The sequence below is a fragment of the Euzebyella marina genome (genome assembly GCF_014855515.1).
GTDB classification, from domain to species: Bacteria; Bacteroidota; Bacteroidia; order Flavobacteriales; family Flavobacteriaceae; genus Euzebyella; species Euzebyella marina.
In genome coordinates this window covers 865072-922742 of the sequence record NZ_JACYFK010000002.1, presented here as the reverse complement: position 1 = coordinate 922742, position 57671 = coordinate 865072, and the positions used below count along the sequence as shown (strand labels likewise).

Here is a 57671-nt window from a genome sequence, read left to right as displayed (position 1 = left end):
TGTTGACCTAAATAAAAAAATTAACAATAACTTGCCAGACCTTATGCAGTCAGTTAATCAAGACCAAATATCTGTAATTCAGTTTAAACCCCGAAGAATGGTTTTATTTCGTTTTCGAATACATCATCGAACTTATCTTTATGGAAGATGAATGATTTGGCATTGTCATAAAAAATTGCACTTTGTCGATTCCAAAGACATGCAATCATAATTTCATCGCCATAATGGTCGGTATGCACCACGATATCATTGAATTTCTTCTCGAGCACCTTGTTCATGTACAGTTCTAAGCGGACCTGTTCCGAATCTTTCATAACAGAGTAGTTAAGCTTTAAGGCTAATATAGCCCATTTTAGAATTTGATTTCCAAAAAGAACAGAGAATTCGGTTTAGGGCCGATTTCAAAGCGCAGCTCTAGCCTACAGAATTATCAAGCATGCGAGACAAATAGCAATAATGGGCAATAAAAATTGCTTATTTCTAAAAAATTTCATATAAATTCACTAAAAAAATAAAACGTAATTCTGGAAATTTTGAGATGAAAAATAACGTCCGGACATGAGTTTACAAATATCCCTTATAGCCAGAAGAAACAAAATTGCTAAACGTTTCAAAGCCAATTTTTTAGAAGAATATAATCCCTCGTATCGACTAAATGGTTTAAAGAATGACAAGCTTCAAATTATTACCGTAGAGAACACAGAGCAAATAGTTCCCGCTATATGGGGCTTGGTACCAGAAGATGAATTTGCTGACCGAACAAGGTTTTTTGAAAAGTATGGTAGTATCGATGAGTACTTAAAAATCAATAAAACTTTGCAGAGTATGGGAGAATATATGATGTATTGCGACTCTTATTCTACCGCCGCGAAATCACGAAGGTGCCTAATCATTGCGGATGGTTTCTATGAAGAGCACCAATCCATGAAATCATCAATACCTGTATATTGCTATATACCCAATAAAAACGGGGCAGGGAAGTTATTTGCAATTGCCGGTATCTATTCACGAATAGGAGAAAATCAATATACCTGTAGTATGGTAACGGTCGGGGCAAATTACTTTTTCAGTATTGTGGTTAATCTAGCAAAAAGAATGCCCTTGGTATTAGATAAGCGCTTGGAAAAAGGTTGGTTGGACGAAAGCTTAAATAAGATTGAAATTTTGGATTATATCAACGAAGGTTTTACCGACCAAGAGTTTCGCGTGTATCCTGTGGCAAAAGGTTCCTTTGATAATGAGACGGCTATTATGCCAACCATTTATGACGGATTTGATGATTTTATCTGAGGAACGAGCTCACGCCCGTAAGGGCAACAATCTGAAAAAAATGGACCTCTGGTTAGAGGTGACGGATGATTTATACAATGAGGCAAAAATTGATGCGGATACATACACGAAATTGATCAATGCAATCGAACTTAAGCTAGTTAATTCGCCTTCTTTTAAAAAGCGGATTATGGATTGGGCAGGTTCCGTACTTGCCATGGATTCGGTCGAAGGCCATCTTGAAAACTTCGAGTCAATGTTGCAATCTTTTTTGGCCAGCCCGGGAGCCGATAATCATTAAAAGCGAACCGAGGAGCTGGCCGGAATACTAAAACCAGTCTTTCAATGTCCGGAAGAGTATGAAAAGAAAGAGCTGATCACTAAATATCTGAATAAATAGATTGATAAACGCAAACGATTGAGAGAATACTCAATTCAATTAATAAAACAAAACTATTTAAGGTACAAAAAGTTGTGGTTACCGGAACCTTCACGGGATACCACCATTATACCGAACTGGCCAAGGTGTTGGCAGAGAGGGGAGCCGAAATCCAAGACCATGTAAGGGCAGATACAGATTTAATCGTGGTCGGATTTTTCCCGGATAAAGAAGAGCTAAAAATGGCGAGTCAATATGATAATTTGGTGGTGGAACAAGACATTTTGTTCCAACCTCTAAAAAGCGATTATATGTAGGAAAATTATTTGTTAAAAAAATTAAAAATAAAGCATTTAAATCAAAATATTTTGTTAAATTAATACTGCGGTATCGCTCTCATGTTAGTTAGTGGGGACCTAAGGCAAAGTTTAAATTCCCCGTAAAGGTCAGGCTTGTCCTGGCCTTTATTGTTATGTTGAGTAAAAAGATTTGATATAGTCAGTTTGTTACTAATCATGTAGGAATTTGCGTTGGTATGTAGGTAATATAAAGCACTTGATTGCGTTCTTGTTCTGAGCCAAAACTAGCCTATGTTACATTATTAAGACTGTGCAGTTTTAATACATATGCTGGTTTAGCAAAGTTAACCCCCACATTAAAGGCCAAGTTTAAATCTTGGCCTTTTCCAAATAATCATGTTTGCGAACTGTGAATTTATAATCTAACAAAAATGGCAAGTAATCCAATTTGTAGCCTTCCCTGTTTTCTACAATTGCTAATTCAGAAATCTTTTTGGGGAAGGCTACAGCTTAATCACCTTGTCCACATACTAAATGGAAAAAGCGGGAGATTGCCCAGGTTCAATAGTTTGCCTTGAAAATCTTTAATAATCCAATCCAAAATGGTCCACTAACTTTTGATAGGTCATTTTATTGTAATTCAGGCTTTCCGCTTTGCTACTCACCGAAGACGAAGGTATAATAATATATCTTGCTCTCCCTTCCGGAGCCGAACTGCTCGTATCCGTTCTGTAATAAATTCTAATTCGCCCCTCTTGAAAAGCAAAATTTACGGTTAAGGTTGCTGACCAGGTCATGGGAAGCGGGTAAACGTAAGTAGAATTTTCAAAATACACGAGGATGACCGAATCTTCCAAGTCTTGGGCTGTTATATCCGTAGCGGTTTGGTCATGATAGCCAAAGGTTCCGGGGTTAGTTGACCAAGAAACATCAAACCAATCAGACGATATAACATTGGCGTTCCCATCTTCACCGGATTCACCTTGGAGGCCTTGTTCCCCTTGAGGACCTGCTACTCCCTGTTCACCTTGGGGTCCTTCTGGTCCCACAGGCCCCTCGGGACCTTCCTTCTCACAGGAAATCAAGACAGATCCAAGAACAAAATGTAACAGAATACAGAATTTCATAATCTTCATAATAAAATAGTTTAATTCGTATTGTTTTATGCTTATTGATAATTAATGTTCAGAAATGGAAAAGGTTAACATCTAGATAAAGAATAAAACAGAAAGATGGTTCTTTTTGTAACAGAACATTCCTCTATCGTGCTTAAAAGAAAGTATCGATCAGGCTTTCGGATGGCAGCCTTCCCCATTTTCTACAATTGATAATTCAGAAATGGTTATTTAATAAAAAGTTCAAAAAAGTATTTTCAAGATTACAAACCGAACAAGTCAAAGTACAATTACCGAACAAGGAAGTTGTCACCAATAGATACCAATTAGGGTCAATATTTTTAATAATTAAATGCTAAAAAATTGTGATTCTAATATCTTTTAAAGAAGGGATATTAATCGGAATTGTAATTTGTTCTTTTTTGATTATAACTTTAGCTTAAAACAGGATGAACAGGGGGAGATTATATTATACGGTGGTAAATTAAGCATAGAAATACGGTTGAATAATGATACCATTTGGTTAAATCAAAGACAAATGGCAGAGTTGTTTGATAAAGATTCCGATACCATTGGCCTACTTTTGAAAAATATCTTTGCCAGTCACCGCTTTCGACATCAGTGACACGGCCCGCCAAAAAGCCATGACATTGGCAAAATCACAAAATGCCCTTATTGATTATAAAGTGTCTTCCGTTTTGGATTTCTATTCAGAACGACAATTTGATGTCGTCGCATTCATCTATGCCCATTTTCCTTCTGATATTCGAAAGCAGGCCTCTGAAAAAATATTATCACTGGTCAGACCAGGGGGTAAAGTAATTTTCGAAGCCTTTTCGAAGGAACAGCTTAGTTTGGAATCTGGGGGGGCCAAAGACGAAAAAATGTTGTTTTCATTGGAAGAAATGGAAGAGGAGTTTAAATTCCTAGAATTTTACCTCTTGCGAAAAGAAAAAATCAACTTGAACGAAGGTCAATATCATAAAGGAAAGGCAAGCGTCATACGTATGGTCGGCACCAAAAAGTGACCCCAGGAACGTTAAATGGAAGTTAAATGAAACCTGTGTAACCTAGGTTACTGCACACTTTACAACCATAGTTTAATTTTATATTGAATTTATAAAATAATAAATATAACTTATAGAACTATGGAAAACTTAAATGTTTTGAACGAAGAAATCAAGACAATGCCACGAATAGGTGATGATGCACCTGACTTTGAGGCGGTGACCACTAAAGGAAAAATAAAATTGTCAGAATTTGCAAAGGACAAATGGATCGTCATGTTCTCGCATCCCGCTGATTTTACGCCCGTATGTACCACGGAAATGAGCGGCTTTGCGACCAGAAAAAAAGAATTTGATGCCCTGAACACTGAACTTTTGGGGCTAAGTATCGATAGCATACACGCCCATTTGGGTTGGGTACAAAATGTAAGGGAAAATACGGGGGTGTATTTTGACTTTCCCATTATTGCCGATTTGGATATGAAAGTATCCAAACTGTACGGGATGCTCCAACCCAATGAGAGCGAAACAGCAGCCGTTAGAGCGGTATTCTTTATCGATCCTAAAAAGAAAATCAGACTGATTATGTACTACCCATTGAATGTAGGTAGGAACATGGATGAAATTCTTAGGGCTTTGGAAGCACTTCAGACTTCGGACAAACATGGCGTGGCAATGCCCTTGGATTGGAAGAAAGGTGAGAAAGCCATTGTTCCGCCACCAAAATCTTTGGATGAATTGAACAAGAGACTTGAAGATGATTCTGTTGAAAAGGTAACTTGGTACCTAGCAAAGAAGAATCTTTCGTAACACATATATGCACGCAATTGGCATATTTTTAGAAAGTACCAATCTTTTTAAATCAAACGAGATGAATATAAAGCAATTCGAATACAAACCATTGGCCCACTATTCCTATGCCATTGTAAGCAAAGGTGAAATGGCTATAATTGATCCTGAAAGAAATGCCACGCAATATTATGCGTTTGCCAAAGAAAACAAATGCAAAATCGTTGCGGTTATTGAAACACACCCACACGCCGATTTTGTAAGTTCTCACCTTCAGATTCACGAGGAAACTGGAGCTACAATTTATAATAGTAAAAAGTTGGGTGCCGATTATCCACACACCTCATTTGATGAAGGCGATGCCATTTCCATTGGAGATGCCACCCTATTTGCCATCAATACGCCTGGCCATTCCCCGGATAGCATCACTATAGTTGCCAAAGACGGTGACGAGACCTCCTTATTTACCGGAGACACCCTCTTTATTGGCGACGTAGGCAGACCCGACCTCAGGGAAAAAGCGGGCAACATGACCGCTAAACGTCAAGAATTGGCTGAAATGATGTACGATACCATTCAGAAGAAATTCAAAGATTTGCCCAACGACGCCCTGATTTATCCTGCGCATGGAGCGGGATCCCTGTGTGGTAAGAATCTTAGTAGTGATAATAGCAGTACCCTAGGAAATGAGCGCATGGGCAACTGGGCTTTCAGAGAACAAACCAAAGATGATTTTGTAAGCACATTGTTGGATAGCCAACCGTTCATCCCTTCTTATTTCGGGTTCAATGTGGATATCAATAAATCCGGAGCGGAAAATGTTAGAAAGGCGATTGCCAAAGTACCTTTCCAGTACCATACATCGGTCAAAGGATTGCTTGTCGATACCCGAAAAGAAGCGAAATTCAAAGAAGGTCATCTGCCAGGGAGCATCAATATCCAGGCCACTTCTGAAAATGATAAGTTTGAGACTTGGCTAGGGTCCATTGTCGAACCTATGGAAGCCTTTCATTTGATTATTGAAGACCCCAGCGAACTTCATGATATATTGGAGCGGGTTTCGAAGATCGGTTATGAGACCCAACTTGAATCGGTAATCACTTTGGGGACAGAAAATTTAAAGCAGAGTGCTGATCTCGACTTGGAAGATTTTAAACAAAATCCATCGAACTATACCATTGTGGACATACGAAATCAGAGTGAGATCAATGATGGAAAGTTTTTTGAAAACGCTCTGGAACACCCTCTCAACGAATTAAGGGATACACTTAAACAAATCCCGACCGATAAGCCGCTCGTTGTACATTGCGCAGGCGGCTACCGCAGCGCAGCAGGAAGCAGCATTTTGGAGAAATCATTCAAGGACACCACCGTATTTGACTTGAGTGAAAACATTAATGATTTTAAATAAAAGGTTATGGGTAACATAAATAAAATAGGATTGGATGCTGTCGCATCAGAAGACGTCGCAAAAAAGCTTAATGACCTATTATCCAATTACCAATTGTTCTACATGAACTTACGGGGATTTCATTGGAACATCAAGGGTAAGAAGTTCTTTGAACTGCATTTGAAATTCGAAAAATTGTACAACGAGGCTTTGGTGAAAATTGATGAACTGGCCGAACGTGCATTGACATTGGGAGCAACCCCCATCCATTCTTATGAGGGCTACCTCAAAACTTCAGAAATAAAATCGGTCGAGAATGTGACGGATGGCGCGACTGCAGTTGATAATATTATTGGGTCACTTGGTATCTTATTGAAAAAAGAACGGACGATATTGGCACTTGCAGCGGAAGCTGGCGACGAAGGTACAGTTGCCCTGATGAGCGAGTATATCGTAGAACAGGAAAAATTGGTGTGGATGCTATCTGCATATCTAGATTGAATTGCAAATAATTATATTAAAAAAAACAAACCGTATTGGATGTGATACCCAATGCGGTTTATCTTATTTGTGGTAATCACATTACATCAAACCGATAAGAAATCCCCTAAATTCCTCATTGTTATAATCAGCCATCCCTTTGTGGGTCAAGACAATATTTCCTTCTACATTAATAACATAGGTGGTAGGCAAGGCATTCGAATCATATACATTAGGAATGTTACCGGCCACCGAATATATGGGCAAATTATATTCCTTACCTTTCATATACTCTTTCGCGGTTTCAAAATTATTGTCAAAAGAGAGCATTACAAAAACTACATCGTTACCCATATCCTTGTGTAAATTTTCAATACTTGGCATTTCTGCCACACAAGGTGGGCACCACGTAGCCCAAAAATTTAAAAATATGACTTTGCCCTCGAAATTTTTGAGAGATATGACATTTCCGTCCTTATCTAATAAATCCAGATTGTAATCTGCTTTTGCCATTACTTTATTTTCAATGTTACTATCTTGAGCAACATCTTCAACATTCGGATTCATTAAACCAGTTTCAAGTATTCCACGTTGCGCGAAACCTATTACCTCGGTATGCAAACCTGTGACATAAAGTGTAATTCCGGCTATTGCAAAAATTCCATATTGAATCCAAGTTTTTTTCGTGTGTTTGCTTTTTTTGCTGTTATCCATAATTTAAATTTTTACTGAAATTTATAATCGGTTTGAGGCACAGTAGAGAAAGAATATTCCCCAAGGTCCTCTGCATATGCTCTTCCATCAATAATAGGAGATACCGGTGAATGTTCATTCAAATACTCTTCCACGACTTCGTGAATGGTATAGTCTTTTACTTCAACATCCTTAACACCTGACATCCTACAAAGGTTGTCAATTGGGTCGCCGGGGCGTACACAGGCCGAAATGGTATAATAATCATCATCTTCCATTGGTTCGCCGTTTACGGTTAAACTATTGATTCTTTGACCTTTTTCATTTTGACTGTTGAAGTTGACCTTCATTCCTGAAAATCGTACCAGCCAACCACCGAAACGTTCGGTCGGGTCTTGCGCAAATGCGTTGTGCATTTCTTTTTCCAACCATTTTTTTATTTGTTTGCCGGTTGCCTTTCCTGTTTTCACCTTTTCATTCACGGGAAGTAAATTCCAAAGATTTGCGCGAGTAATAGGTGCAGGGTTACCCTTTTCGGGAAAAATTGGGTTACCAAATCGAAACCCATTTGAAATGGCTATGTCAACACCCGTCTTCCAGCGAGCCGCATCTGTAATCATATTGTCCATCGGGTTCTCTACGGTAAGATATCGATAGAGAGGTTTTTTAGTATATCCCATCACCGTTTCCAAGTGGTCTTTGTATGGTTCTTTTGCCTTGTCCACCAATTCTTGAATTTCTTTATTCGCTGGGAATACCTCTGGGTCAACGTCAATTAGTTCATATTCGTCACCCACTAATTTGCCATCGATAAAATGAAGCGTCAACTTACCAACGAAAGAACCGAATGCGCCAGGTTCAGTGACTTTGGCATACTTACCTTGAATGGGTTCTCGTACACGCTCGTGAGTATCATTTCCCAATATATAGTCTACATTTTCTGCAATAGGGTTATTAGCAAGTTCCACCTGTTTGAAAATACCGATGTGCGTTACCAAAAAGAGTAGGTCTAGGTTTTCATTCATTTTTAACTCATCCACCTGATTTTTAAGGTCTTCGGTTAGACCGCTGAACCCAATACCTTTACTAAATATTGGATTTTGACGTACGGGCACGTCTGGGTCATTGATACCCATAAACCCGATACGTAAACCCTCGATTTCCTTAACGGAATAGGCAGGAAACAAAGGTACGTTACTCTCTTCGTGATACATATTCTGGACGATTACATCAGTTTCATAACCTTTCATTACGTCCATCATCACATCCTTACCATATACTACTTCCCAGTTGCCAGGGATGATGACATCATACCCCATATTTTTAATAAGTTCAGGCATAACCTTTCCTTCTGATAGTGCGGTATAACCACTACCCTGTATAAGGTCACCACCGTCAACGATGATAGTATGATTTGGGTTTTTTGGCCTTTCTTGCTCAAACAGTGTCTTGATATTGGCGAGGCCGCCACGGTCTTTAAATACTATTTTTTCGTTTTCCCAGAATAGTTCAGGGTGTGTGTCGAGTTGGCCGTGAATATCGGCTGTTTGAAGTACGGTAATACTTAAAGTATCCTTTGATTTATTGAGACTGTTCATTTTATTTGATTTTTCTGTTTTGCAGCCAACCGTCACTACCATTATTGCTATAAGGGAAATAGCCGTCAAAATATTACTGTTAGTTGTTTTCATAGTTGTAAACATTGCGTTTTCATTCATTACAGGCTAATACTTTTATACCCTTTTTTCTGAAGCTGAAAGTTGTAGAGAATTCCGTTCTCGACAATCTCAATTTCTTTAGGGACTTTTGTTTTATCTACCTTGAACTTCTTGAGTGAAAAACCACAGGCTATGATTTTTACACCTGCTTTTTTAGCCTTTTTTACGAAGTCGCCCATTTTTTCAACATCTGTGATGTCACCTATTTCCTTGCCACATATGATGACTTGAAAATCGCCAAAGGAATCGCCTTCTTCGGCCTTAAGGGCTTTAGCCGTTAGAATTATAGGTTGTAATTGAGGCACTTTTTTGGTCAGTACCACATAATTGTTTGTGTCGTTGTCCATTTGCTGTGCCTGTGTTTTGTTTATGCTGAACACGGTTAGCACCAAAAGAATTGAACTTAATAAATACGTTTTCATTTTTTTATTTTAGAAGATTACTGGTGTCGTTCAATACAAAAAAAAGAAGTCCACCGAAGATTGCTATGTTTTTAAATAAAGGTCCAAGCGTTGTTATTTGACCCACTTGAATAGTTAATGTGATGGGGATTAAAACCGCCATCAATACAATAGCCGCCCATTTCGTCCTATATCCGATAAGAAATAGGAAACCTGCTACAAGCATTACGATACCTGATAGGATGATGAGCCATTCCGGTTCACCAAAAAAAAGTGCGATACCTTTAAAGTTTGCTTGTTCTATACGCTGGGCAGTTTTTTCTATATTCAGCAGGTGATTGAAACCCGCTACGAGAAATATGCAGCTTACTAGTATGCGCAACAGTTGTATGGAACGACGGCTAATTAAAATTTTTGTCGCCATTGTAAATGATATTTAAAATGTTTTGATTTGTGCGGTGTCTGTTCGTAATAGTTCGTCCTGTCGTATTTTTATGGATACAGAGAACCATTACGGAAGCACCGACTTTAAATTTTTGAAAATGGGAGTTGGACTAAGCCAAACGAGGTGGTGGTGAATCGTTATCTAGAAAACGATAATTAAGGGTTGTAGTAATGTGAGAATTATAAATCGAGGTAAGTTTGTAAATTCCAGTTTCCCATATGAAAATTTCTAATTGAAACTGAGGATTGCAGAAACTGCTCAATATTAATTTTTGCGAAAAGGATTCTTCTATTTTAGAAAAAGAAAAATCTTTTGCATCACCAATTGTTTTGGGTGAGTTTTTCTTCTTACAAAACGGCATTACCACTGTTAAACCGCTATTGCTTAATAAACTCAAACCATTTGAATCCACGGCAATAAATTTTGCTATAAAAATAAATGCAAGTATTAGTGATATGTAAGTCTTGTATTTCACAATTAAATCAAAAGTAGACTTTCAATTGCCCTAGCAGGGTAACTTTTGTTACAGTACTCAGATTTTTATTTAAAAATAATATGGTATCACTTTCGCGAATTAGAACCTATGAGATTCAAGATAAAAAGTATATAATGCTTACGATTATAATCGATGTGCTAAAGTAGAATAGTTGATTTTTGTCGCTTTAAGTAACATTGGTAACACATTAAATAGCATTCCATTTTTAACTTTATATTAGTTATTATAAAACCTATGGAAACCGAAATTCTTGCCCGTATTCAATTTGCCTTCACGATTGCATATCATTACATCTATCCCCCTTTGAGCATTGGCCTCGGATTGCTGATGGTGATTTTTGAAGGATTGTATCTTAAAACGAGAAACAAGCAATACGAGGTGCTGACCCGCTTTTGGTTAAAGATATTTGCCATTACTTTTGGTATCGGTGTCGCCACTGGAATTATCATGGAGTTTGAATTCGGAACCAATTGGTCCGTTTATTCCAGATATGTTGGTGATATATTTGGAAGTGCTTTGGCTGCAGAAGGATTGTTCGCTTTTGCACTTGAAAGTACCTTTCTGGGTATTTTGATTTTTGGATGGAACAAGGTTTCGCCCAAGGTCCATTTTATTTCTACCATTGGTGTCTTTTTGGGATCCATGTTTTCAGCCATTTGGATAGTGGTGGCCAACAGTTGGCAGCAAACCCCAGCGGGTTACCATATAGTTGGTGAAGGATTGAATGCAAGAGCGGAAGTCACCGATTTTTGGGCCATGGTCTTTAACCCATCGAGTGTTGATAGAATAATTCACGTCTGGCAAGGTGCTTTCTTGGCCGGTGCTTTCTTGGTACTTAGCGTGCACGCTTATTACCTCTTAAAAGGTAGGTATGTTGAAATATCCCAGAAGGCATTCAAGATAGCCCTATTGGTAGCCACAGCAATTTCCTTGAGCCAATTGGTCTCCGGTCATAGCTCCGCAGAGGGTGTTTCAAAAAATCAACCTGCCAAGCTTGCGGCCATGGAAGGCCACTATGAGACCTCTGCACCCGCTGACCTTTATCTTTTGGGATGGGTCGACAACGAAGTCAAGGAAGTGACAGGTCTAAAAGTTCCTGGAGGTCTTTCATTTTTGGTCGGCCAAGATTTGAAAGCCCCTGTAACCGGATTGGACGCCTTTCCAAAAGAAGATCAACCAAGTCAGGTCAATGCTGTTTTTCAATTTTATCACATCATGATTTCTATAGGTATGTTTTTGATTGGTCTTACATTGTATGCCACATATTTATGGTTGAGAGGTCGATTGTTCGATAAAAAATGGTTGTTGAGAATTTTTGCCTTTGCCGTGCTCTTGCCACAGATAGCAAACCAAGCAGGATGGTTTGCCGCTGAAATGGGAAGACAACCCTGGGTGGTCTATGGGCATTTAAGAACGAGTGAGGCATTTTCCCAAGAGGTTTCGTCCAATCAAATTTTGTTTTCCCTTATCCTGTTCTTCATTGTCTATACCCTACTGTTCCTATTATTTCTCTATTCGATGAACAAAAAGATAAAACACGGGCCCTATGATGAAGCTGAAAATCCAGATGAATTTTTGAAATACGTTTAACTGAATTGACCATGGAAAAATTTTTAGGTATAGACTACCCAACACTTTGGTATTTAGTGGTCGGACTTTTATTTTCTGGCTACGCCATATTGGAAGGATTTGATTATGGTGCCGGGGCATGGCATCTCTTTTTTAAAAAGGATATGAGCCGACGAATTGCCATCAACGCGATTGGCCCCATTTGGGATGCGAATCAGGTATGGCTGATTATTGGTGCAGGTGCCCTGTTCGCAGGCTTTCCTGTGATGTATGCCACCATGTTGTCGGCAATGTATGTGCCCTTTATGCTCTTTTTGATGTTATTGGTGCTTCGTTCTGCAGCCATAAAATTCAGAAGCTTCGAACCCATGACGTGGTGGCGAAAATCTTGGGACATCCTTTATTTTATATCCAACTCGGGTATTGCTTTTTTGCTGGGTGTGGTCTTGGGCAATATTCTAACAGGTTTCGATATCGGCGAGAATTTTACCTACAAAGGGGGTGTTCTTCTTTCGTTTTTGGGCCCATATCCGCTTATGGTGGGTTTGACGACATTGTCCATCTTTATGACCCAAGGGGCAATCTTTTTGTTGCTTAAAACAGAGGGGCGCCTATATGCGAGGCTTACGTTTCTACTGAAAAAGGGGATGATTTTTTTTCTGGTTAGTTTTGCCATTACATCATTGTACACTTTGGTTTTTATTCCAGGTGTCTCCGATAAGTTCAAAGAGAACCCCGTCTTTTTTATATTGCCATTGTTGGCCTTTTTGGCAGTGGCCAACATACCGAGGTTGGTCTCCAAAAAAAGATATGTCCAGGCATTGGTATTTTCATCGTTGACCATGGCTTTTTTACTGATGTTGGTCGCCTTTCAATTGTATCCGGTACTTCTGCCGTCCACTTTGGACCCCAAGTATAGCGTGACCATCTACAATGCAGCATCATCCCAAAAATCATTGAGCATTATGTTAACCATTGTTTTGATTGGGGCACCCCTGATAGCCATGTACTTCCTTTTTCTTTACAGAACATTCAAAGGCAAGGTCAAACTCGACGATACGAGTTATTGAAGACACATATAAATTAATAAATCAACCTCAGAAGCTGGGTTAGTTTTTGTAACCTAGGTTACTGACCATTTCATTTCACTATCCTTAATTTGTTATCATAAAACTTAATCTATGAATTTTTGTTAGAGCCCTAGCCTTGGTATGTTTCTGGGCCTATGATAGCCCTAGTGATGTTCTTATTGCTCATGGTGGGCAAAAACTTTGGGATGTCTGCCAATTTACGGACCATGTGCACCATATGCGGGGCCGACAGGAGCAGTGACTTCTTTCGTTTTGACTGGAAAGCACAACGGTGGAATTTAGTAGTCGTCCTTGGCGCTATTATTGGAGGGTTTCTGGGGTCTTATTATCTATCAACAGAGACTGTAGTTGATATCAATCCACAAGTTGTTGAAAATCTTAGTTCACTTGGATTTGAAAGTGCAGGCAAAGCCTATCTCCCTACCGAACTTTTTGCTAATTCTGTATTAACCGATTGGAAAAGTTTAGCCGTTCTGGCCATCGGCGGATTATTGGTCGGGTTTGGGGCCCGATATGCCGGCGGATGTACCTCTGGACACGCCATATCAGGTTTGAGTGATCTTCAGGTGCCTTCTTTGATTGCAGTTATCGGTTTTTTTATCGGTGGTTTGGTTATGATTCATTTCATATTTCCCTATATCTTTTAGAATGAAGGCAATATTGGGATACCTACTGGTTTTTCATTGTGTATCCATTGCCATAGCACAGGATAACTATAATGGGCAAAGTGTTCAAAATCTTAAGGAAATATTTGCCAAGGGTGAGATAGAAGGGCATATTCGAAACTTCTTTATGAGCACGCTCAACAATCGGGGACTGAAAGATTATTATACGAATGCACTGGGTGGGGCCATTGCTTTTAAAACCAATGAATACATGGGATTTGAACTGGGCGTCAAGGGAACCTTTACCTATCAAACGTTCTCTGCGGACTTAAATGAGCCTGATCAAACGACCGGGGGTATCTCTAAATGGGAACGCGAACTGTACGACATAAACGACTTGGACAATTTTAACGACCTCGACCGTTTGGAGAAACTCTATATAAAATACAACTTTCAAAATGGCTACGCCACCTATGGTAAATTGGCCATTGAGGAAACGCCCCTGCTCAATGAGAGTGATGGCAGGATGAAACCCTATGCTTTTAAAGGTATATGGCTGCAGCTATTTAAGGGAAAACATGTGTTCAACCTGAGCTGGCTTGATCGCATTTGGCCAAGAAGTACGGTAGAATGGTATGATTTTGATGAGGCCAATGGATTGGTGAAAAATGGATTTCAGCCCGATGGAAGGCCCCCTGATTATCGGGATGATACAGCATCAAGAGGAATCGCTTCTTTCTAATATGAAACCCAATTCAACAATTTTGATCTTTGTGTCAACCACTATTACCTTCACCACATTTTTAATACGAGCATGATAGAATTGGATTTTCACAAAGGCTTTTGGATTCTTGGTCTACAGTATGCCCTGCAATTTCCCGATCGTTTTCAAAAAAACTGGACTATGAGGCAAGATACATCCAACCCGAAGAAAAAGGCAAGGTACTGAGCTGGAGATTTGCCTATCATCCAGAACACTGGCATTTTGGAGCGGCCTATACTAAAGCCTTTGACACAGAAAGGTTTCTGTTTCCAAAAGAACTGGGCCGAGACCATTTTTTTACATCCATTCCACGTTCCCGGTTGGAGGGTTTGGGAGATGCCGATGTCTTTACCCTTTCTGGCGATTATGATTTTAATATTAAGGGCTTGACTTTTGGGTTGGAGTTTACCGAGGTTCTGGGGACAAGAATAGACGGCTTTGCTTTCAATAAATATAACAGCGACGAATATTATCAAGTCAATACTAGACTCCACTATGAAATGCATGGCTTTCTTGAGGGGCTAAATTTTGATGTCCTTTATGTCCTCAAGGAAAACCTGAACAATACCGAATCCTCAAAAGTGTTTAACCAAAGCAACTTTCATCAAATAAATTTTGTAACGAATTATATATTTTAGGAATTATGAGAACCATTATTTATTTCCTTATAGGAATCATTTTTGGAATTAGGATGTTTAAATCGGAAGCGGCCTCTTGGTTCCGAATCTATGAAATGTTTCAATTCAAGGCCTTTCACACGTATGGAATCATTGGTTCTGCGCTTGTGGTTGGGGTTGTTATAGTCCAGCTCATCAAAAAGTTCCAGATTAAATCATTCTATGGTGAATCTATCATATTTCATCCCAAGGCAAGGAGCACTCCTAGGTATCTTTTCGGCGGTATCATCTTCGGTCTGGGATGGGCCTTGGCAGGTGCCTGCCCTGGACCCATGTTTACCCTTGTCGGTGCACGTTATCCCTCCATTTTGGTCGTCATTGTCTTTGCCATTTTGGGAACCTTTATTTATGGACTATTGAGAAAAGTTTTACCTCATTGAATGTTATCTTTTAAATCCACAATTTATGAAAATTTGAATAGTACTTTATTTAAGGCATATCTAGTTCAGTCTTATTGCTAGCGCGTAGATTTTTGTTTTATGGAAGAATTTCTTTCTTGGAAAAATTAAATTAAATTCAAATCCATTCATACTGTTTTGGTAGCCTTTCTCTATTTTTTATAATTCGAAAGCGTCAAAACGCTGAGGCAAATGTCCTTTTTTAGAAAAATACCTTGTAATGAATTGACTTTTAGAGGAGTAGGGAGGAGTGTTCTAACTCTGCCACCCCGAAGTCATGAAATAGGATCAAGAGGTGGCTTTTTCAGGGAATATTTTACAAACCGACTTTGTCTAGTTAAAATAGCACCGGTTCTATGAAATCATTTTTTCGGTTTGTTATTTACTCTAAAACAACCGAAATCTAATTGATTTAAGCCCTTTAATTGCTTTTTCAAATACAGCAGCAAGGGTAAATTTTCAATTAAATAATGCTCTGAATTGCAATAGTGTTTGTTGACTCCACTTTCCAAAGATGTGTAGCAAAGTATTGAGCCATGGATTTGTTCAAGAGTAAGTAATTTGGTTTTTAAATTTGAAAACGTACAGCTTGAATATTATTACTATTTTTATAGGTAGTTAACCACATGAAAATTGTGTACAAAAGTTGTTTTTTGCTTTCCGTGTTCTAAACGGGAATTCCTTCAAGATTACAGGATTAAAAACATTGATTTTCAATAGGATAAGATTTTGTCGATGATTCAGTCATCCCGACGAACCACTAAATAGGTGGTATCAAAGCACTGTTAACTGACTGGTTGACAGTGTTTTTTATTTTATATGATATCAAATGAATCCATTTGATATCATATAAAAGGTGTAAAGTTCGGTGAATGGATTGGTATACAAGTTGTTGTAATTTTAAGTAGCATTTAAGGCTATTTAAGGTCGTCTTTGCAAACAAGGTTTGTTTAATTAAAGACGTGTATCATGCGCAATTCCAACACTTTAAAAGTACTTCTCTTCACGCGGGACATTTCAAATAATCCCCAAAAGCTAACCATTTATATCCGTATCACCGTCAACGCTAAGAGGGCAGAGATAGTCTCAAACGGTATGTTTCGGTGAATGAATGGGACGAAACAATTATTCAATTTTTGTCGCAGCTAATTATAAATTATAAGAGTATAATTGATTGACCAACAGAGTACTGTGTTTTAAAGTGTCATTATTTTCAATTATCTTATCCTGTAAATATTAATTATGCCCTTAACTGTAAAAGTCAATCTTGTGCCATTGTTCCGTGGTCTGGTCACGGGGGCCCAACCTTTTGCCGTAGCGCAAGAGGTTGTATTGATGTTCGAGACCGAGGTAGAAACTTTGATGATCTCTTACAATCCTGAGAAAGCGTTGTCCGAAATCACTGGGTTGTTGAGTCGTATCATCACCTTTACACCACAAACCTACAGGGTCATAGTTTCGGTTGGTAACGGCTATGAACATAAAAACTATTTATGAACAAATGCCTGAGAACATTTTTGTCAGGGTCAGTAAATCATATATCGTTAATGCTAGTCATATTGATTCTGTCGACAACAATTTTGTGTATATCGGAGAAAATGAAATACCGATTGGGAATATTTACAGGGATTACTTTTTCGATGAGTTTGTTACCAAAAAGATTTTGAGCAAGTAAGATTTAGTTCCTCAAGAAAAAGTTTTCTTTTACAGCTATAGTTTTAGGGAAGCTTACAAACCCCAACTCTCCGCACCTCTTCCGAATCCACAAACGAACGCAGGTTGCATAAGAGTGCAACTTTATTTTGAAAGAGACCTCTTATCGATTCTTTATTGCTTTTATTGACCTTTAAGGTATCCAATTAGAATTATAATAAAAGTTTTTCAGCGACCAACGCAAAGATTGAATTGCGCATTAGCCTGAGAATTTTTATAAAACTATAGTAGTATTAATCAATAACTCTAAAGTCATGTCCAAACTGAAATCAATCGTAGCCAAAAGAAGATCTTATAACCTTTTAATAATTGTACTTTTTGTCATGGTAGTGTCATTTGCATTGTATATTAATTATTAATGCTCTCTCTTCAATGAAATTGATATAGAACTTTAATTTGTTCCTGGTCCACAAGGGTGATATAATCTCCTAATAGTTTTGTGCACAAAAGGACTTGGTTTAAAATATGTTCTTGAAACCAATACCCACATTTTAAGAATCTGTCCGCTCAGTTTTACAAATTTCAGGTTAACTGATATTCTTCAATCGAGTTAACATCCAATCCGTTGAGTGTAAATTGGCAGGCCAATACTATCTACCTTCCATAAAAAATATTTAGTTATGAGCACAGAGCATTTATTTGATAAAGAAGCAAAAGATAAGCTTAAAGAATTGGCAGAAGGCATCGATATTGCCCTTATGGAAACCAATCTTATAGCTAAACAGACACACATGGTGCCTATGAGTACGAAAGAGGTTGATGAAGATGGCGCCATATGGTTTCTTAGTAATAAGGACAGCCAGCATAATCAAAATCTTAACATTGATAATGAGTTACAACTCATCTATGCTAAACCAGGCGATATGGAATTTATGACTATTTATGGTCAAGCATCTATCACCTCCGATAAAGCGGTTTTGAAAAAATATTATGGAAAGATGGATGATACTTGGTTCGAAGGTATCGATGACCCTAACCTTACGGCCATTAAAGTGGTACCGAAACAAGCCTATTATTGGGATACTAAGTTTGGAAAATTCACCAGTTTTTTGAAAATGGGAGTTGGTATCCTAACGGGTGAAAAGCAAGATTTAGGGGAAGAAGGTCACTTGAAGTTATAGAACTTATGAGTATTCCGAACTGGGTAAAAGAAAGCCGGAATTTTAATCACAACCGTTTAGAGGAGATTTTAAAAACGAGGTTGAAGATTTCTTAAAACTAATGACGATCACTGTTAATTTGTGCTAAAGGTTTTTTAGGGGTAAAAAGCAGTTTTTTAGGAGTAATACTGAGGTTATTCCAGAACTAATTTTAAGATGCAACTTTTAAAAAAACACTATCATGAAAAATTTAAAACAATTATTCGTACATCAACTCAAAGACTTGTTCAGTGCAGAAAAACAGTTGTTGGAGGCTTTGCCAAAAATGGTGGAGAATGCCAGTGATTCGCAATTGAAAAAGGCTTTTGAAAATCATTTTGAGGAAACTAAGGTACAATTGAAAAGAATTGAGGAAATATGCCGAGAGATGAATATTTCACCCAGTGGGGAAAAATGCAAAGCGATGGAAGGACTCATCAAAGAGGCAGAAGGTTTTATCAAAGAAGCAGCTGGTGACGATGTTATGGATGCCGGTTTGATTGCCGAAGCCCAAAGGGTCGAGCACTATGAAATTTCAGGGTACGGCACAGCTGTTAGGTATGCCAAAGAATTAGGGCATCCTGAAATAGCCAAGAAGCTACAAGAAACCTTGAATGAAGAATATGCAGCTGATGAAAAGTTGAACCAGCTGGCCGAAAATCGCGTGAACCGAGAGGCTATGGTTTAATTAATAAAATTACATTTTATAACGGGCACCTTCGGGTGCCTTTTTTTATGGCCCAAATCAGAATAGAACAAAAGTTGATTTGAACACGTTAACGGCCCGACCTGATAATATTCAACTTTGAAATCAAAATTGAGAATATGAATGTTAGCAATAACCCAATGGAATTATATGGTTTGAATAGAACCATGGTTCCATTTCTTCAACTTAAATCACATAGTGGCAGCCTCGATATTCCATCTGAAGTTAGAAATGATTTTATTTCTTTTTGCGATGATAGAAGGGAAAAATGTTCTTTTTCTATCGGAATATTTGATAAGATGGAAGTATGGCGAACTCCTTATGAACTTTACTACGCCATTTATGAGTTCGCCCATAACAGCTGCCGAGATTTCGAATGCAGTAAATATTTCGCCTTTTTTAAATATCAAAATACCGACAATCAAACAGAATTGGTCGAGAAAACCATGAAGCTGCTAGAAAGGTTATATGATTTAGAAGAAAAGGTAGGCGGGCATAAGGTTGATGCATTTGTTGATGAGAATAACAATTGTATCTACTTAAGACTTTGGAACAAAAAAATAAAAGTCTGCTTAAGCCCTTCTTACACAGAAATAGGCAGTGAACATTACTACTTAGAATTTCATATTGATTACTAGAAATAGGTCTTTAATCTGAAATAGCTTTAGTCGCACAAGTACTCATCCTAATCAAAGTAAACTTTAATTTCTACTTAAAAGTTTTATGATAGGTGACTAATTTGGGTGATATTGCACAAGCTATGCACATGGTGACTCGAGATTGATAAGAATACCCAACTAAACAAAAGAATTTTATGGCTTCAGGTTTTTTTGCCCTACTGGATGATATCGCTACGTTAATGGATGATGTAGCCGTAATGAGCAAAGTTGCGGCTAAAAAGACAGCAGGAATTCTCGGTGACGATTTGGCGGTAAATGCCGAAAAGGCTTCCGGCTTTCTGTCGAATAGAGAATTACCCGTTCTATGGAAAATCACTAAGGGATCGCTGTTGAATAAAGTTATTATACTGCCCATTGCCTTTCTTTTGAGTGCCTTTTTACCTATCGCCATTGATATTATTTTGATTTTAGGCGGATTGTATTTGGCATACGAAGGCGCAGAAAAAATATCTGAATTTTTTGGAGGCCACGAAGAAAAGGATTCGAAGGTGGCTGAGGTAAACGATGAGACCGATTTAGAATCTTTCGAAAAAGAACGGGTCAAATCGGCCATCATCACCGATTTTATTCTATCAGTAGAAATTATCATCATAGCACTCGGTACTGTTAAAAGTGAACCCTTATCAACCCAAATAGTAGTGGTGACACTTATTGCTCTTCTAGCCACCGTAGGGGTCTACGGTATCGTAGCGCTCATCGTTCGTATGGATGAATTCGGGTATCGACTTATTAATTTAAACGAGGCAACAAATAGTATTTCTGATAAGATAGGTGGCTTTTTGGTGCTGGCACTGCCTTGGGTAATAAAAAGTCTATCCGTTATTGGCACCATTGCCTTATTGTTGGTGTCAGGTGGTATTTTTGTTCATAGTATTGATTATTTGCATCACCATTTCAACTCCCTTCCCTCCATATTAAAAGAGTTCCTACTGGGTCTTATCGTTGGCTTTGTAGTCTTTTTATTGGTTAAATTAGTGAAAAAGATTTTCCATAAAGGTTAAATTATCGAACTAGAATTAGGTAGTGCCATTCAATTTTATGTTACTATTTAGTAGTGTGTAAATCAGTTATTTGAATGGTTTTATGATTTTTCTTTATTTGCAAATATCCTCTCAATTTTACATAATTACCTTTTAGAATTTTTGGGCTACTAAATTGGCTTTTAAAGTTAATTAATATTCGTAGCAGTGCAGAAATTGCATCGCTATGGAGAATACTGTTACGTACAATAGGGCTTTGAACAATCTTTATCAATTGAGGGATAAATCGATGGCGACCATCGACTCACTGAACATATTTCTTATACGCTTCGGTAACCCGTTTACTAAGTATAAGGGCATAGAAGCAAGACTAGAACTTCAAAAAAAGTTTCTTTTAGAACTTGAAGGATACCTCGACTCGAATGCTGCCGAAGGTACCGCTATCTATAGAAGACCGGCCTTTAATTGGCTTGAACGGGTCGAGCTTTTCAATTGTGTTTCTTTAGACCGTGCCGTAGAGCTTATTGGTAAATCAGACCATAGGCAGATTCGAGAATGCATCAACATACTTTCTTCGCCGCATTTAGAATCTGGGGTGCGAAGTCTACTGCTAAACCATCTGCAAAAGCTCATTGATTTATCATCTTCAACAAAGATGAATAACGCCCATGTCACTTATAGCAACTCCAAAAAAAATAAAGAAAGAGAATTTATCTAATGAGGCTTAGGCCTTACCAACTTATTGTAACGCTATGGAAAATATAGAAAAACTTACGGCCGAAATGGCTATTCAAAAATCAGCGGGTATGGGTTCCGTTGTGGCTGATGGTATAACGACATTTCGGGTTTGGGCACCGCATGCCGAGAGAATTTGTGTGGCGGGTTCCTTTAATGATTGGAGTAAAGAGTCGTTAGAACTTTCTAGGGAAGAAAATGGATATTGGGCCGGTGCCTCTGAACTTCCTTCAGAAGGTGACGAATACAAGTTCATCATTTATAACGGAGATCAAGTTTTGGAGAAGAACGATCCCTATGCTTTTGAAGTAACGAACAGTGACGGAAACTCCGTGATCAGAACATTGAATTTTGATTGGAGTGATGCCGAATTCAAGATGCCTTCTTGGAACGAATTGGTCATTTATGAATTACATGTAGGTACTTTTAATAGAAAAGACCCAGACCAGGTAGGCACCTTCGCCGATGTGATTGAAAAATTACCCTATCTGAAAGATTTGGGCATCAATTGTATTGAACTGTTGCCTGTTGCCGAGTTTGCTGGCGGAATCTCTTGGGGGTACAATCCGGCACATCCGTTTGCTATAGAGCAAGATTATGGCGGTCCTGATGGGTTGGCAAATTTTGTGAACGAGGCCCATAAATTGGGTATAGCTGTTATTATGGATGTAGTCTATAATCACTTCGGCCCTTCCGATGTAGACCTGTGGCAATTTGATGGATGGAGCGAAAATGAAAAAGGCGGAATCTATTTCTACAATGACCACCGAAGCGATACCCCTTGGGGAGATACAAGACCTGATTATGGCAGGCCGGAGGTAAGGCAGTACTTGAGGGACAATGCACTTATGTGGATTGAAAAATACCATTGTGATGGCTTGAGGATGGATGCTACATCATACATTCGATATGAGGGTGGAGGATTAGGGTTTGATTCGGAAATAGAAGAAGGCAATATTCTAATGCGAGATATCAATGCCGAACTGAAGGAAAAATACCCGTACGTATTGACCATTGCCGAAGATTTAAAGAGAGACCACCGAGTGACCAACGATTTTATCGATGGCGGCCTTGGCTATGGCACACAGTGGGATATGGCTTTTGTACATCCCGTCAGAGAGGTTTTACAAGATACCCACGATGACAGCCGTGATATTCAGAAAATTGTCGATGCCCTAACTTTTCAGTATAGCGGAGACTATTTCAAGCGCGTTGTATATACCGAGTCGCACGATGAGGTGGCCAATGGCAAGGCCAGGGTACCAGAGCAAATTCAACCGGGGGATGCAGAAAGTGAGTTTGCCAAGAAAAGGGCCATACTTGGTATCGTTCTCACGCTAACAGCTCCGGGAATACCTATGCTGTTTCAAGGTCAGGAATTTTTAGAAGATGAATATTTTCAAGATACGGAACAACTAGACTGGAAAAAATACGAGAAGCATAAGGGTATTTCAAGAATGGCCGGTGATTTGATAAAACTAAGAACCGGTGAAACACAGGGCGGTTTTGGTCTTCGTGCCCAAGGTGTCAACATTGTACATTTCAATCCGGATACTAAAATTCTGGCATATATAAGAGATGAAAAAGAAGGTGGTAGCGAACCTGTAATGGTCATTCTGAATTTCGGAAATACCGAATTTGAAAAGTACGGAATAGGGATAGAAGAGGGCAGAAATTGGAAGTTGAAGATTGACGCCCTATGGAAAGGATATGATCCTGATTTTTCAGAGACCTCACATTCCGGTGAAATGATAATAGCTCAGGAACCCGCTGATGGTCAAAATTGGTCGGGTAAAGTTAATATTCCCGCTTACGGCGCATTGGTCTATACCATATCTTAAAACACTAAGATGAAATCTGTTGCAATCATAGGCAGTGGGCCATCGGCGATTTATCTGTTAAAAAATATATTGCTTGGCCTGGAAAATGCTTCTAATCAAATTGAAGAAATTTCCATTTATGAAAAAAGGGCATTGCCAGGTATTGGCATGCCCTACCATCCAGAGACCACCGATATTCATAATATGGCGAATATCTCGTCGGATGAGATTCCTTTCCTTTTTATAACCCTTGAAGATTGGGTCAGAGAGCAAGACGCGGTATTCTTTGAAAAATATGATATTGATCCATCGAAAATAAACGGTTCTACATTGTTCCGTAGGTTAGTGCTGGGGGAATATTTTCATTCGCAATTCCGGTTATGTTGTGAAAAACTGAGGGAAATGGGTGTAAATGTTTCGGTTAATGGCGATACTGAGATTATTGATATTCATTACCACGAGACTTACTGTAACTTGCTCTCCAATGTCGGTCAAATTTTTACTGCTCAAACGGTTTTTATAGCAACTGGGCATCAATTTAATGTACGTGACGATAGGGGTGAGAAGTACTTTAGTTCGCCATGGCCCATTTCAAAAATCCTTCCCAAAAAGCATAATTATCATGACTTTTCTATAGGTATTTTGGGTGCTTCCCTTAGTGCGTTTGATGTAGTGGCTTCTCTTGCCCACAGACACGGGCGATTTGAATCAGTAGACAATCGATTTGTCTATCTGCCATTTGAAAATACCGAAGCTTTCAATATGGTATTACATGATGTCAATGGTTGGTTGCCGCACCTTCAATATGAGCAGCAAAGCGCTTTGAGAAAGGTGTATAGGTTTATTGATAAAGAACATTTATGGGCACTTGTAGACGAAGATGGTTTTTTGAGTCTGGATGTATTTTTCGATCAGGTCTGTAGACCGGTATTGCACAGGGCGTTGTTGAAAGACGAAGAGCAATCTCTAGCTCAAGATTTACTTCAGCCCGAATTCAAGTTGAACGATTTTATTGAACGTATGGCCCGTAAACATGAGTATCAAAATGCGTTTGAAGGGTTGGAAGTTGAAATGAAAGAGGCCGAAAAGTTATACTTTGAGCATCAACCATCGCACTGGAAAGAGAATTTAGATGATTTGATGTTCTGTCTTAATTATCACGCTGAGCTGCTTTCGGCAGAAGACTATCTCTATTATAAGGAGACAATGCAGCCATTTCTTATGAATGTCATTGCCGCACTCCCTATTGAATCAGCTAAAAAACTATTGGCCCTATACGATGCAAAGAAAATAGATTTAATAGCCGGAATCGTCAATCTTGACCAGATTTCGATTGGAGAAAAAGTTCAGGTTTCGGTGGAAGACGAACAGAAGTCAACAACTCTTGATTATGATATGTTTATTTGTTCTGGAGGTCAAAAGGATGTTGAATTGGAAGAATATCCGTTCCCGAGTTTAATTGCCTCCGGAACGGTGAGCGCAGCGCTTAAAAGGTTCAAAGATTATTCTGAATTGGAAGCTCCGGAAGAATCATTCAATTGGGTTGTAAAGGACGATATTCAATATTTGAAAGCTCCCGGAATTGCGATTACCAATGATTACAGTCTAATCAATAGACAGGGCCGAGCAGTAGAAAATGTTTATGATATCACCTTCTGTCATGCTGCCGGTCTTAGGCCGTATGCCTATGGTCTGCAAGCATGTGCTACCACTGCTGAAATAGCTGTTTTACATTGGTTGACAGCGTTAAACAAACCAAGTCTAGAAATGAATATGTAGTCCGAACAGAAATTTGGCTTAAAGTGGACCAAATATGCGGAATGATTTAAGTGATAATATCGAAATTGATGGTCTCAGGTTGATTTTCGGTATCAGAAACTGATTTTACCGCCTGGTAGAGCAATGTTTTAAGCAGGTTATAAGAATTAGGCTTTTGAATATAACCGTTCGCACCATCAGCTTTAAGCTGTTTTACCTCTCTTTCTTGGTAGGTAGAAGAATAGACCACAATTTTAATAGTATTGAACTTTTTAAAGTTTCTGATATCCATGAGACAGTCAAAACCATCCATGTGCGGCATAAAAAGATCTAAAAAGATGATGTAGGGCAGGGTTTTATCAGAAAACAGGCGATCCATCAGTTCAATTCCGTTAGTAAACTGAATTACTTTGGTTTGTATCGGAATCTGGGACAATGCATCCATGAACAGTTCCCGATCTTCTGAATCATCATCCGCTAAGTACACCAAAAGTTCGCCCAAAACTCAAATTTTAAGGAAAATTGAAGATTTTTTAAAGTTAAGCATGATACTATCCTAAATATTATTAGCTCATTCGAATTTACTGAATTAAAGGGAATTATTCGATTTCAATACTATGCGGAGAAAATTTTCATGATGACTTAGTACGAATATGAAAATTAATTATGTCCCCCAGGCCTAGAAAAATAAGGCTTTAGTCTAAACTAATAAGAAACTTAAGAAAGCTTTACCTTATCAAAGCCTATAAACTCGTATTGATTTAATGCCGGGCAAAATGGTGAATTAGATTTTAAACGATAGATCTTATTTTATAATGACTAAGAGCTTTTTTGTTTTTTCAGAATTTTGACAATTCGATTATTTATAATCTCCGACAGGTTCCAATTGTAGAGTTTAGGGTCGGTAGTACTATAAAATTCAACGATTACGGCATCTAAATCTTTATCGTACTTGGCAAAACTCTGGTAACCGGGAACCCAACCCGCATGTTCGTATTCATATACGGAAGCATATATTTCCTGCTCTCCGGGTTCAAACACTGAACCGTCGTTTAAAGCCCTTAAGAAGGTGCCGACGTCTTGCGCTGTTGCCAACATACCATGCTCGTCAGCCTTTAAATCATGAGGGTGCCCCACATGGTAGCCACTCATTACATCATCAAGGTTCACTTCGGTAATCGAACCGAAGGTGTGGCTAAGGTTCAACGGTGTCAAAATTTCTTCTTGAATAAATTGAAAGTTATCATAACCCAGCACATCATCCATTATCTTATTAATCAACAGGTAGTTTGTATTGCAATATTCATAGTCTTCACCAGGTTCAAAATTGGCAGGTTGGTCTAGAACCATTGCAATACTTTCTTCGTAGGATTGAGTCGGGGCGGCCCAAAAATTCGGGGTATCGGTAAAGTTGGGTAGGCCACTTCTATGCTGAATCATTAATCGCAAGGTAATTTTGTCTGCATTTTCTATACTCCCCACTAGGTCGGGTAAATAATCGGCAATTGACTTATCTAGTGAAAGCCTTCCATCTTTCACTAGTTTGGTTACCGCCACGGCATCATATAACTTACTTATACTGGCGATTTTGAACAAAGCGTGTGGGTCGGCAGGTATTTTTGTTTCACGATTATGCCAGCCTGCAGCAAAGTATTGGGGCGGTTGGTTGGCTTGGTCTACATAAACGAGCATTCCGTCAAACCCATGACCGATTGCTTCATTGGCCTGTTCTTGAATGGTGTCCGGTAATGGAAGTATCCATGCTTTTACTAATAGCCACGGTACAAAGAATAATGAAATGGCAGTGCCAAGAAATAAAATGATTCTAATTATCCATTTGGCTCTTTTTTTCTTTATTTGATTAGGGTTTTGTTCGCTCATTTTCTGCTGGTTGTAAATGTTTTGTGGTTGGTTTTGGTTTTATTTGGCCGTTACTTGGTTCGGTCGAGAGTGTTCACCATGTACTTATCAAACCTTAATTAAAATTTTTTATAGCCCTTTTACTTTTGATAAATTTATTCAATTAATCTATAAAAGTTTGAACCACGTGAGCGATTACCAAATCTTCAAGAACATTGAGAAGCACATCTCGCTGAATGATTCGGAAAAACAGTATTTAAAATCTTCGTTTTCGTTAAGGGAAGTTTCTAAAAAAGAGACCATATTGGAGCAAGGAAACCCGTGCAAAAATCTATATTTTGTGGAGCATGGTAGTTTTCGGGCATACAATGTGGACCAGAATGGAAGGGAGTCTACCATCATGTTCGCGGTAAAGGATTGGTGGATTAGCGATATGGATTGTTTTGTGAATCGCAAACCGGCTCTTTTGTCAATCGAAGCTCTTGAGCCTAGTGGGGTATTTGAATGGAACTCTGATTGGTTAGAGCAGCTTTACGAGAAAATACCCAAGTTTGAGCGATTTTTTAGAATTCTGTTTCAAAAGGCTTACATACGCGAACAAAAGAGGGCTTTGCACAGTATCTCGCTCACTACTGAGGAAAGATATAGGCAGTTTGTTGAAAATTATCCGGCAATCGTAGAAAAGGTAACCCAAAAGCAGATTGCTTCGTACCTCGGGGTAACCCCCGAATTTTTAAGTGCGGTAAAAAAGAAATAATACGGTCTTAAACTATCTTAATTTTTTAGTCAACGGAATACGCTTTCTTTACTTAAAAATTTTAGACATGATGTTAATCTTGATTGCAGGACCTTATCGAAGTGGAACAGGTAATGATCCAAAACTTATAAAGAAAAATATGGATAATTTGGAATCAGTTGCCTTACCTATATTCCGTAAGGGACATGTTCCGATGATTGGGGAATGGGTTGCAAACCCCTTAATAGAACTTGCAGGTTCTAAAGAGGTCGGCGACGAAATTTTTCAAGAGATACAATACCCAACCGCACATCGATTATTGACCAAATGTGATGCCGTTTTTCGAATTGAGGGAGAATCTAAAGGAGCTGATCAAGATGTAGAAATTGCTAAAGAATTGGGTCTTAAAGTGTATTACGATTTGAACGAAATACCTAATGCTGAGTAATAAAGCAACCAATCTTTAAAGTGATCTCAGGTAACTCAACTCTCGAGATATGAACTACCATAAGAAGGGAAATATTTATAAAAGGAAAAATTATATGACGCTTATTTGAAATGAAGATAAGTCTATGGCCGACCGACTACTTTAGTCGCTCGAGCTTTCCTTTTCTTTTGACAATATTCTTATAATCCCACTGAATTTTTTCTGCCTTTTCGAGCCACCGTTTTAGATTATCAGTATCTACTTCTGATGGGTTGTTGTAAAAAATAGAGGCATCTTTAAATTTACTGCCGCGCACATTCAACTGGTTTTCGTCAAAGTCAGCACCGCTCCAAAACATCAGTCGAATGCCCTTCTTTTGTTTGCTATAACCAACTATCGGGTTTCCGTTCAAGAACCAAACGGGGTGTGAATGCCAGATTTTACTTTCTGAAAAAGCTAGGTGGTTATCGATTAATCGAGAAAGTAGAACGCAGATTTCTTTCTCTGCTTCCGTTTGTTTCTCGTTGTAAATTTCAATGTCTGGGTTCATAATCTTTCACACGGATTATTGGTGTTGATTGCCTATTAAAGATATCAAAAGCCCATGAAATATAATCTTAAAAAATAATTTCAAATCCCGATTTGAAATTACATAAGGTAAATGAGATTTCCGAGGCCAACAACCCCTGTAAGACTACCAAGAATAAGATCCATTTTACTTCCTAATGACGAAATTTTTCCTTCAATCTTTCCTGCTAAGACAGCATAAACGGCATAAATGGTGAATGAACCGGCAGTAGACCCAATTGAGAAGTACAAACTATTTAAGTAAGAATATTCAAAAAAATCCATAGCAATTAAAAGTGAGATGGAAGTGAAGTAAAAGGGTATAGCAAATGTATTAAGCAGCGCCATGCCAATACCATGTGAATATGCCTTCGACTTTTCTATCTCTTTCTTTTTCATTTTCTCTTTATGTGTAAAGTGAAGTCGAAAGAAGTTAATTGACAAGAGAAGTAAAATGGCCGTACCTATCTTTTGAATGAGGGTTATATATTCTGAGTTTTCCATAAGAATACTAGAGAGATAAGCCCCTATATTCGCTTGAAAGAACAAAACGGTCGCGAAACCTGCAATAAGGCAGAAAGCTGATTTGCTGCCGCAGCGCAAGCTAAATTTAACAACGGTCAGGTTGAGAAAACTAGGGGTAAGGCTTCCGCAAGCCGCCACTAAAAACCCCAAGACTATGCATACTAAGGAGGTCATCGAAATTTTTACCCAAATAAAGGGCTTATGAACCTAAAACATGAGCAGTTTTAGAATTTATATAGATGCAATTACTAAAAGCTTTGTTGATTTAGGGGAAGAAGAAACTTTTCCGAATCAATTATAAAGTATAGGAACCTCTAGAAATCAAAAAGACTGGATTGTAGCCATAACTGTTGAAATTTACCTTGAGGATCATATCGTTCGGCCTGAAGCGAAACATTGAATTTTCGGTCTCTAGGGTCGTTGCCAACACCGGCAACATACATCCAATTACCATAATTGCTATGAACATCATAATCTAGAAGCATTGACTCGAAATAGGAAGCCCCTATTCGCCAATCAAGCATCAGCTCTTTGGCAAAATAACTCGCCACATTTTGTCTGCCCCGATTGCTCATCCAACCTGTTTTTTTGATTTCGATCATATTCGCATTTACGAAAGCTGACTTGGTTTTTCCGTTGATCCATTGGTCGATGAGGTCAGCGTTATCGTCCCATTCATAGGTTCGGTTGAGTATACCTTGCTGTTTAAAGATTTGATTACCATGCTTTAGCGAAACATATTTGAAAAAATCGCGCCATATTAGTTCAAATACCAACCAATAAGTTGATTCATTTTTTTCTACTTGGTGTTCAAATTCTTTGATTTCCCAATAAATTAAACGTGGTGAAAGACTGCCATTGGCCAACCAAGCGGATAATTTTGAACTGTAATCGGCTCCGATAAGGCCATTTCTGGTCTTTTTGTAGGTTAGGAGTTTCTTGGTTTTCCAGAGGTATGAGTGAAGCCGGTTGCGTCCATCAATTTCTCCACCTTGAAAAGAAAATGCAGACTGGGGGTGAAGTTCAAAGGTTTCATAACCTAGATCTTCAAGACTGGGAATAACCGTATCGTTAGAAATCTTATTTTCTTGATCTAACTTGTCGGGCGATGGTAATGCTTTTCTAACGGTGCTTTTATTTTCGCAGATTTTTCTAAACTCCGTAAAAACCCTAGGTAGTTTTGCTATATCAAACGAGATGTCTTCGGGGTGGTACAGAAATTGATCATAGCTTTCAACAAAATTTATAGTTGAAGGGGTTTTACGCTTTACTTCTTCTAATACAAATGTTTCTTCTGAGGTCCATTCTTTCTGTAAGAATATGGTGTGCACTGATAGCTTTTGTACCAATTGAGGAATAATATGTTCCGGTCGATCGAAGTAGGTGAATAAACTAATGTTTAAGTTCTCTAGATTTTCTTTTAAAACTTCGATGGTTTCTAAAAGAAATTTTGCCCTGAACTTTTCTGTTTTTTTAAAGGAAAATGGGCCAGCCTGAAAATGGCGTGGGTCAAAGCAATAGACTGCAACAATACGATTACCGCTTTTCTTTGCCTTGGTCAAAGAAGAATTATCAAATGTTCTTAAGTCGTTTCTGAACCAGACTAGGCTCGTTTTCGGTTCATTCTGCATTTATCGCTGCAATATTTAACTTCTTGCCAGTTCTTTTCCCATTTTTTTCTCCATGAGAACGGTCTTTCACAAACAGGGCATATTTTTTTGGGTAAATTCTCTTTTTTAAGCAATTACATTTAGGGTTTGAGCTTTAGAAAGATACTTTTGAAAATCATTGACTTTAATCTCAGCTTTCAAGTCATGTAGCAAATTATACAGACCAAAAAAGGTTCTGTTCATGTAAAGAAAATGTTTTGAACCCCGATTACCGTTCATTTTACGAAGTTGGGTGTCATTTTGAAACTTATCGCTAAGTGTGGCTATTTCGTTCCAGAAAGATGGATCGGAAAAGTCGAAGGTATCACCGTGAAAAGGTTTGCTGAACAGACTCAGCATTTGATGAAAAACCTCGGAGAAAAATTGTCTCTCTTTTTCGCTATCCGTAGGAAGCAGTATCTCTAAATCCATCATTTTTTCTTCAAAGACTTGAGGATTGTTGATGTTATCTTTCTGTGCCATTTCAAAATAAGGAACGTAGAATTCATCGGGTATCTGTTTGATACATCCAAAATCAATGGCAATCAATTGATTTTCCTTTCCTACCAAGAAATTTCCAGGGTGTGGGTCGGCATGTACCTGTTTTAAACCATGAATTTGATACATATAAAAATCCCATAGGGTTTGCCCAATTTGATTACCGACCTCTTTAGTAAAGTCCGTTTTGGTGTATTCCGATAGATGTTGGCCTTCCATCCAATCCATGGTTAAAATACGCTTATTCGAAAGCTCAGGGTAGTATTTCGGGAATTCTATATGGGGTAAAAAAGAACAAGCTTCAGTAATGCTCTTACTTTGGGCAAGTTCTAATTCGTAATCGGTTTCTTCCAGCAACTTTCCTTCAACTTCCTTGAAATATTTTTCGCTGTCTTTACCTTTCAGGTTGAACATTTTTATAGCGATGGGCTTAACCAGCGCCAAATCTGAAGAAATACTATCGGCAACGCCAGGATACTGAATCTTAACACCCAATTTTTTACCATTTTTTTCGGCTTGGTGTACCTGACCGATACTCGCGGCATTTACAGAGCTAGCTGTAAACACATCAAAAAGGTCTTCGGGGTATTTTCCGAAACTTTTATAAAAAGTTTTTCGGACCAAAGGTGGAGATAAGGGCGGAACTGAAAATTGCGACAAAGAGAATTTTTCAACATAGGCCTGCGGCAGTATGTTTTTTTCCATACTTAGCATTTGGGCTACTTTTAAAGCGCTTCCCTTTAACTGTTTAAGTCCGTTATAAATATCCTCGGCATTATCACGGTCTAATTTATCCTTAGCATTGGGGCCATCTGTGAGTCGATTGCCATAGTATTTTAGGTAGTTGACCCCGACCTTTGCGCCGGTACCCATTAATTTACCGGCCCGTTCGAGCTTTCCTGTTGGTATGCTATCCAGTGTTTTCATTTAAGCCATTTGTTCTTTCCAAAGAAATTTTCCTAAATCGATGATGCTTTCCAAGGGGGTATTGTCAAAAACGTCAAAAGCGGTATTTACCGATTTTTCGATAGCCGCATCTGTTTTTTCAAATGCAGGAGAATCGTCGTTCATCCAAAATTTGATCAAAAACATAAATTGTATCCAAGCGGCTTCTGCTAAAAGACCTTTCGGTTGTTTAAGAACCTTAATGGATTTTTTCTCATTGGAAACTTCGGCCAGTTGCGAGGCAAATAGCTTAAACTCTTTTCTTAAACCCTTCAGTTGTTCAAGATTCTTAAGGGGCATCTCATAGCGATTGAGAACCAATAGTATATAACTTCGGTTCAAAGTGAACATCTCAAAAATGGTAAAGAAATAAGAAAGAAGCTTATTTCGGTTAGAGTACGATTCAAAATCTTTGTTTTGGTGAATGAGTTTCAGGGTTTCGTCATGAAACTCTTTCCATATTCCTTTTTGAAGACTTTCAAAAGAACCATACAAGCTATAAAACTCGGGTTCCTTGATTTTTTGTTGTTGACAGAATTTATATATCGAACTAGGAAAATGTTCATGTTCTAAAACATGGTTCATATACTTAGTGATAAGTACTTTACGGGTCAATTGCTTTGTATTTGCCATAACTTTTACTTTGAATATAAAAGTACAAAATGTTTAACTATTTATTTATTGAGTTAAACAATTTTAACGTGCTTTTAAAGTAGTTTTAACCCGGTCTCATTCATCAATTTATTCCTAGAGCTCAATTATAGCAGGGGAAAGCATGAAATGACAATAAACCTTGTAAGTAAATGCCTCCGTTTTTTTCTTGAAAGAACAACTTTCAAAAAGCATGAGGAAATAGCTTGCGATGCCTAGCCAATAAATGAATATTTATTAGTAGCATTGTTCTATTAAAAGTGACCTTAGGTGGTTTTGAATAAATTTTAGAATGCAATATAATTCCCCGAAAAATGTGCTTCCCTTTTTACAATCTAGTGGAGAAGTAGGAAAAGAAATCAGTCAAAAAAATTGGAAAGAATCTAGTTTGGGAACAATGGAAAACTGGTCGCCATGCTTTACACCGGTGCTGCAGCAAGTACTTTCCTCCCAAATTCCGATGTTTCTTTTTTGGGGAGAAGATTTTGTTTCCTTTTACAATGAAGCTTACAAACCCTATCTAGATGATTCCGGAAAGCATCCCTCTATATTAGGGGTTAATGCCGATACGGCTTGGTCAGATATTTGGGATACAATCGGCCCTGCATTGCAGAAAGTTCGTCAAACCGGTATGACTTATTGGTTTGATGATCAAGGTATAGATATATCGCTTGAGGGTAAAAGATACCGTAATTATTGGACGTTTGGCTACATACCCATTAAGTGTGATGGAAATACGGTAGATGGTATTTTGATTCCCTGTATACAGAACAAGAAAAAGGTTCCTGTTTTAAATGGCAAGGCTGAAAGCCTAGTCCATATCATGTCAACGCAAGAAGGCCCTTCTGAAGAGGATATGACGTTTGAAAACCAAAACAGAACAGGTTTAGAGGTTGATGATATACTTGCTGAGTTTTCCGATTTTACCAGAGTAAGTCAAAATGAAAAGGAATTTGTGGAAACAGACCTAGACCAATTGCTAGCTCGGGTCTTAGATCTGTTAAAAGGAACCATAAAAGACTCGAATGCTGAAATTTCTTATAGCAAGCTTGGCAATGCCAACGTGATTCCCCATCAATTTGAAATTGTATTTCAACATCTTTTGAAGAACTCCATAAAGTTCGTCAAAGACGGAGACTCACCGAGGATTACCATACAGACCAAGATTGTCAATGCTAGTAATATAAGCTTATTGGGTGAAGACCCCGATGCCCTTTTTATGGTCATTACATTTAGTGATGAAGGTATTGGGTTTGATCAATCGGATGAACATAGAATTTTCGATGTCTTTCACCAAGCCCATAGTAAGAACAAATACCCAGGAACTGGAATTGGGCTTGCCATCGTGAAAAAAGTGATGGACAATCATGGGGGGCTCGTAATTACATCCTCTTCAAAAGGTCAAGGCGCTAAATTTGATTTATGCATTCCTTTTGAATGAGACCAGTGTGCTATATGGTCTATACCCCGATGAACCTTCTTCTTTCTAATTTTATTGAAAACACCTATCAATCGAAACTGTAGTTTAAATTCTTAAAGAGAAAAAGAAATTCCTTTTGAATTGGCGACTATAGATTCTTTTTCCTCAATTTGGTCATTGATTCTTTATAATCTTTTCTAAATTGATTGGGTGTGGTACCGGTCTTATCTTTAAAGACTTTTGAGATATAACTTTTGCTAGAAAGACCGACCAAATCGCCTATTTCAGAGATGCTAAGGTCACTATTGGTCAGAAGTTCTTGCATTTTTTTGAACCGATAGTCTTGAATATAGGCGTTTACCGTTTTACTGAACAAATATTGAAAACCTTCTTGCATTTTATTTACGTTAAGACCAACACGAGAAGCGATGATATCGATTTTGTCAAGCTTAGCAATTTCATCTTCGATTATGGCAACCGCCGATTTGATTTGTCTAATTTCAGATTGTCTTAATAAAACTGTTTTGTTCAAATCGTTAAGGTCATCGTGATAAAGCAGAATTTGCTTGGTGAGCATTTCGTAGGCCTTTCCCTCTAAATAAAGCTTTCTTATGAAATCTTCCTCTTTAAAATTTTTCATCTCGTCGAAAATATTCGAGAGTTGCAGGCTGTAAAAACCTTCGTGATAAAAGGTCTTTTTGGCCAATGTATCGCTAAAAAGATCATTTAGTTTCTTGTCTACACTCTTAAGGTTGCAAGAAATTTTATTTCTAAAAGTGTTTCGTGAAATTTCTAGGCTATTGACCTTCGACTTTACATTTTTCTTGAAGCGCAGAATGTGTCCATTGTGCTTTTCACTGGCAACTATTGCTTCTTGAAACTGTTTAATGTTGTGTTCAACGGTATCGTTTTCAAACCGGTGCAAAAGCTCGCCCTCAATACAATAGAGAAATTTTAGAGGGTGTACTTCGTTTACTACAAACTGAATCTCTAGGTCTTCTAGAAATTGACAGTCGTAGAGAAGAATGCCAAGGCCTCCTTCAAAGTTGATTCCCCTAATTTCTCCTTTACCATATTCGTCCGGAATTTTTAAAACGTATTCTTCGCAATGTTCGGTAAATACGGTATTCAGTTCTGATGCAATATTTTTAATAACATCCCCCAAGGGAAGTGATTTGACCTTTATACTTTTCATTTTATTCGCAAACAGTTAGTTCGTATGGTTTTTTACGGATAAACAAGAAATTTATCCTTGGCCTATAATGAGGCCCGCTCGGTTGATTTCGCAATTTAGCATTGTTTTGAAAAATTTAAAATTTTCAATGATTGCAGGGCCAATATCGATATTCAATCTTGAAAATCATTGGCATACGGCAGTTTGTGCGTAAAATGTTAATTTTTTACCCAAATTTGTCATTCCTTTTTTGAGCTTTCCAGTTAGTTTGTCCCCAGAGCTTTTACTACACTATATTAAATGTTTAAAATAAATGAAGAATGCCCTTCTAAGCATTTGCGCAAGTTGGCGCTTGCTTTAGGAGGTGATTTTAAAGAGGGTGTCGGGGCATCTTCCCTCATTTTAGATAACGAAAACGGCAAGGGTTATATTAACCTTTATGAACTGTTCCCTGGTATCATCGTGCGTACCTATAATATCGAGTTGCGCGATGAATTGGTCTTATCACTGACGAAGAACGAATTCTCTCCGTTATATCTTATTTATTGCCTTGAAGGCAGTTATCGGCACAGGTACGAATCGGGTTCACGAGAGAAAATAGTTTCAGAGGGTAGAAATTTGATCAGTCTTACTTCCGACCTAGAAGAGCATACGTTGACCTTGCCCGCTTCGGTCAAATTACGTATTTCGGTCATTGTTCTATTGAGGGAAAAACTGAATGTCAAAGCTAACAATTCGAAAGGCAATGTAAGTTCTATAATGAGGGATATTGTCTTAAAAATGGAACATGGCGACTCTTACCGTTTCATTGGCGGACTTAAAAACCCGATAGGAAAGCACGCCAAAATCTTAATTGAAAACCGAAGAACTGATTTGGCGGGTAAATTGATTACCGAATCGGCAACCTATGCCACCTTAGCTGCACAGTTAGATGATCATGATGGGCTGAACGGGTCGGCAAAACATCAAGATATCTCCGATAACGAGTTGGAAAGAGTGGTACACCTTTGTACCTATATTTCTAAAAATATCGCCAGACCCCACACAGTTAAAGAGTTGGCGCACAAGAGCGGAATCTATCCCAGAAAATTGCAGGAGGCTTTTAGGTATCTCTTTAACCAAAGCGTGGCAGAATGTGTGAAAAATATGCGTTTGGAGAAGGCGAAGGAACTTTTGGAAACTACTAATATACCCATTTCGAATGTTTGTGATGAAGTAGGGTTGAACAGCAAAAGTTATTTTTCAAAGATTTTTGTAGAAAAATATGGCATGTTGCCCAGAGACTATCGTTCTTCTTTTGAGCAATCAGATTGGACCTTCGAGCTCACCTACAAGTCAAAGGCCAAATTATATCTTTCAGATACAGAGGTGGCCGAACTGGTCAAGAAATCAGACCGTAACAACAAAATAATTTCGGTAACGGGCTGCTTGATACATTATGGTGATGATTTCTTTCAATTAATAGAAGGCCCCAAAAAGAAGGTATTGGAGCTATTTGACTTAATTGGCGAAGATTCGCGGCATGACGAGGTCGAAGTTCTTTGGAAAGGCCCTAGAAAAGACCGCATTTTTGATGATTGGGGGTTGATACTGATCAGTGATAGAAAGAGGTTCAGTAACGATGATGCTTCCAAGGATTTGGGAATTGACATGAAAACCATCTTGAATACAGATTCTAAAACCGCCATTAAAGATTTGCAGTTCTGGCAGCGTATACGTGATCGTATTAGGGTACAGGTTGAAGGTTAGAATCCCTTTCCTTTTATTTCAGCAGGACTATTTTCTTGAATAATGGAATGATGGTACTTCCTGTGAGCAGAAACTATTTTGCTAGACCTCTTACGAAAACGTTTTCGTAACAGATTGTTAGATTTTGACAACATTATTTTCACTTGTTTTCAATTAATTGGCATTTTGCTGTCAAATCAGTAGATAATGGATGCCAATTTAAAAATAAATCATAGTTTTCTTGAAGCTTTGTCCCAGTACGCTCAGAAGTTTACGGAACGAAATAGAACGGATGGTGATGACAAGATTTCATATCAAATCGAGTTAAATGCTTACGCGCATGCCAACTCTGAAGACCGATTCTGATTTTTTTTTTAGAACACCAAACCATTTTACAGTTTCGAAATAAAATATCTTAAGGGTATATGATGAAGAAGGTTCTAGAACAGTTGAAAGAATACCAGTCAGACATTTATAATCGTGAGCATGCTGAGGGCGCTTACCGCTTGCTAAGTTCCAATTTAAACAGTTTTGGCTTGGAAGACCCTTCTACCAAGATAGAAATGGATATGTATTTGGGTAGACTTAAGAACTCTATAAATGTCGAATCTATCGATGAATTTGCTCTTCTTTTTTCAGAGCTTCTTCTAAAGATTATCTTGCTTCTTAAGAAAAATGCTGTGATCAGCTGAAAAAGAGTTTTATAGCTGGTACTTGTACTTGGTCTCTTTCGTTAATTCAAAATCAACTACTTCCTTTAAATCAGTAGCTTCTGTTCGATAAAAGTAGGTAACTACCTCTATTGAACTCTTCTTTTTAAGGTCTACAATTCAAACCTTCCTAACGCTTTACCACTTATATAAATAGACCATTTTTAATGAGGTTTTATGTCCAATCTTAGATATTGGTCATTTAACCCTTTTTTTTGGTTGCTCTTTGGCCATGGTCGTCATGTAATTTTGTGTCGTTAAAACAGCTAATCACACAAAAGAGCATCACTATGAAAATTTTAAAACTTGTAAGTATAGCACTTTTAGTAATGTCAAGCAGCATTATAAGTGCCCAAGAGAAGGTCATTCATTTAGATGAGGTAATCGTATCCAGTCAAGAGGAAAGTGAAAAGGCCTTTGATCAATTCTCAAATTATATCGCTTTTGATGATGATTTCAAATACCGCTATGAATTGAGAAAATCTAAGCTAACGAATAAGGTCTATTATTTTCCAGATACGACCATTGCAAAGACACAGATACTAAAACACTTTAAAAAAGCAGCAAGAAAGTCTGATGATAAAGATGCGTTTGTAAAATACTTCGCACAAAAGCATTTGCACTATATAGACTCTTTAGAACCCGGTACCGTTTCAGGAATTTATAACACTATGAGATTGACCACGCTAAACGGATATTTAGATGGACTGGTAGTTTTAGGTGGATGGGATTAAACTATTTAAAGCACTAGCCAGAACCATAAAATAGAGAGTTAAGATTTTGGTCATTTATGAAACTATTATGGTTACCGATAACGGGCAACGCCCATATAATTTTGCTAACGAAAACAAGAATCAATTTTAAAAGTCATGATAAAACTAAATTTTAATACCAATAGAAACCTTGCCTTTGGGGTTGTAGGTTTATTGATTGCAGTAATTATACTCGCTTTTACCACTAGTGAGGAAGAAAAACAAGAACAGCCTGCGGCTATGGCTTCTTTGCCTGTCGAAATAGCAACGCCCGTTTATGAAAGAATTACCGAATGGGATGAATATACCGGAAGGTTCGAGGCCAGCAGTAGGGTAGAGGTACGCGCCCGCGTAAGCGGCTTTCTTGAAAAAGTGAATTTTCAAGATGGGGAACATGTGAAAAAGGGGCAGACCCTTTTTGTTATCGATCAGAGACCGTTCAAGATAGCTTTAGATGAGGCCGAAGCCAACTATGCACAAGCATTGGCTTCCCTTAAAACAGCACAAGATAATTTTGAAAGGGTGGAATCTTTAAGAGAAACAGGAGCTTTATCCATAGAGGAATACGACCGAAGAAAGCAAGCTTTGGTTCATGCCGAGGCAAGCATTCAATTGGCACAGGCAAAAGTGAACAATGCCAAACTGAATCTCGAGTTTACTGAGGTTAAAGCGCCAATTTCGGGATTGGTCAGTAGAGACAGGGTCAATGAGGGTAATATTGTCGATGGTGGTAGTGCCAACTCAACCTTGCTGACCACCATAGTGGCAACTAGTCCTATCCACTTTTATTTTACCGGAAGTGAGTCCGATTATTTGAAGTATGTACGATTGGCCCGAAACGGTGAGCGTGGCGAAGCCCGTTCAGAGGGAATTCCTGTCTTTATACAATTGCTTGACGAAGATGAATTTGTTCACGAAGCCACCATGGATTTTGTTGATAATGAAATCGATAACAATTCGGGAACCATTGAAAGTAGGGCAGTGCTTGAAAACAAAGACCATCTGTTAGAACCGGGTATGTTCGGTAAGGCTCGCCTGTTAGGAAGTGCCGAACATGAAGCCTTGATGATACCTGATGAAGTTATAGGTACCAATCAGTCGATGCGATTTGTTTACACCTTATCGGAAGATAATAAAGTGGTCAGCAAGACTGTGACATTAGGTCCCTTGCACTCAAACGGATTAAGAATTATTAGAGACGGAATTTCTTCGGAAGACAAGGTAATTGTGAACAATATCCAGAAGATTAGGCCAGGTATGGTGGTAAATCCATCACAAGTAGCCATTGAAGGCGAAACCAATAATTTGACAGAGGTAGCACAGGCCCATTAATCTTAAGAATCTAGAGTATTTAAAATTAGGGAACTTCTCATACCATCCGAATATCTAAAAATATTAGGTGTTCGGATAGGTACCGGGAGTCTCATTCTCAAAACAGAAACCAAAAATGAAGTTCAGCCATATATTTATTAAAAGGCCCATTTTCGCTGCCGTACTTAGTGTACTCATTTTGATTGTGGGTGGTTTGGCTTATGTCTCTTTGCCGATATCGCAGTTTCCTGATGTGGCACCACCGACCATAGAAGTAGTGGCGGTTTATCCTGGGGCGAATGCGCAAACCCTTTCAGAGAGTGTAGCTGCCCCGTTGGAAAAAGAAATCAACGGAGTAGAAGACATGATTTACATGACTTCGCAATCATCGGCCGATGGGCGAGTGGTGTTACAAGTTGCCTTTAAATTGGGCACTGACCTTGACAAAGCCCAAGTTCAGGTACAGAACAGGGTAGCCATTGCAGAACCAAGGTTGCCCGAATCGGTGAAAAGATTAGGTATAACCACTAAAAAGATATCACCTGATATGTTGATGGTGGTCAATATGTATTCACCAAATAAGACCTATGACCAAATTTATATGGGTAACTATGCGGTACTTCAATTGAAAGATGAACTTGCCCGAATAAAAGGGGTAGGTGATATTCAAATATTCGGTGCTGCGGAATATGCTATGCGTATATGGTTGAATCCTGATAAAATTGCGACACTCGATATTACGGCCGGGGAGGTGGTAAGTGCCTTGCGGGCACAGAACGTTCAGATTGCTAGTGGTACGCTCAACACCCTGCCTTCTGGAAGCCAGTCTGCTTTTGAAGTCAATATACAGACACAGGGTAAACTGGTCTCGACCGAACAGTTCGAAAATGTAATCATCAAATCTAGCGATGACGGACGAATCGTAAGGCTTAAAGATATCGGTCGGGTAGAGCTTGGTGCACAGAATTACGCGACTAAGGGATATTTAGGAAAAGACCCGGCAATTGCAATGCCCATTTTTCAACAGCCTGGAGGAAATGCCCTGGAAACGGCATCTCAAATACAGGATAAAATGGAAGATCTTGCGAAGAACTTTCCTAAAGACCTAGAGTATAAAATAGCATATAATCCAACCGAGTTTATTCAAAAATCGGTTGATGAGGTATATCACACGATATTCGAAGCGGTAATTTTGGTGGTCTTGGTGATTTTATTATTCCTTCAATCATGGAGGGCAGCTATCATCCCCATTCTGGCCATACCTGTGTCGCTCATCGGTACCTTTGCGGTTATGCAGGCCATTGGGTTCTCTTTGAACAACCTTACCCTTTTTGGTTTGGTGCTTGCCATTGGTATTGTGGTCGATGATGCCATTGTGGTTGTAGAAAATATGGAGCGGTATCTGGCAAAAGGGCTATCTCCTAAAGAGGCGGCTTTCAAGACGATGGATGAAGTAGGGGGAGCCCTTGTTGCCATTGGCTTGGTATTGATTGCAGTATTCATTCCAACGGCATTCTTAGAAGGTATTTCGGGCCAGTTCTATAAACAGTTTGGTATGACCATTGCCGTGGCCACGGCCATTTCGGTCTTCGTTTCATTAACATTTAGTCCGGCCATGGCCGCGCTACTAATGAAGCATGAAGAAAAGTCGAGTACCAAGAAAACGCATGTTATTTTAAGGCCCTTTGTATTCATAGGTAATCGTTTCAATAGCTTTATGGATAAGCTATCGGAGCGATATGGTAAAGCGGTTCAGAAACTGGTAAGAACCGGTATGATGGTCATGGTGGTTTATTTCGGATTGATTGCCATTACGGGCTTTGAATTCAACAGGGTGTCACAGGGATTCATTCCGGCTATGGACCAGCAGTACTTTATTACCATCGTACAGCTTCCGCCGGGATCTTCACTTACCAGAACGGATAAGGTAGTACGCGAGGTGCTTGATTTAGGATTGGATATCGATGGAGTGGAAAATGCAGTGTCATTTACAGGTTTCGATGCGGCCTCATTTACCAACGCATCCAATGCTGCGGCCGTTTTCTTGACCTTGGAAGATTTTAATCTCCGTAATGAGAAAGGGCTAGGTTACGAAGAACTTTTAGGAACGGTAAGGGCCAAATTCGCCCAAGTCGATGATGCCATTGTTCTAGTTATTCCGCCCCCATCAGTTCGGGGTATCGGTAACGCCGGAGGCTTTCGTATGATGGTGCAGGATAGGGCCAACTTGGGTACCGATGAACTGCTGAAAGCGACGAACGAATTGGCGATGGCAGCTAATCAAGACCCGATACTGAGTAACGTATTTAGCTTTTTTAATAACCAAACACCACAATTGTTCTTGGATGTGGATCGGGTGAAAGCCGAGAAATTGGGTATCGATGTAGGCCAAATATTTCAGTCGTTGGAGATTTATATGGGTTCGGCCTTTGTGAACGAATTCAATTATTTAGGAAGAACTTTTCAGGTGACAGCACAGGCAGACGCACCCAATAGGTTGACCCCCGATGATATTTCTAGGATCAAGGTGCGCAATAAGAAGGGAGAGATGGTTCCTTTAGGTACGGTATCGCAACAGAAAGACATTGCGGGGCCTTCAAGAATACCAAGGTTCAACCTTTATCCCTCGGCTTCATTGAACGGTGATTTTGCACCCGGCTATAGTTCTGGTGAAGGATTGGATAGAATGGAAGAATTGGCAGCGGAAATACTTCCGCAGGGTATATCTTTTCAATGGACGGAAATTGCCTACCAAGAACGGGAAGCGGGCAACACAGCGGGCATTGCATTTTTATTGGCCGTAGTGTTTGTTTTTCTCTTGTTGGCGGCCCAATTCGAAAGTTTGGTATTGCCACTTGCAGTGATATTCATCGTTCCTATGGTATTGCTTTCGGCCATGATAGGGGTCGATTTGGCGGGTCTTGACAATAATATCATGGTACAGATCGGTTTGGTGGTACTGGTTGGTTTGGCGAGTAAGAATGCGATTCTTATCGTTGAATTTGCCAAACAGTTAGAAGATCAGGGTGAAGATTTGAAAACGGCGGTGATAGAGGCTTCGAAACTAAGGTTACGCCCGATTTTAATGACAGCAATGGCATTTATTCTTGGCGTAGTGCCATTGGCACTTGCTACCGGAGCGGGCGCGGAATTAAGAGTGTCGTTAGGTATTGCGGTATTTAGTGGAATGCTCGGGGTAACCTTGTTCGGTATTTTCTTGACACCGATATTCTATTATCTGGGCAGAAAATGGTCCGCTAAAAGAGCTCCACAAGAAAAAGTAGTACTGGCACATCAACATAACTAGAACTAGAAAACAGTAATGAAAAAGTCGATAACATTAATAGCAATAGCAATCATTTTGGTTTCTTGTGGTGTTTCAAAACGTGATTTTAATGTACAGCCGCAAGTAGAGGTAACCGATGATTTTCTAAAGGAAGAAATTACCGAGAAGGCCTTTACCCAATCTGGTATTGCAAAAGAATGGTGGTCAGAGTTCAACGACCCAATTCTTGACAGCCTTATCGAAAAGGCAAGAAGGCATAATTTAGATATCAATTCGGCAGTTGCCAATTACAATGCTGCGCGTGCTCTTTTAAAAGAAAATAGATTGGATAGGCTTCCTACGGTCACCGCTAACGGTAATTATACGCGCACCCGATTAGGTGAAAACGTTTTTGTACAAGGTAGCAACCCTACTTATAGCACGTATAACGCAAGTTTTGATGCTTTTTGGGAAACAGACCTTTTTGGTAGGGTAACCAATAGAATTAAAGGTGCTTACGCCAATAGCAATTTAGCACTGGCAGATATGCACGGTATGTATGTCAGTATATTTGCTGAGGTGGCCAATAGTTATATGCAACTGCGTGGCACTCAATATTTGTTGGATATCGCCAATCGTAATTTGAAAGGCCAAAAAGACACATACGACCTTACGGTAAAATTGTCCGAGGCCGGCACGAGTAATAGCCTTGACGTCTCCAGGGCCTTGGCCCAGCTCGAAAGTACCCGAGCCAGTATTCCCCCGTTGGAAGCTAGAATCGAGGCCTTAAAGAATGGTATAAGTGTCTTGATTGGTGAGGTTCCTGGTAACTTAGATGACGAGTTGATCAATAAAAAACCGTTACCAAGTCTTCCAGCTACGGTCGCCTTAGGTGACCTTCGTGAAATGCTAAGAAGAAGGCCCGATATTCGCCAGTCGGAGGCCGCTCTTCAAACTCGAATTGCAGCTTACAATATTTCCGTGGCGGAACTATATCCAAAAATAGAATTTGGTGGTTCGGTAGGTTTTTCTGCGGTAGATTTTGCAAATTTTGGCGAGAAGCCATCTTTCACCTGGTCATTGGTGCCCAGTATTAGTTGGGCGGCATTTAACCTAGGTAGGGTAAAGCAACAAATCAATAGAAACGATGCCTTGACCATAGCAGCGATCAATCAATATGAGAAATCGGTCTTACAGGGCTTGGAGGAAATAAAGACTTCTTTAAGCAATTATACCAAAGAGCTGCAAAGAAGGGAAATATTGAGAATTTCTTCGGAGGCTAGTGCCAAAGCCGCTGATTTTGCCAAGCAACGTTTTAATTCTGGATTGGACAGTTTTATAGATTACCTTAATGCCGATAATGTGTTGCTTCAGGCCGAGAATGCCCTGGCCCTAAGCGAAATTTCTTCGGCCACTTCTTTGATAGCCATTTATAAAGCCTTGGGAGGCGGATGGGAGATTATCTCTGAAGAAGAATTGAATACTAAATTTGAAACCATGCATTTGGCCAAGGCCGATGACAACTAACAAAACCAACAGTGTAAGGTGTGTCGGTAGTTAGAGACTAAGTTTCGGTACTACCGACCCATCCAAATATTTATGAGCAAGGCTGATATACCAGTTTTTGAAAATACTAATGACCTTCATGAGGCAATCGGTTTTTCCCATAGAAGCCACATCCCAAATTTCGATGTGTTTGAAGTGGAAGAAATGGGGGTTTCTGCAAGAAGGTGTATGCCGCCCTATCGTCAAGGGTTTTATCAAATCGGGTTACTGAACTATACGGGTACGAGCGAACTCAACCTGAATACCGATTTACTCGAGCTTGAAGAATTTCCCTTGTGGTTTGTAGTACCGGGTCAAGTGTTCTCGTGGGTGCGGGATGAAAAGATGTCGGGTTTTTATGTAATGTTCAGAAAAGAGTTTTTGATCAACACTTTTCCTGACCTTAACAAAGATTTTCCGTTCTTGAAGATGACCGAGAATAGTGTGATGATGTTGACAAAAGAAGAGCACGAATCGCTGAATTTTGATATAGAAAGAATGCACTCGGTATTTAAGAGTCCGCATCCGTATCAAGAAAAAATGTTAGAGGGTATGCTGGGATCTCTACTTTATTATTGCAAGGCGATTTATGAACGGCATAAAACGACGGAGAACCATTTGAGTCGGTCACAGATTATAGCGAACAAATTTGAGGCATTGGTCGATAAAATGTACGTAGATACGAAGAACGTAAGCGATTATGCAGACGAATTGAACATAACACCTAATTACCTGACCACGACCATCAAGAAATTGACCGGTAAAAGTGCGAAAGATATTATTCAGGAACGGCTTTTGATGGAAAGTAAAAGTCTATTAAAATATTCGGGGCTCGATATTGCTGAAATTGCCTATCGCCTGAATTTTCAAGAACCAACACATTTTACGAGGTTCTTCAAGAATTTGAGTGGTGTGACACCGAATCAATTCAGAAGAATGTAAAGTGAATAAAAGAGAGTGCGTATAACCAACTAACTAAATAGAAACCAAATGTTTTTAACTATGAAAAGCCATATACTAAATTTGTAAAATGTTTTAAAATGGATTGTAATGAATGAGAAGAATGTTGCCGTGGTTACGGAAGCTGGTAACGGATTGGGCAGGAAATTTGCGAAAATCCTTAAAGACAACCATTATCAAGTGGTACTTGCCGCTTGTAAAGGTAGTTACAAAAAGCTTTTTGAGGATGGAGAGGTTGAACCTGATTACGAACTGATAGAAGTCGATTTTACTTCTGAGAAAAGTTTGGCAACACTCGAAAAAACAATTTGTGAATCGTATGGTAAGTTAGATTTGTTAATCAACAATGCCGAGATTGTCAATGGTTTTGGTCATAAAATCGACCAGATACACATCGATGATATTAAAGATGTTTATGAAATTAACTTCTTTTCGGTAATACGGGTTATACAGGTACTCAAACCTTTGTTGAAAAAAAGCGATGACCCCCGTATTATTAATATCACCAGCTCATTAGGTGATATCAGTAAAATGAAAGATGATGGTTTTTGCTATTCCGGTTATAGCCTTACTGCCTATTGTACCTCAAAAGCGGCATTGAATATGTTTACCCACTTGCAATGCAAAGAATTTAAACCTTCTAAAATTAAAATGTATAGTTTTGATCCTGTTACGATGAAAAACTGTACCCATAATTCGGTCATGATCTGTGATGGGGTAAAAGATGAATTTGTGTCTATGATCAAAAGGTAAGGGCATTAAATTCTTCCCGAAAGTTGAGTCTGTTTATTTTTTAATTAAGACGGGTAAACTTATTCTTTCGACCCGCCAAGTTCGATTTCAAAGAAATATTTGTTCGACCATTTAGAAATACCGCCCGATGCGGGAAATATTTCAGCATACAAACGAACGCCGTTCACATTTTTCGGTATTCCAGACTTAAAGCAAAGGTCTTTCTTCACCGTAATGCCATTCTTAAAAGCTTTCAAGAAAATAGTTTTGTAGACCAAAAGGCCTGCCTCACCGAATTTTTGCAGTTTTTCCCCTGTGTAAGCAAAAGCTTCCGGAAAACCCTCGATTGCATCGACCAGAAATAATTGTAAGTTAAAAAGCTTCTGCTTTTCTATAACAAGAGGGCTAAAATTGATTCTAACCTCTGCGGTAAGAATTTCACAAATGGTTCTTTCAATAGGTTTTCTTTCCATTGAAAGTTTGGCATATTCAATATGGGCCATTCAATAATTGGTTGAGAGAAATTAGAAAAAGTAAAAAAGGAAAGGGCGGAACACTGACATCAATTCCACCCCTTCCAAAGCGACAATAATCAACTAACAAATCGCCGTTTAATCTTAATTCTCTTATAGGCCAGTTCTCTAATAGGCAGAACTACGCTTTCATCATTAATTTGAAGCGTTACGCTTAAATTGTCTAGGGACTCGATTTTACCTTCAAGCCCATCAATTTCTACCAAGTCACCAATTGCATATTTCTTGCGGGTATAGAAGGTGAGCAGTAATATGTTTATGACTTCTCGCGAACCGAAACCAAAGCCCAATGCCAAGGCCAAGAGAAAAGCGCCCATTATCATTGTAACATTGTTGGTTATAATCGTTGTATCGACACCCACTTGGTTTAGTGCTGAAATGGTGAAGAACACCGCAACTAGATAGAATATGATGGTTCCGATAAACTTGGCGCCATTGAGCCCCATTGAGCCAAAAAGCGTACTTATGGCCTTTTTGATTAGCGTGGCTATATAAATTCCGAAGATGAAGAGAATAATTCCGCTAAAGAGCTTGGGCAAATACCGCAATAGATTGCCTATTTCTGTTGAAACGATATTCCAATCCATAATATCGGCAGCAACCGTCAAAAAAATCAGATAGATGGCCCACTTGGCGAAGCCTAAGAGCACCTCTGAGATGTTTACTTGAATTTGATTTCCTTCAAGAATATCCAATTCGTTGAATTTCTCTCCAAAGCTGTCGATTTTTATTAGAAGTAAAATCTTCTTGAGCAGAACTAATAGTAGTTTGGTAATGATCCATCCTATAAGAAGAACGAAAAATACCCCAATTAGCTTAGGAATGGTATTACCGATTTTTTCGCCCATTGATTTGAAAGATTCCAATGTTACATCTTTCCATTCGTTGATTGTTGTCATAAATAAATTGGTCAGTGTTTAGTTTTCGTTATTGTCAAGTGTTCTGAAAAGCCTTTTGAGTGCAGCGGGATAATTGTCAGTTACGAAAAATGTAAAATCCATTAGTAGTTTGGCCATTGCAACATCTTTCATCACTTTTTGCCGCATATCAGGTGGTACGCTTCTGACGTTATCCTCCAATTTTTTAAAGGCATTGTTACTGTTCATATCATTTGATTTTATTGTATTCTTGAACCACTCTACTTTTGGCCCGTTTAAGTCTCATTTTAACAGCGCTTTCAGAAAGGTTCATCAGTGCCATCAATTCTTTTATGCTCGCATCGTCTTGGTATTTAAGTAATAGCATCGCCTTATCTTCCGGTCTAATGATATTCATTGCTTTCTTCAGCCGCTCTACCGATAATTGAAGCAGGGTCTGATCTGAAACATTCAATAAGATTTCATCATCTCGCTCATCGAGATGTCGGGTTCGGTCGGCCATTTTTCGTTGGGTATTTCTGTTGACGTGATTAACGCAGAAATTATATACGAATGAGTAGAGCCAAGTGCTGAATTTTGAATAGCCTTTAAACTTTCCGATCTTTAAATAGAGCATTAGAAATACATCTTGGGTCAAATCTTCAGCTTCAGCGGGTGTTCTTGAAAAACCGTAACATTTGTTGTATACTCTGCTGACATATCTATCATAGAGTTGACCGAAAATTTCTGGATCTTTGGTCTTAGTAACTTCTTTGACCAGTTCCTCATCGGAAATCGCATCGCGTAATGTGAACTTGCTCAAAACATGGGAACTTTTGGTTGTTATTTATTTAGACACCGATAGGTGCATTAAGTCACTTTTTTTGAAAGGAAAATTTCAAATAAAGTGAGTTTTGGTTTTAATTATTTAGAATTCAGTGTCTTACGAATTGTTTAAAAGGCCGGCAAAATTAATTAAAATCCATTCTTTGGGTGGACTCTATCAAATTGAATAGAGGTGATTTATGAATTACCAAGCGGTTCAAATTTGAATAAGAGATGACTTAAATGCCGAATTTTAGAAAAAGTGTAAGAATACAGATTGGTGGAAATCAGATTTACGTTAAGAATATATTGAAACCCTAAGTCATGTATTAACCCAAATAATTTTTTTATTTACTTTATAAGTGCTTAATTACATGTGAGTTAAAAAAAATTGCTGTAAGGATGTAATTAATCACGACTATTAATTAGATTTCTTTTTTCACCCGACCGTGCCGAGTAATTTAAACGACATATTGATTCGAGAACTCCGCTATAAGTTTGGTTTTACCGATACTTATATTGAAAGTGTTCAACACCCTTTGATTATCTTAAATGGTGAAGGAAATGTGCTTTTAGCAAATGATGCATTTTGCCATCTATCGGGGTCAGAAAGACCGGATTTGACAGATAGTAAATCGTCTCTAACCTTCGGAACTTCAAAAGGCAGTGCTGAGTTTCTTCAACACGTACAGAAAGTCTTTAATTCGGGTATTTCGGAAGAATTTGAAACAAGCTATAAGAGTACGAATCAAGTGGTAATACCTGTTATCGTTTCGCTGTCCGCCCTTTTTAACACACAGGTAAGTCCGATGGCCTGTTTGGTTTTGATAGAGCCATTGAATAATCTACATGGGCAATCAAGGCTAAAAGGAAATAAGGGTGAAATACTCGAGAATTTGAAATACACGCGAAAAACAATCGAGTTATATACATCCAAAAACCTTCTTGGAGTCTTGGACCGTACGCTCAACAATATTTCAGACGGTATCTTATCGTTAGATACAAAGTGGAGATACACCTACATTAACGACACGGCCCAACGATTGCTGGCGGTTAAAGGTGAAAACCTTATAGGTAAGAATATTTGGGACGAGTTTCCCGATTTGGTAGGCAGTGCCTTTTACAGGTTTTGTTATAATGCGGTTACCACACAAAGTAAACAGCAGTTACAAGATTATTACGAGCCCTTTGATAAATGGTTCGAAGTTCGCGCATACCCATATCCTGATGGGTTGACCATTTATTACTCCGATATTACCCATCTGAAAAAGATTGAGCAATTGCTCTCGGAGAACGAAAATTACCTAGATAACCTTATCAATACCATTGGTGACCCCATTTTTGTAAAAGATTCAGAAAGCAGGTTATTGATTGTAAACGATGCCTTTTGTTCCATTTTTAATCTCAAACGCTCCGATATCATTGGAAAATCCCTAGCAGAAGATGTTAATGAAGACGAAAGAGACAGTTTCTTAAAAATCGATAGAGAGGTATTAGAAACCGGATTGGAAAATGTGAATTTAGAAAGCCTAACCGTTCGGGGTACTGAAACCAGATTGATCTCTACGAAAAAGACACGATTTGTCGATAAAAATGGTAAGCGGTTTTTGATTGGGATTATTCATGATGTAACCGAGTTAAAGCGTGCCGAATCGAACCTAAGGTCTCAAAAAGAATACTCTGAAGCCCTAATAGAATCGATGCGAGAGGGTTTGGTGGTCTTTAACATGAAGACAGAAATAAGTAAAGTGAACCCTGCTTTTTGTGAAATGTCGGGCTTTACGGAAAAAGAACTTTTAGGTAAAGCGTGCCCTTATCCGTTTTCACCACCTGAAATTGAAGAAGAGTCGAACCGAAGGCATGAGAAAATAGCCCAGGGTAAAGAGCTCGAAAATTTTGAGACCGTTTACATGAAGAAAGATGGTACCAGGTTTAATGTTGACGTGATGGTATCAAGTTTTACCAATCCCGATATGACCGGTCAAACCTATTTTGCGACCATCATCGATACCACCGATCGCAAAAAAGCAGAAGATGAACTGAGACTGGCCAAAGAATTTACAGATAGCTTGGTCATGTCAATGCAAGAGGGGCTGATTATTGTGAATCTATCCGGTAAGATAATCATGGTGAACGATTCTACTTGTAAGATTTTAGGGTATTCGAAAGAGGAATTGGTCGGTATGGAATTACCCTATCCGTTTGCCAAGCCGGAAGATTTTGAAGAGATTGCCCGAACGAACGAAAAAGTTGCGGCAGGTGAGGCGCCTTCCTTTCATTTTGATTTCATTAAAAAAAGTGGTGAGGTTTTTAAGGCCACATTTCTAACGGGCCATATAACCGATGATAAAGGGGATGTTATTGCACTTTTTGGCACTATGAAAGATATTTCTGAAGAATACCGATCGCAACAAATTTTAGAAGACAGTGCTATTAAATCCTCCAAAAAGAAAGATGTTATTTTAAAACTGGCCAGTTTGGTCGGTGGGGGATTCAAAAATTCATTGAGCGAAATTACCAAGTTGGCCTCGACCACTTTGAATGTGGAAAGAGTAAGTATCTGGAGTTTGAACGATGATAGAGACACCATTAAATGTGAGCATCTTTTTACCCTAAGTTCAGGGCAGCATTCGGCGGGAGGTATTTTGAGCAAAAAAGATAACCCAGAATATTTTGAGGCCCTTGAAAAAAACAGGACCGTTCTTATTGATGATGCTTGGGAAGACCCCGTTACTAGGCGATTTACCGCAGATTATTTAAAACCGAGTAATATCCGTTCCCTAATGGATGTTTTTATTAGTAGTGCCGAAGGTTATTACGGCATTATCTGTTTTGAACATGTCGGGGATAGTAATCGTAAGTGGACAGCTGATGAGCAAGAGTTTGCCACTTCAATTGCCAGTATCGTGTCGTTAATGGTCGAGAGTAGTGAGAGAAAATTGGCAGAGGATAAGTTGATTGCAAGCAATTCGGAACTTTCAAAGGCCAATACAGAGTTGCAAAAACTTCGAAACAAATTGGAGCAGGAAAATGTATACTTGAGAAACGAACTTGATTTAGTTTTCAATTTTGAGGAAATGGTATATGGCAGCGCGGAATTCAGTAACGTTCTTTCCGAGGTCGAAAAGGTTGCCGAGACCAATGCAACCGTGCTTTTACTCGGCGAGTCGGGCACGGGCAAAGAGCTATTGGCCAGGGCCATTCACAATATAGGTCTAAGAAACGATCAACCGCTGATAAAGGTAAATTGCTCAGCTATTCCGCGAGAGTTGATAGAGAGTGAACTTTTTGGACATAAAAAAGGATCTTTTACAGGTGCTTTTGCCGATAAGGTCGGCAAATGTGAATTGGCCGATGGGGGCACTTTGTTCTTAGATGAAATAGGGGAGTTGCCAATTGATATGCAACCAAAAATTTTAAGGTTTTTGCAAGAGGGTGAAATCGAAATGATTGGCGGTACCGGTGTGAAAAAATTAGATGTGAGGGTTATTGCTGCAACCAATAGAAACCTTCAAGAAGAAATAAAGAAAAAGCAGTTTCGTGAAGATCTCTACTTTCGTTTGAACGTATTTCCCATTCAGGTTCCTGCTCTTAGGGATAGAAAAGAAGACATTCCACTATTGGTAGAACATTTTGTAGATAAGTTCAATAAAGAGTATTCAAAAAAGATTCAATACGTGACCGACAAGGCCATGGAAAAACTCAAAGCCTACGCATGGCCAGGAAATATTCGCGAACTTGAGAATCTAATCGAACGGGCCTCTATCTTATCCAATGGTGATACTCTTGTCATTCCCGGTTTTGATAATGGTGAAAAAAAGACAAAGGTCTCAATCAAAGATTCCGAACTATCCTTAGATGCCGTACAGCGTAAACATATATTTCAAGTACTTGAAAAGTGCCATTGGAAAATTTCCGGTAAGGATGGAGCTTCCGAACTTCTAGGGTTAAAGCCCAGTACATTACGCGATAAAATGTCTAAGCTGGGCATCAAAAAGCCCGTTTAGGGTCACGGTATTCCGTGATGTTTAAAATGAGAAATAGTAAGCTCACGGTATTCCGTTAACTAGAATTTTCTCACAAGTACTCGTCTGTTTTTTAATATCTCTGTAAATCAGTTTGTTACAAAACCGGCCATTCTTTTTTCAGGACTTTGGCATGTCAATTGACTTTCAAGTTTCTAAAAAAGGGAGAAGCATGGTTCAAATTAATGGGGCATCATTTAGACTTGATTCCAACATCATCAAATGTTCCATCGAAAATCATTTCGATTTAAGTTTTCTGGAGGAGGGTTTTTCAGAAGGGTTCTCTGAAAGAATCAAATTCTTGTCGAAAGGCAAGTACCTACCATTACTTATCGATCTTCGAGAAGTACCCAAAAGAGAACTGATCAACCTGTTTAAAATATTGTCCCCTTACAAACTGAATGATATTGGTATGCACAGACCAACATTCTTGGTACAGTCATTCTTAATGAGAATGTACCTGATGGTCTATTGTATTTTGAAAGGCAATGCCTTTTTTAATCACATATTCAATAGCTCGGTAAAAGCTGAAAACTATTGTATGCGAATGTCTGAAACCATCAACCCTACCGAAATTTAATTATGAGCAATGACCAAATGAAACTAGAAAATAATGCCTCATTTTGGAGAGACGATAGTGGCATACTATGCTGCAAGTTGATGAACACGAATGAAGCTAAAAAACTTGATCAGTTGACGGCCAAGAAGTATTTGAATGCTATGAAAACTCTTTCAAAAGGGCAGCCCGTACCAATTCTGTTCGATTTGCGAGATGTAAAAGGAACCATTTCGGTAGAGGGTGCACAACACTTGGCTCGAGGTCTTAATAATTTAGAGATAGCTGTCTGTGAGGTGTACGTGGTAAATTCCTTTGCCATCAACCTACTGGTTAGGGCTTATAAAAGAATTTATCACACCGAAATACCATATGCCATTTTCAATGACCTTTCCAAGGCAAAAGAACATTGCTTGAATTATAAAAAGGAGTTTGACCACCCGACAAAATTAAAGTCCTGATAAAAATTTTAGGGAAATATGCCTGAAGGTGAAAACCTTAATCGCTTAGAGTTATGAGAATAAATTTTATGTTGATAGATGACAACGAAATAGACCTTTTCGTTTGTCAGAGAATGATAGAGCTTGAATTGGGTAACCAAGATATTGCTAAGTATGATAATGCCCAATCAGCATTGGATGACTTGCTTTCACTAACGTTTTCAAAGGGAAATTCGAAAGCGGAAATGCCCCATATCATTATTCTTGATATTAATATGCCCGGCCTAAATGGTTTTGGTTTTTTAGATGGATTGTCTGAACTTAAAAAGTCGAATCGGCTGCCCGTAAAAACCATAGTGCTTTCTTCTACCACCAAACTTGAGTATATAATGAATGCCGAAAAACACGAGGCTTGTGACGGATTTATAGGCAAACCCCTGACCGCTTCGAAAATTAGGCAAATTGTCGAGGCTTTTAAGCCTGAACCCGATAACGTTGATCTCGGTTAATATATTGGCCATACCAACTGCTAATCAAAATAATTGGAACCAAAACAGTTTGTAAAATAGTTAGCCGAGCTTTTACCAAACTTGGCTTAGACAATAATGTTTCCCCATGAGTACAATAGAGTTGAACGACTTAATTGAAGATTTAAAACAATTTCAATCGAACTATTACCTTCGTTCAAATGCAATGGCGACCTATGAATTGATCAATGCCTATTCAAGTCGATTTAACTTCGAAAATTCGCAGATTAGATTGCAGTTCGAAGGTTATTTAGAGGAGTTGAAAAATTGTATGCTCGCTGAAGATATAAATGATTTTGCCCGCAAATATGCCTACGTTTTACTTAAGCTAATGTTATTGCTTAAAAGGCCTGATGCCATTTATCTTGAAGACTAATTTTCTCTTCTTATAGCTGTTATCCCACTAATTTTTAATGATAGCCCAGCTTTTCTCGAAAAGCATTTTATTTCGCCTTCTTTAGAAACTTTTCTTTACGACGCGAGTTGAGCGGAGTTAAGAGCTAATGTTATTTTGTTTATCTCTACAAACCAACCCCACTCATCAATCCATATTACTCATTCATCAATTCAAACTGCCAGTTCATGTAATAACTCAAGACCATCTCTCTTTAATGACTAGCATTGGGCCTTAATTACCGACCTAAACCAATTTTCAAATGCATTCAAGTGTTTCGGGAATAAGAATTAACGGATTCAATACTTTAACCTACTCAAGGCAGTTTAAGCAATTACTTTACATAAAAATGGTAATTGTCTTTTTTATCGCGCGACATGCTATGGCCCAAACCCCTACAGACGCCTTAATGATGCCTTCCCAAAATGCCTGTGTGTTGTTGAATTACGATCATGGCGAATTTGATCAGTACTGGGAAGGCGACTACCTTCGTGAAAACCTGACCATCGCTACGGTGAAACGCACTACTATTTTACCGATGGTCGCCATTGGTATTTTTGATGAGCTTAACCTATATGTTGGGCTGCCTTATGTTAAAACTAGGTCTACAGAGCCGAACGGGGGTAGGTTCAATGGGGCAGAAGGTTTACAGGATATTTCTTTCGCTTTAAAATATAAATTTTTTGAAAAAAACTCCGATGTGGGCCGATTGCGACTGTTTACAACTGTTGGCTTTTCTACCCCTGCATCTAACTACCTTTCCGATTATATGCCGTACAGCCTTGGTTTTGGAGCTCCTGAACTTTCGGTTAGGGGAATTGCACAATACCAACTTCACAAGGGTTATTACGTAAGGGGTATGGTCGCACATCTTTGGAGGGGCTATACCGAAGCTGAACGTGATTATTACTATAACAACGGAAGTTACTATTCGGCTACCATGGATGTGCCAAACGCATGGAACTTTGAGGCGGTAGTCGGCTCTTGGTTTTTGAACAATAGCCTTAAATTGGAGTTGAACTACGTAGGATTAAAATCGACTAGTGGAGACGATATTAGATCCTATAACGCCGCCCAGCCTACCAACAAGGTAAAATTCGATAGGGTAGGGTTCTCGGCCCAATACTACATTCCATCGATTAAAGGCTTGGGCTTGGTGGCCTACCATCATCGCATGGTGAACGGCCTAAACACCGCAAAATTCAATAATACCGGCATAGGTTTAACCTATCAATTCAACTATTTAAAGGAAAAAAATGAAGAAGATGAAGAGGAGTAGAGCTTATCGTTTAGTTTCGTTAACGGTCGTATGGGCAACTTTGTTTTCTTGTGAAAAAGATATACCGACCAATTTAGGTTTTGAAAGTTATGAATTCTCGGGAATGGATACCGATGGAGGAGACTGGCAGCCGATATTACTGGAAAATGCCGAAAGCATAGAAATAAATGCTCCGGAAGATGCTTCATCACAAAGCTATCTCAACGAAATCGCAGAACTTAAAACCGCTATTCAGAGTATAAATTCTGAGCAGGAAAGGGCCATTGAGTATTGGACGAACAATTCGGTGGTTCGTTGGAATGAAATAGCACTCGAACTGATAGCAAAATACAATCTCATTCCCGGACCGAATGAAGAAGGCGGTTATACACTACCCAACCCCAGTAGTCCTGACGGTCCACCGGCATTTCCTTTTGCACATCCGCCTTACGCATGCAGAGCTTTGGCCTATTTATCGGTGGCACAATTTGACGGACTGATTACTTCTTGGCATTACAAGCAAATGTACCAGAGGTCGGCACCTTATCAACAGGACAGAGATATTTCCTATTCGTACGAACCGAACGACATTCCTTCCTATCCTTCCGATGGTGCTGTGCTGGCGCGCGTATCTAAAAAAGTATTGAGCGCTATGTTTCCTTTAGAAAAAGATTATTTACAGGAGTTGGAAGAAGAGCACCTTGAAAGCTTATTGTTATCGGGCGGGAACGTACCAAGTGATATCGATGCAGGTGTAACTATAGGTGATAGCATTTCGCAAATAGCTTTAACCAGAGCCGCTAACGATGGTATGAAAAACGCCCAAGCGCCAAAAGCGGTTTCTGATTCTATCAAAGCAGCGGCTTTTGAAAGATTTGGGTGGCAGTGGGATAATTTAGAGCTGCCCACTAGACCGGTCGGTTTGACTCCTTTGTTCGGAAGAGTTACAATGTGGAACGTTGCCGATGTTGAATCGGTTCGTCCGACCCCTCCTCCTGCTTTTGATTCCGAAGAATACCTTAAAGATGTAGAAGTGCTAAAAGACCATGCCGATAACATGACCGAAGAGAAAAGGCGTATTGCCAACTTTTGGCAAGATGGTTTAGGTACCTATACGCCTCCCGGGCATTGGAACAGGTTTGCGAACGAATTCATAGTTGAAAGTAAAATGAATCCTTTACGAAGTGCCAGAACCATGGCCTATCTGAATATGGCCATTATGGATGCTGGAATCAGCTGTTGGGACGCCAAATACTACTATCATTACCCTAGGCCGATACAGAAGGTTGCCGGGTTTAAGACCATTGCGGGTACGCCTAATTTTCCGAGTTACACGTCGGGCCATAGTGTTTTCTCTGCTGCCGCAGCTGAGGTATTGGCCTATATTTTTCCAGAGAAGGCGAATCTGGTCAGAGGCTGGGCAGAAGAAGCAGCTATTTCTAGGGTGTATGGTGGCATACATTGGTCTTTTGACGCCACCGTTGGTACCGATCAGGGTCGGGAAGTGGCCCAATACACTATTGATGTCGCCAAGGCAGATGGTGCGGACTAATCTTGAGCACGACAAGAAAATTTTAATCCCCCAGGGAAGAAAAACTTATTCGGCCCAAATATTACAATATTCATGTTTTTAAAAAACACCTTTACGCTATTTTCATTATTCTTATTATTAACACAAATACACAT

The 57671-nt window shown here is 38.9% G+C and carries 62 protein-coding genes (1 of these 62 running past the window's edge); 43 read left to right on the top strand and 19 right to left on the bottom strand.

Annotation, left to right across the window (positions count from 1 at the left end):
• Positions 1-83: 83 nt before the first annotated feature.
• Complete coding sequence (locus IL356_RS12925) at positions 84-314, bottom strand: hypothetical protein (protein WP_121848603.1); 231 nt, start codon at positions 312-314, stop codon at positions 84-86.
• A gap of 244 nt (positions 315-558) precedes the next feature.
• On the opposite strand from IL356_RS12925, the gene IL356_RS12920 reads away from it, so the two are divergent.
• The 3 genes from IL356_RS12920 (at position 559) to IL356_RS12910 (ending at position 1965) form a co-directional block, all read left to right on the top strand.
• A complete protein-coding gene (locus IL356_RS12920) occupies positions 559-1290 on the top strand; it encodes an SOS response-associated peptidase (protein ID WP_121848604.1) in 732 nt (243 codons plus the stop codon).
• Complete coding sequence (locus tag IL356_RS12915; RefSeq protein ID WP_162987872.1) at positions 1277-1570, top strand: hypothetical protein; 294 nt, start codon at positions 1277-1279, stop codon at positions 1568-1570. The genes IL356_RS12920 and IL356_RS12915 overlap by 14 nt, the downstream gene beginning before the upstream one ends.
• A 173-nt stretch (positions 1571-1743) precedes the next feature.
• Positions 1744-1965, top strand: coding sequence for a BRCT domain-containing protein (locus tag IL356_RS12910; RefSeq protein ID WP_121848606.1), 222 nt, complete (start codon positions 1744-1746; stop codon positions 1963-1965).
• A gap of 566 nt (positions 1966-2531) precedes the next feature.
• On the opposite strand, the gene IL356_RS12905 is transcribed toward IL356_RS12910, so the two are convergent.
• Positions 2532-3083: a collagen-like protein gene (locus IL356_RS12905; RefSeq protein ID WP_121848607.1), complete on the bottom strand. Its 552-nt coding sequence runs from the start codon at positions 3081-3083 to the stop codon at positions 2532-2534.
• Positions 3084-3658: 575 nt separating this feature from the next.
• On the opposite strand from IL356_RS12905, the gene IL356_RS12900 reads away from it, so the two are divergent.
• The 4 genes from IL356_RS12900 to IL356_RS12885 all read left to right on the top strand — a co-directional run bounded on the left by IL356_RS12900 (position 3659) and on the right by IL356_RS12885 (position 6749).
• A complete protein-coding gene (locus IL356_RS12900; RefSeq protein ID WP_162987873.1) occupies positions 3659-4090 on the top strand; it encodes a class I SAM-dependent methyltransferase in 432 nt (143 codons plus the stop codon).
• A 120-nt stretch (positions 4091-4210) separates the two neighbouring features.
• Positions 4211-4879: a peroxiredoxin gene (locus IL356_RS12895; RefSeq protein ID WP_121848610.1), complete on the top strand. Its 669-nt coding sequence runs from the start codon at positions 4211-4213 to the stop codon at positions 4877-4879.
• 61 nt (positions 4880-4940) lie between these two features.
• On the top strand, positions 4941-6269 hold the full coding sequence (locus IL356_RS12890) for an MBL fold metallo-hydrolase (RefSeq protein ID WP_121850676.1): 1329 nt from the start codon (positions 4941-4943) through the stop codon (positions 6267-6269).
• 6 nt (positions 6270-6275) lie between these two features.
• Entirely contained in the window at positions 6276-6749 is a 474-nt protein-coding gene (locus IL356_RS12885; RefSeq protein ID WP_121848611.1) for a Dps family protein, read from the top strand.
• A gap of 81 nt (positions 6750-6830) precedes the next feature.
• On the opposite strand, the gene IL356_RS12880 is transcribed toward IL356_RS12885, so the two are convergent.
• From IL356_RS12880 to IL356_RS12865, 4 genes are all read right to left on the bottom strand, one after another.
• Entirely contained in the window at positions 6831-7442 is a 612-nt protein-coding gene (locus IL356_RS12880; RefSeq protein ID WP_121848612.1) for a TlpA family protein disulfide reductase, read from the bottom strand.
• A gap of 11 nt (positions 7443-7453) precedes the next feature.
• On the bottom strand, positions 7454-9061 hold the full coding sequence (locus IL356_RS12875; RefSeq protein ID WP_380085133.1) for a bifunctional metallophosphatase/5'-nucleotidase: 1608 nt from the start codon (positions 9059-9061) through the stop codon (positions 7454-7456).
• A 77-nt stretch (positions 9062-9138) separates the two neighbouring features.
• A complete protein-coding gene (locus IL356_RS12870) occupies positions 9139-9561 on the bottom strand; it encodes a DsrE family protein (RefSeq protein ID WP_121848613.1) in 423 nt (140 codons plus the stop codon).
• A 4-nt stretch (positions 9562-9565) separates the two neighbouring features.
• Positions 9566-9964: a DoxX family protein gene (locus IL356_RS12865; protein ID WP_121848614.1), complete on the bottom strand. Its 399-nt coding sequence runs from the start codon at positions 9962-9964 to the stop codon at positions 9566-9568.
• Positions 9965-10230: 266 nt separating this feature from the next.
• Between IL356_RS12865 and IL356_RS12860 the strand changes: the two genes are divergently transcribed.
• The 16 genes from IL356_RS12860 to IL356_RS12785 all read left to right on the top strand — a co-directional run bounded on the left by IL356_RS12860 (position 10231) and on the right by IL356_RS12785 (position 25136).
• On the top strand, positions 10231-10446 hold the full coding sequence (locus IL356_RS12860; RefSeq protein WP_192466550.1) for a hypothetical protein: 216 nt from the start codon (positions 10231-10233) through the stop codon (positions 10444-10446).
• Positions 10447-10715: 269 nt separating this feature from the next.
• Positions 10716-12071 carry a cytochrome ubiquinol oxidase subunit I gene (locus IL356_RS12855; RefSeq protein ID WP_121848615.1) on the top strand — a complete coding sequence of 452 codons (1356 nt, stop codon included), beginning with the start codon at positions 10716-10718 and terminating at the stop codon, positions 12069-12071.
• Between the two features lie 11 nt (positions 12072-12082).
• The gene (gene cydB, locus IL356_RS12850) at positions 12083-13120 is read left to right on the top strand and encodes a cytochrome d ubiquinol oxidase subunit II (protein ID WP_192466549.1); all 1038 of its coding nucleotides are present in this window, start codon (positions 12083-12085) and stop codon (positions 13118-13120) included.
• A 155-nt stretch (positions 13121-13275) separates the two neighbouring features.
• Entirely contained in the window at positions 13276-13788 is a 513-nt protein-coding gene (locus IL356_RS12845; RefSeq protein ID WP_121848617.1) for a YeeE/YedE family protein, read from the top strand.
• Position 13789: 1 nt separating this feature from the next.
• Positions 13790-14488, top strand: coding sequence for a hypothetical protein (locus tag IL356_RS12840; RefSeq protein WP_121848618.1), 699 nt, complete (start codon positions 13790-13792; stop codon positions 14486-14488).
• 101 nt (positions 14489-14589) lie between these two features.
• Positions 14590-15147, top strand: a complete 558-nt coding sequence (locus tag IL356_RS12835) for a hypothetical protein (protein WP_121848619.1) — start codon at positions 14590-14592, stop codon at positions 15145-15147.
• Between the two features lie 5 nt (positions 15148-15152).
• Positions 15153-15566 (top strand): YeeE/YedE family protein, encoded by a 414-nt coding sequence (locus IL356_RS12830; RefSeq protein ID WP_121848620.1) that lies wholly within the window; start codon positions 15153-15155, stop codon positions 15564-15566.
• A 1260-nt stretch (positions 15567-16826) separates the two neighbouring features.
• The gene (locus tag IL356_RS12825; protein ID WP_121848621.1) at positions 16827-17081 is read left to right on the top strand and encodes a hypothetical protein; all 255 of its coding nucleotides are present in this window, start codon (positions 16827-16829) and stop codon (positions 17079-17081) included.
• Between the two features lie 4 nt (positions 17082-17085).
• Positions 17086-17259 (top strand): LytTR family transcriptional regulator DNA-binding domain-containing protein, encoded by a 174-nt coding sequence (locus IL356_RS12820; protein ID WP_240467940.1) that lies wholly within the window; start codon positions 17086-17088, stop codon positions 17257-17259.
• Between the two features lie 658 nt (positions 17260-17917).
• A complete protein-coding gene (locus IL356_RS12815) occupies positions 17918-18418 on the top strand; it encodes a pyridoxamine 5'-phosphate oxidase family protein (RefSeq protein ID WP_121848623.1) in 501 nt (166 codons plus the stop codon).
• 220 nt (positions 18419-18638) lie between these two features.
• A complete protein-coding gene (locus IL356_RS12810; protein WP_121848624.1) occupies positions 18639-19124 on the top strand; it encodes a YciE/YciF ferroxidase family protein in 486 nt (161 codons plus the stop codon).
• A 137-nt stretch (positions 19125-19261) separates the two neighbouring features.
• Entirely contained in the window at positions 19262-19780 is a 519-nt protein-coding gene (locus IL356_RS12805) for a hypothetical protein (protein ID WP_121848625.1), read from the top strand.
• A 176-nt stretch (positions 19781-19956) separates the two neighbouring features.
• A complete protein-coding gene (locus tag IL356_RS12800; RefSeq protein ID WP_121848626.1) occupies positions 19957-20823 on the top strand; it encodes a DUF808 domain-containing protein in 867 nt (288 codons plus the stop codon).
• Between the two features lie 205 nt (positions 20824-21028).
• The gene (locus IL356_RS12795) at positions 21029-21520 is read left to right on the top strand and encodes a hypothetical protein (protein WP_121848627.1); all 492 of its coding nucleotides are present in this window, start codon (positions 21029-21031) and stop codon (positions 21518-21520) included.
• 34 nt (positions 21521-21554) lie between these two features.
• Positions 21555-23378 carry an alpha-amylase family glycosyl hydrolase gene (locus IL356_RS12790; RefSeq protein WP_121848628.1) on the top strand — a complete coding sequence of 608 codons (1824 nt, stop codon included), beginning with the start codon at positions 21555-21557 and terminating at the stop codon, positions 23376-23378.
• Between the two features lie 9 nt (positions 23379-23387).
• A complete protein-coding gene (locus IL356_RS12785) occupies positions 23388-25136 on the top strand; it encodes an FAD/NAD(P)-binding protein (RefSeq protein ID WP_121848629.1) in 1749 nt (582 codons plus the stop codon).
• 46 nt (positions 25137-25182) lie between these two features.
• Here the strand turns inward: IL356_RS12785 and IL356_RS12780 are convergent, their stop codons facing one another.
• Together IL356_RS12780 and IL356_RS12775 are read right to left on the bottom strand one after the other, a co-directional pair.
• Positions 25183-25617, bottom strand: a complete 435-nt coding sequence (locus tag IL356_RS12780; protein WP_121848630.1) for a response regulator — start codon at positions 25615-25617, stop codon at positions 25183-25185.
• Positions 25618-25934: 317 nt separating this feature from the next.
• Positions 25935-26996, bottom strand: a complete 1062-nt coding sequence (locus IL356_RS12775) for a serine hydrolase domain-containing protein (RefSeq protein ID WP_121848631.1) — start codon at positions 26994-26996, stop codon at positions 25935-25937.
• 166 nt (positions 26997-27162) lie between these two features.
• Between IL356_RS12775 and IL356_RS12770 the strand changes: the two genes are divergently transcribed.
• Complete coding sequence (locus tag IL356_RS12770; protein WP_121850679.1) at positions 27163-27732, top strand: Crp/Fnr family transcriptional regulator; 570 nt, start codon at positions 27163-27165, stop codon at positions 27730-27732.
• A 67-nt stretch (positions 27733-27799) separates the two neighbouring features.
• Positions 27800-28159, top strand: coding sequence for a DUF4406 domain-containing protein (locus IL356_RS12765; protein WP_225621477.1), 360 nt, complete (start codon positions 27800-27802; stop codon positions 28157-28159).
• A 136-nt stretch (positions 28160-28295) separates the two neighbouring features.
• Here IL356_RS12765 and IL356_RS12760 read toward each other — a convergent pair whose 3' ends face one another.
• The 6 genes from IL356_RS12760 to IL356_RS12735 form a co-directional block, all read right to left on the bottom strand.
• Positions 28296-28688, bottom strand: a complete 393-nt coding sequence (locus tag IL356_RS12760; RefSeq protein WP_121848633.1) for a DUF1801 domain-containing protein — start codon at positions 28686-28688, stop codon at positions 28296-28298.
• Positions 28689-28786: 98 nt separating this feature from the next.
• Complete coding sequence (locus tag IL356_RS12755; protein ID WP_121848634.1) at positions 28787-29404, bottom strand: LysE family transporter; 618 nt, start codon at positions 29402-29404, stop codon at positions 28787-28789.
• Positions 29405-29544: 140 nt separating this feature from the next.
• The gene (locus IL356_RS12750; protein ID WP_121848635.1) at positions 29545-30861 is read right to left on the bottom strand and encodes a DASH family cryptochrome; all 1317 of its coding nucleotides are present in this window, start codon (positions 30859-30861) and stop codon (positions 29545-29547) included.
• Positions 30834-30974, bottom strand: coding sequence for a DUF2256 domain-containing protein (locus IL356_RS12745; RefSeq protein WP_121848636.1), 141 nt, complete (start codon positions 30972-30974; stop codon positions 30834-30836). The genes IL356_RS12750 and IL356_RS12745 overlap by 28 nt, the downstream gene beginning before the upstream one ends.
• Positions 30967-32304, bottom strand: a complete 1338-nt coding sequence (locus tag IL356_RS12740) for an ABC1 kinase family protein (RefSeq protein ID WP_121848637.1) — start codon at positions 32302-32304, stop codon at positions 30967-30969. The genes IL356_RS12745 and IL356_RS12740 overlap by 8 nt, the downstream gene beginning before the upstream one ends.
• Positions 32305-32955: a TetR family transcriptional regulator C-terminal domain-containing protein gene (locus tag IL356_RS12735; protein WP_121848638.1), complete on the bottom strand. Its 651-nt coding sequence runs from the start codon at positions 32953-32955 to the stop codon at positions 32305-32307. It lies immediately after the preceding gene.
• 310 nt (positions 32956-33265) lie between these two features.
• Between IL356_RS12735 and IL356_RS12730 the strand changes: the two genes are divergently transcribed.
• Positions 33266-34414, top strand: a complete 1149-nt coding sequence (locus IL356_RS12730; RefSeq protein ID WP_121848639.1) for a sensor histidine kinase — start codon at positions 33266-33268, stop codon at positions 34412-34414.
• 127 nt (positions 34415-34541) lie between these two features.
• Here IL356_RS12730 and IL356_RS12725 read toward each other — a convergent pair whose 3' ends face one another.
• A complete protein-coding gene (locus tag IL356_RS12725; protein WP_121848640.1) occupies positions 34542-35588 on the bottom strand; it encodes a helix-turn-helix domain-containing protein in 1047 nt (348 codons plus the stop codon).
• A 279-nt stretch (positions 35589-35867) separates the two neighbouring features.
• Here IL356_RS12725 and IL356_RS12720 point away from each other — a divergent pair, with 279 nt between their 5' ends.
• The 9 genes from IL356_RS12720 to IL356_RS12680 all read left to right on the top strand — a co-directional run bounded on the left by IL356_RS12720 (position 35868) and on the right by IL356_RS12680 (position 46591).
• Positions 35868-37316: a BLUF domain-containing protein gene (locus IL356_RS12720; RefSeq protein ID WP_121848641.1), complete on the top strand. Its 1449-nt coding sequence runs from the start codon at positions 35868-35870 to the stop codon at positions 37314-37316.
• 186 nt (positions 37317-37502) lie between these two features.
• Positions 37503-37661, top strand: a complete 159-nt coding sequence (locus tag IL356_RS12715; RefSeq protein WP_162987874.1) for a hypothetical protein — start codon at positions 37503-37505, stop codon at positions 37659-37661.
• A 59-nt stretch (positions 37662-37720) separates the two neighbouring features.
• On the top strand, positions 37721-37987 hold the full coding sequence (locus IL356_RS12710) for a hypothetical protein (RefSeq protein WP_121848642.1): 267 nt from the start codon (positions 37721-37723) through the stop codon (positions 37985-37987).
• A 308-nt stretch (positions 37988-38295) separates the two neighbouring features.
• On the top strand, positions 38296-38739 hold the full coding sequence (locus tag IL356_RS12705; protein ID WP_162987875.1) for a hypothetical protein: 444 nt from the start codon (positions 38296-38298) through the stop codon (positions 38737-38739).
• A gap of 135 nt (positions 38740-38874) precedes the next feature.
• The gene (locus IL356_RS12700) at positions 38875-40089 is read left to right on the top strand and encodes an efflux RND transporter periplasmic adaptor subunit (RefSeq protein WP_121848644.1); all 1215 of its coding nucleotides are present in this window, start codon (positions 38875-38877) and stop codon (positions 40087-40089) included.
• 115 nt (positions 40090-40204) lie between these two features.
• Positions 40205-43375: an efflux RND transporter permease subunit gene (locus IL356_RS12695; RefSeq protein WP_121848645.1), complete on the top strand. Its 3171-nt coding sequence runs from the start codon at positions 40205-40207 to the stop codon at positions 43373-43375.
• Positions 43376-43390: 15 nt separating this feature from the next.
• Complete coding sequence (locus tag IL356_RS12690; RefSeq protein ID WP_121848646.1) at positions 43391-44860, top strand: efflux transporter outer membrane subunit; 1470 nt, start codon at positions 43391-43393, stop codon at positions 44858-44860.
• 72 nt (positions 44861-44932) lie between these two features.
• Positions 44933-45820, top strand: a complete 888-nt coding sequence (locus tag IL356_RS12685; protein WP_121848647.1) for a helix-turn-helix domain-containing protein — start codon at positions 44933-44935, stop codon at positions 45818-45820.
• Between the two features lie 108 nt (positions 45821-45928).
• On the top strand, positions 45929-46591 hold the full coding sequence (locus tag IL356_RS12680; RefSeq protein ID WP_121848648.1) for an SDR family NAD(P)-dependent oxidoreductase: 663 nt from the start codon (positions 45929-45931) through the stop codon (positions 46589-46591).
• Positions 46592-46650: 59 nt separating this feature from the next.
• Here the strand turns inward: IL356_RS12680 and IL356_RS12675 are convergent, their stop codons facing one another.
• The 4 genes from IL356_RS12675 to IL356_RS12660 form a co-directional block, all read right to left on the bottom strand.
• Positions 46651-47073: a hypothetical protein gene (locus IL356_RS12675; protein ID WP_121848649.1), complete on the bottom strand. Its 423-nt coding sequence runs from the start codon at positions 47071-47073 to the stop codon at positions 46651-46653.
• An 89-nt stretch (positions 47074-47162) separates the two neighbouring features.
• Positions 47163-48002 (bottom strand): mechanosensitive ion channel family protein, encoded by an 840-nt coding sequence (locus IL356_RS12670; protein ID WP_121848650.1) that lies wholly within the window; start codon positions 48000-48002, stop codon positions 47163-47165.
• Between the two features lie 18 nt (positions 48003-48020).
• A complete protein-coding gene (locus IL356_RS12665; protein ID WP_121848651.1) occupies positions 48021-48209 on the bottom strand; it encodes a hypothetical protein in 189 nt (62 codons plus the stop codon).
• Position 48210: 1 nt separating this feature from the next.
• Entirely contained in the window at positions 48211-48783 is a 573-nt protein-coding gene (locus tag IL356_RS12660; RefSeq protein WP_121848652.1) for an RNA polymerase sigma factor, read from the bottom strand.
• A 475-nt stretch (positions 48784-49258) separates the two neighbouring features.
• Between IL356_RS12660 and IL356_RS12655 the strand changes: the two genes are divergently transcribed.
• The 8 genes from IL356_RS12655 to IL356_RS12620 form a co-directional block, all read left to right on the top strand.
• On the top strand, positions 49259-52792 hold the full coding sequence (locus IL356_RS12655; protein WP_162987876.1) for a PAS domain S-box protein: 3534 nt from the start codon (positions 49259-49261) through the stop codon (positions 52790-52792).
• 190 nt (positions 52793-52982) lie between these two features.
• Positions 52983-53390 (top strand): hypothetical protein, encoded by a 408-nt coding sequence (locus IL356_RS12650; protein ID WP_162987877.1) that lies wholly within the window; start codon positions 52983-52985, stop codon positions 53388-53390.
• 2 nt (positions 53391-53392) lie between these two features.
• Positions 53393-53827 carry a DUF7793 family protein gene (locus tag IL356_RS12645; RefSeq protein WP_121848655.1) on the top strand — a complete coding sequence of 145 codons (435 nt, stop codon included), beginning with the start codon at positions 53393-53395 and terminating at the stop codon, positions 53825-53827.
• A 53-nt stretch (positions 53828-53880) separates the two neighbouring features.
• Positions 53881-54315: a response regulator gene (locus tag IL356_RS12640; RefSeq protein ID WP_121848656.1), complete on the top strand. Its 435-nt coding sequence runs from the start codon at positions 53881-53883 to the stop codon at positions 54313-54315.
• Between the two features lie 106 nt (positions 54316-54421).
• Positions 54422-54709 carry a hypothetical protein gene (locus tag IL356_RS12635; RefSeq protein ID WP_121848657.1) on the top strand — a complete coding sequence of 96 codons (288 nt, stop codon included), beginning with the start codon at positions 54422-54424 and terminating at the stop codon, positions 54707-54709.
• A gap of 280 nt (positions 54710-54989) precedes the next feature.
• Positions 54990-56006 carry a transporter gene (locus IL356_RS12630; protein WP_121848658.1) on the top strand — a complete coding sequence of 339 codons (1017 nt, stop codon included), beginning with the start codon at positions 54990-54992 and terminating at the stop codon, positions 56004-56006.
• The gene (locus IL356_RS12625) at positions 55993-57537 is read left to right on the top strand and encodes a vanadium-dependent haloperoxidase (RefSeq protein WP_205601286.1); all 1545 of its coding nucleotides are present in this window, start codon (positions 55993-55995) and stop codon (positions 57535-57537) included. Before IL356_RS12630 ends, IL356_RS12625 begins: the two co-directional genes overlap by 14 nt.
• 72 nt (positions 57538-57609) lie before the next feature.
• Positions 57610-57671, top strand: the 5' end (the start) of a protein-coding gene (locus tag IL356_RS12620; protein WP_121848660.1) for a TonB-dependent receptor. It continues 2584 nt past the right edge of the window; the window shows 62 of its 2646 coding nt (coding positions 1-62); the start codon lies at positions 57610-57612; its stop codon lies off the right edge, out of view.

Bases quoted from the DNA above. Each gene is read 5' to 3' on its own strand.
- IL356_RS12925 (WP_121848603.1), bottom strand. From the start codon at position 314: ATGAAAGATTCGGAACAGGTCCGCTTAGAACTGTACATGAACAAGGTG.
- IL356_RS12920 (WP_121848604.1), top strand. From the start codon at position 559: ATGAGTTTACAAATATCCCTTATAGCCAGAAGAAACAAAATTGCTAAA.
- IL356_RS12915 (WP_162987872.1), top strand. From the start codon at position 1,277: ATGATTTTATCTGAGGAACGAGCTCACGCCCGTAAGGGCAACAATCTG.
- IL356_RS12905 (WP_121848607.1), bottom strand. From the start codon at position 3,083: ATGAAGATTATGAAATTCTGTATTCTGTTACATTTTGTTCTTGGATCT.
- IL356_RS12895 (WP_121848610.1), top strand. From the start codon at position 4,211: ATGGAAAACTTAAATGTTTTGAACGAAGAAATCAAGACAATGCCACGA.
- IL356_RS12890 (WP_121850676.1), top strand. From the start codon at position 4,941: ATGAATATAAAGCAATTCGAATACAAACCATTGGCCCACTATTCCTAT.
- IL356_RS12885 (WP_121848611.1), top strand. From the start codon at position 6,276: ATGGGTAACATAAATAAAATAGGATTGGATGCTGTCGCATCAGAAGAC.
- IL356_RS12880 (WP_121848612.1), bottom strand. From the start codon at position 7,442: ATGGATAACAGCAAAAAAAGCAAACACACGAAAAAAACTTGGATTCAA.
- IL356_RS12875 (WP_380085133.1), bottom strand. From the start codon at position 9,061: ATGGTAGTGACGGTTGGCTGCAAAACAGAAAAATCAAATAAAATGAAC.
- IL356_RS12870 (WP_121848613.1), bottom strand. From the start codon at position 9,561: ATGAAAACGTATTTATTAAGTTCAATTCTTTTGGTGCTAACCGTGTTC.
- IL356_RS12865 (WP_121848614.1), bottom strand. From the start codon at position 9,964: ATGGCGACAAAAATTTTAATTAGCCGTCGTTCCATACAACTGTTGCGC.
- IL356_RS12855 (WP_121848615.1), top strand. From the start codon at position 10,716: ATGGAAACCGAAATTCTTGCCCGTATTCAATTTGCCTTCACGATTGCA.
- cydB (WP_192466549.1), top strand. From the start codon at position 12,083: ATGGAAAAATTTTTAGGTATAGACTACCCAACACTTTGGTATTTAGTG.
- IL356_RS12845 (WP_121848617.1), top strand. From the start codon at position 13,276: ATGATAGCCCTAGTGATGTTCTTATTGCTCATGGTGGGCAAAAACTTT.
- IL356_RS12840 (WP_121848618.1), top strand. From the start codon at position 13,790: ATGAAGGCAATATTGGGATACCTACTGGTTTTTCATTGTGTATCCATT.
- IL356_RS12830 (WP_121848620.1), top strand. From the start codon at position 15,153: ATGAGAACCATTATTTATTTCCTTATAGGAATCATTTTTGGAATTAGG.
- IL356_RS12825 (WP_121848621.1), top strand. From the start codon at position 16,827: ATGCCCTTAACTGTAAAAGTCAATCTTGTGCCATTGTTCCGTGGTCTG.
- IL356_RS12820 (WP_240467940.1), top strand. From the start codon at position 17,086: ATGCCTGAGAACATTTTTGTCAGGGTCAGTAAATCATATATCGTTAAT.
- IL356_RS12815 (WP_121848623.1), top strand. From the start codon at position 17,918: ATGAGCACAGAGCATTTATTTGATAAAGAAGCAAAAGATAAGCTTAAA.
- IL356_RS12810 (WP_121848624.1), top strand. From the start codon at position 18,639: ATGAAAAATTTAAAACAATTATTCGTACATCAACTCAAAGACTTGTTC.
- IL356_RS12805 (WP_121848625.1), top strand. From the start codon at position 19,262: ATGAATGTTAGCAATAACCCAATGGAATTATATGGTTTGAATAGAACC.
- IL356_RS12800 (WP_121848626.1), top strand. From the start codon at position 19,957: ATGGCTTCAGGTTTTTTTGCCCTACTGGATGATATCGCTACGTTAATG.
- IL356_RS12795 (WP_121848627.1), top strand. From the start codon at position 21,029: ATGGAGAATACTGTTACGTACAATAGGGCTTTGAACAATCTTTATCAA.
- IL356_RS12790 (WP_121848628.1), top strand. From the start codon at position 21,555: ATGGAAAATATAGAAAAACTTACGGCCGAAATGGCTATTCAAAAATCA.
- IL356_RS12785 (WP_121848629.1), top strand. From the start codon at position 23,388: ATGAAATCTGTTGCAATCATAGGCAGTGGGCCATCGGCGATTTATCTG.
- IL356_RS12775 (WP_121848631.1), bottom strand. From the start codon at position 26,996: ATGAGCGAACAAAACCCTAATCAAATAAAGAAAAAAAGAGCCAAATGG.
- IL356_RS12765 (WP_225621477.1), top strand. From the start codon at position 27,800: ATGATGTTAATCTTGATTGCAGGACCTTATCGAAGTGGAACAGGTAAT.
- IL356_RS12760 (WP_121848633.1), bottom strand. From the start codon at position 28,688: ATGAACCCAGACATTGAAATTTACAACGAGAAACAAACGGAAGCAGAG.
- IL356_RS12755 (WP_121848634.1), bottom strand. From the start codon at position 29,404: ATGACCTCCTTAGTATGCATAGTCTTGGGGTTTTTAGTGGCGGCTTGC.
- IL356_RS12750 (WP_121848635.1), bottom strand. From the start codon at position 30,861: ATGCAGAATGAACCGAAAACGAGCCTAGTCTGGTTCAGAAACGACTTA.
- IL356_RS12740 (WP_121848637.1), bottom strand. From the start codon at position 32,304: ATGAAAACACTGGATAGCATACCAACAGGAAAGCTCGAACGGGCCGGT.
- IL356_RS12735 (WP_121848638.1), bottom strand. From the start codon at position 32,955: ATGGCAAATACAAAGCAATTGACCCGTAAAGTACTTATCACTAAGTAT.
- IL356_RS12730 (WP_121848639.1), top strand. From the start codon at position 33,266: ATGCAATATAATTCCCCGAAAAATGTGCTTCCCTTTTTACAATCTAGT.
- IL356_RS12725 (WP_121848640.1), bottom strand. From the start codon at position 35,588: ATGAAAAGTATAAAGGTCAAATCACTTCCCTTGGGGGATGTTATTAAA.
- IL356_RS12720 (WP_121848641.1), top strand. From the start codon at position 35,868: ATGTTTAAAATAAATGAAGAATGCCCTTCTAAGCATTTGCGCAAGTTG.
- IL356_RS12715 (WP_162987874.1), top strand. From the start codon at position 37,503: ATGGATGCCAATTTAAAAATAAATCATAGTTTTCTTGAAGCTTTGTCC.
- IL356_RS12710 (WP_121848642.1), top strand. From the start codon at position 37,721: ATGATGAAGAAGGTTCTAGAACAGTTGAAAGAATACCAGTCAGACATT.
- IL356_RS12705 (WP_162987875.1), top strand. From the start codon at position 38,296: ATGAAAATTTTAAAACTTGTAAGTATAGCACTTTTAGTAATGTCAAGC.
- IL356_RS12700 (WP_121848644.1), top strand. From the start codon at position 38,875: ATGATAAAACTAAATTTTAATACCAATAGAAACCTTGCCTTTGGGGTT.
- IL356_RS12695 (WP_121848645.1), top strand. From the start codon at position 40,205: ATGAAGTTCAGCCATATATTTATTAAAAGGCCCATTTTCGCTGCCGTA.
- IL356_RS12690 (WP_121848646.1), top strand. From the start codon at position 43,391: ATGAAAAAGTCGATAACATTAATAGCAATAGCAATCATTTTGGTTTCT.
- IL356_RS12685 (WP_121848647.1), top strand. From the start codon at position 44,933: ATGAGCAAGGCTGATATACCAGTTTTTGAAAATACTAATGACCTTCAT.
- IL356_RS12680 (WP_121848648.1), top strand. From the start codon at position 45,929: ATGAATGAGAAGAATGTTGCCGTGGTTACGGAAGCTGGTAACGGATTG.
- IL356_RS12675 (WP_121848649.1), bottom strand. From the start codon at position 47,073: ATGGCCCATATTGAATATGCCAAACTTTCAATGGAAAGAAAACCTATT.
- IL356_RS12670 (WP_121848650.1), bottom strand. From the start codon at position 48,002: ATGACAACAATCAACGAATGGAAAGATGTAACATTGGAATCTTTCAAA.
- IL356_RS12665 (WP_121848651.1), bottom strand. From the start codon at position 48,209: ATGAACAGTAACAATGCCTTTAAAAAATTGGAGGATAACGTCAGAAGC.
- IL356_RS12650 (WP_162987877.1), top strand. From the start codon at position 52,983: ATGGTTCAAATTAATGGGGCATCATTTAGACTTGATTCCAACATCATC.
- IL356_RS12645 (WP_121848655.1), top strand. From the start codon at position 53,393: ATGAGCAATGACCAAATGAAACTAGAAAATAATGCCTCATTTTGGAGA.
- IL356_RS12640 (WP_121848656.1), top strand. From the start codon at position 53,881: ATGAGAATAAATTTTATGTTGATAGATGACAACGAAATAGACCTTTTC.
- IL356_RS12635 (WP_121848657.1), top strand. From the start codon at position 54,422: ATGAGTACAATAGAGTTGAACGACTTAATTGAAGATTTAAAACAATTT.
- IL356_RS12630 (WP_121848658.1), top strand. From the start codon at position 54,990: ATGCATTCAAGTGTTTCGGGAATAAGAATTAACGGATTCAATACTTTA.
- IL356_RS12625 (WP_205601286.1), top strand. From the start codon at position 55,993: ATGAAGAGGAGTAGAGCTTATCGTTTAGTTTCGTTAACGGTCGTATGG.